This is a genomic window from Streptomonospora nanhaiensis (genome assembly GCF_026642255.1).
Classification (GTDB): Bacteria; Actinomycetota; Actinomycetes; order Streptosporangiales; family Streptosporangiaceae; genus Nocardiopsis; species Nocardiopsis tropica.
This window is the reverse complement of sequence record NZ_CP113264.1, coordinates 626,250-681,164: the sequence shown is the minus strand read 5'-3', so window position 1 is coordinate 681,164 and position 54,915 is coordinate 626,250. Positions and strand designations below refer to the sequence as shown.

The 54,915-nt window shown below is 74.2% G+C and carries 55 protein-coding genes and 1 pseudogene (2 of these 56 running past the window's edge); 28 read left to right on the top strand and 28 right to left on the bottom strand.

Annotation, left to right across the window (positions count from 1 at the left end):
* The 3 genes from OUQ99_RS03135 to OUQ99_RS03125 all read right to left on the bottom strand — a co-directional run.
* On the bottom strand, positions 1-987 hold the 5' portion of the coding sequence (locus OUQ99_RS03135; protein ID WP_267947915.1) for a serine hydrolase domain-containing protein. The gene continues 450 nt to the left of window position 1, outside the view; the window shows 987 of its 1,437 coding nt (coding positions 1-987); its start codon is at positions 985-987; its stop codon lies beyond the left edge, outside the window.
* A gap of 490 nt (positions 988-1,477) precedes the next feature.
* Positions 1,478-2,017 (bottom strand): SMI1/KNR4 family protein, encoded by a 540-nt coding sequence (locus tag OUQ99_RS03130; protein ID WP_267947914.1) that lies wholly within the window; start codon positions 2,015-2,017, stop codon positions 1,478-1,480.
* Between the two features lie 540 nt (positions 2,018-2,557).
* The gene (locus tag OUQ99_RS03125; RefSeq protein ID WP_267947913.1) at positions 2,558-3,724 is read right to left on the bottom strand and encodes a S8 family serine peptidase; all 1,167 of its coding nucleotides are present in this window, start codon (positions 3,722-3,724) and stop codon (positions 2,558-2,560) included.
* Between the two features lie 230 nt (positions 3,725-3,954).
* Here OUQ99_RS03125 and OUQ99_RS03120 point away from each other — a divergent pair, with 230 nt between their 5' ends.
* Both OUQ99_RS03120 and otsB read left to right on the top strand, forming a co-directional pair.
* A complete protein-coding gene (locus tag OUQ99_RS03120) occupies positions 3,955-4,239 on the top strand; it encodes a DUF3263 domain-containing protein (RefSeq protein ID WP_267947912.1) in 285 nt (94 codons plus the stop codon).
* A gap of 301 nt (positions 4,240-4,540) precedes the next feature.
* A complete protein-coding gene (gene otsB, locus OUQ99_RS03115) occupies positions 4,541-5,368 on the top strand; it encodes a trehalose-phosphatase (protein ID WP_267947911.1) in 828 nt (275 codons plus the stop codon).
* Here the strand turns inward: otsB and OUQ99_RS03110 are convergent.
* Entirely contained in the window at positions 5,337-6,368 is a 1,032-nt protein-coding gene (locus OUQ99_RS03110; protein ID WP_267947910.1) for a serine hydrolase domain-containing protein, read from the bottom strand. The two genes, otsB and OUQ99_RS03110, sit on opposite strands and share 32 nt — an antisense overlap.
* A gap of 210 nt (positions 6,369-6,578) precedes the next feature.
* Between OUQ99_RS03110 and argJ the strand changes: the two genes are divergently transcribed.
* Positions 6,579-7,739 (top strand): bifunctional glutamate N-acetyltransferase/amino-acid acetyltransferase ArgJ, encoded by a 1,161-nt coding sequence (gene argJ, locus OUQ99_RS03105; RefSeq protein ID WP_267947909.1) that lies wholly within the window; start codon positions 6,579-6,581, stop codon positions 7,737-7,739.
* A gap of 128 nt (positions 7,740-7,867) precedes the next feature.
* Here argJ and OUQ99_RS03100 read toward each other — a convergent pair whose 3' ends face one another.
* Positions 7,868-9,466 carry an MFS transporter gene (locus tag OUQ99_RS03100; RefSeq protein WP_267947908.1) on the bottom strand — a complete coding sequence of 533 codons (1,599 nt, stop codon included), beginning with the start codon at positions 9,464-9,466 and terminating at the stop codon, positions 7,868-7,870.
* Between the two features lie 146 nt (positions 9,467-9,612).
* Between OUQ99_RS03100 and OUQ99_RS03095 the strand changes: the two genes are divergently transcribed.
* Positions 9,613-10,275 carry a TetR/AcrR family transcriptional regulator gene (locus tag OUQ99_RS03095; protein ID WP_267947907.1) on the top strand — a complete coding sequence of 221 codons (663 nt, stop codon included), beginning with the start codon at positions 9,613-9,615 and terminating at the stop codon, positions 10,273-10,275.
* A gap of 178 nt (positions 10,276-10,453) precedes the next feature.
* Here the strand turns inward: OUQ99_RS03095 and ptsP are convergent, their stop codons facing one another.
* From ptsP to OUQ99_RS03065, 6 genes are all read right to left on the bottom strand, one after another.
* Positions 10,454-12,154, bottom strand: coding sequence for a phosphoenolpyruvate--protein phosphotransferase (gene ptsP / locus OUQ99_RS03090; RefSeq protein WP_267947906.1), 1,701 nt, complete (start codon positions 12,152-12,154; stop codon positions 10,454-10,456).
* A 570-nt stretch (positions 12,155-12,724) separates the two neighbouring features.
* Positions 12,725-13,765 carry a zinc-dependent dehydrogenase gene (locus OUQ99_RS03085; protein ID WP_267947905.1) on the bottom strand — a complete coding sequence of 347 codons (1,041 nt, stop codon included), beginning with the start codon at positions 13,763-13,765 and terminating at the stop codon, positions 12,725-12,727.
* A gap of 110 nt (positions 13,766-13,875) precedes the next feature.
* Positions 13,876-14,319, bottom strand: a complete 444-nt coding sequence (locus OUQ99_RS03080) for a PTS sugar transporter subunit IIA (protein ID WP_267947904.1) — start codon at positions 14,317-14,319, stop codon at positions 13,876-13,878.
* Positions 14,309-14,617: a PTS lactose transporter subunit IIB gene (locus tag OUQ99_RS03075; RefSeq protein ID WP_267947903.1), complete on the bottom strand. Its 309-nt coding sequence runs from the start codon at positions 14,615-14,617 to the stop codon at positions 14,309-14,311. The genes OUQ99_RS03080 and OUQ99_RS03075 overlap by 11 nt, the downstream gene beginning before the upstream one ends.
* Positions 14,614-15,723, bottom strand: coding sequence for a PTS mannitol transporter subunit IICB (gene mtlA, locus OUQ99_RS03070; RefSeq protein ID WP_267947902.1), 1,110 nt, complete (start codon positions 15,721-15,723; stop codon positions 14,614-14,616). Before mtlA ends, OUQ99_RS03075 begins: the two co-directional genes overlap by 4 nt.
* Before the next feature lie 145 nt (positions 15,724-15,868).
* Entirely contained in the window at positions 15,869-16,630 is a 762-nt protein-coding gene (locus tag OUQ99_RS03065; RefSeq protein WP_267947901.1) for a DeoR/GlpR family DNA-binding transcription regulator, read from the bottom strand.
* A 334-nt stretch (positions 16,631-16,964) separates the two neighbouring features.
* Here OUQ99_RS03065 and pfkB point away from each other — a divergent pair, with 334 nt between their 5' ends.
* From pfkB to OUQ99_RS03050, 3 genes are all read left to right on the top strand, one after another.
* Positions 16,965-17,906 (top strand): 1-phosphofructokinase, encoded by a 942-nt coding sequence (gene pfkB / locus OUQ99_RS03060; RefSeq protein WP_267947900.1) that lies wholly within the window; start codon positions 16,965-16,967, stop codon positions 17,904-17,906.
* Between the two features lie 63 nt (positions 17,907-17,969).
* On the top strand, positions 17,970-18,239 hold the full coding sequence (locus OUQ99_RS03055) for an HPr family phosphocarrier protein (protein ID WP_267947899.1): 270 nt from the start codon (positions 17,970-17,972) through the stop codon (positions 18,237-18,239).
* A 165-nt stretch (positions 18,240-18,404) separates the two neighbouring features.
* Positions 18,405-18,602 (top strand): hypothetical protein, encoded by a 198-nt coding sequence (locus OUQ99_RS03050; protein WP_267947898.1) that lies wholly within the window; start codon positions 18,405-18,407, stop codon positions 18,600-18,602.
* A 108-nt stretch (positions 18,603-18,710) separates the two neighbouring features.
* Here OUQ99_RS03050 and OUQ99_RS03045 read toward each other — a convergent pair whose 3' ends face one another.
* The 7 genes and pseudogenes from OUQ99_RS03045 to OUQ99_RS03015 all read right to left on the bottom strand — a co-directional run bounded on the left by OUQ99_RS03045 (position 18,711) and on the right by OUQ99_RS03015 (position 23,775).
* Positions 18,711-19,601, bottom strand: coding sequence for a dihydrodipicolinate synthase family protein (locus OUQ99_RS03045; RefSeq protein ID WP_267947897.1), 891 nt, complete (start codon positions 19,599-19,601; stop codon positions 18,711-18,713).
* Entirely contained in the window at positions 19,586-19,771 is a 186-nt protein-coding gene (locus OUQ99_RS03040) for a hypothetical protein (protein ID WP_267947896.1), read from the bottom strand. Before OUQ99_RS03040 ends, OUQ99_RS03045 begins: the two co-directional genes overlap by 16 nt.
* An 89-nt stretch (positions 19,772-19,860) precedes the next feature.
* Positions 19,861-20,815: pseudogene (locus OUQ99_RS03035) on the bottom strand (protein-L-isoaspartate(D-aspartate) O-methyltransferase).
* Entirely contained in the window at positions 20,782-20,913 is a 132-nt protein-coding gene (locus OUQ99_RS03030; RefSeq protein ID WP_267947895.1) for a hypothetical protein, read from the bottom strand. Before OUQ99_RS03030 ends, OUQ99_RS03035 begins: the two are co-directional and overlap by 34 nt.
* Positions 20,914-20,993: 80 nt before the next feature.
* On the bottom strand, positions 20,994-21,458 hold the full coding sequence (locus OUQ99_RS03025; RefSeq protein ID WP_267947894.1) for a MarR family winged helix-turn-helix transcriptional regulator: 465 nt from the start codon (positions 21,456-21,458) through the stop codon (positions 20,994-20,996).
* Between the two features lie 131 nt (positions 21,459-21,589).
* Positions 21,590-22,345 (bottom strand): SDR family NAD(P)-dependent oxidoreductase, encoded by a 756-nt coding sequence (locus tag OUQ99_RS03020; protein ID WP_267947893.1) that lies wholly within the window; start codon positions 22,343-22,345, stop codon positions 21,590-21,592.
* Positions 22,346-22,512: 167 nt separating this feature from the next.
* Positions 22,513-23,775, bottom strand: a complete 1,263-nt coding sequence (locus tag OUQ99_RS03015) for an MFS transporter (RefSeq protein WP_267947892.1) — start codon at positions 23,773-23,775, stop codon at positions 22,513-22,515.
* Between the two features lie 143 nt (positions 23,776-23,918).
* Here OUQ99_RS03015 and OUQ99_RS03010 point away from each other — a divergent pair, with 143 nt between their 5' ends.
* From OUQ99_RS03010 to OUQ99_RS03000, 3 genes are all read left to right on the top strand, one after another.
* Positions 23,919-24,845, top strand: coding sequence for a LysR family transcriptional regulator (locus tag OUQ99_RS03010; protein ID WP_267947891.1), 927 nt, complete (start codon positions 23,919-23,921; stop codon positions 24,843-24,845).
* A gap of 73 nt (positions 24,846-24,918) precedes the next feature.
* Complete coding sequence (locus tag OUQ99_RS03005) at positions 24,919-26,172, top strand: MFS transporter (RefSeq protein WP_267947890.1); 1,254 nt, start codon at positions 24,919-24,921, stop codon at positions 26,170-26,172.
* Positions 26,173-26,439: 267 nt separating this feature from the next.
* The gene (locus OUQ99_RS03000; RefSeq protein WP_267947889.1) at positions 26,440-27,474 is read left to right on the top strand and encodes a nitronate monooxygenase; all 1,035 of its coding nucleotides are present in this window, start codon (positions 26,440-26,442) and stop codon (positions 27,472-27,474) included.
* A 115-nt stretch (positions 27,475-27,589) separates the two neighbouring features.
* Here OUQ99_RS03000 and fes read toward each other — a convergent pair whose 3' ends face one another.
* Positions 27,590-28,963, bottom strand: coding sequence for an enterochelin esterase (gene fes, locus OUQ99_RS02995; RefSeq protein WP_267947888.1), 1,374 nt, complete (start codon positions 28,961-28,963; stop codon positions 27,590-27,592).
* A 154-nt stretch (positions 28,964-29,117) separates the two neighbouring features.
* Positions 29,118-29,588 carry a MarR family winged helix-turn-helix transcriptional regulator gene (locus OUQ99_RS02990; protein WP_267947887.1) on the bottom strand — a complete coding sequence of 157 codons (471 nt, stop codon included), beginning with the start codon at positions 29,586-29,588 and terminating at the stop codon, positions 29,118-29,120.
* Between the two features lie 58 nt (positions 29,589-29,646).
* Between OUQ99_RS02990 and fepB the strand changes: the two genes are divergently transcribed.
* Both fepB and OUQ99_RS02980 read left to right on the top strand, forming a co-directional pair.
* Positions 29,647-30,636: a Fe2+-enterobactin ABC transporter substrate-binding protein gene (fepB, locus tag OUQ99_RS02985; protein WP_267947886.1), complete on the top strand. Its 990-nt coding sequence runs from the start codon at positions 29,647-29,649 to the stop codon at positions 30,634-30,636.
* Between the two features lie 148 nt (positions 30,637-30,784).
* The gene (locus OUQ99_RS02980) at positions 30,785-33,328 is read left to right on the top strand and encodes a penicillin acylase family protein (protein ID WP_267950227.1); all 2,544 of its coding nucleotides are present in this window, start codon (positions 30,785-30,787) and stop codon (positions 33,326-33,328) included.
* 85 nt (positions 33,329-33,413) lie between these two features.
* Here the strand turns inward: OUQ99_RS02980 and OUQ99_RS02975 are convergent, their stop codons facing one another.
* Positions 33,414-34,307, bottom strand: coding sequence for an oxidoreductase (locus OUQ99_RS02975; RefSeq protein WP_267947885.1), 894 nt, complete (start codon positions 34,305-34,307; stop codon positions 33,414-33,416).
* Between the two features lie 83 nt (positions 34,308-34,390).
* Between OUQ99_RS02975 and OUQ99_RS02970 the strand changes: the two genes are divergently transcribed.
* From OUQ99_RS02970 to OUQ99_RS02945, 6 genes are all read left to right on the top strand, one after another.
* The gene (locus OUQ99_RS02970; protein WP_267947884.1) at positions 34,391-34,981 is read left to right on the top strand and encodes a TetR/AcrR family transcriptional regulator; all 591 of its coding nucleotides are present in this window, start codon (positions 34,391-34,393) and stop codon (positions 34,979-34,981) included.
* Positions 34,982-35,156: 175 nt separating this feature from the next.
* A complete protein-coding gene (locus tag OUQ99_RS02965; RefSeq protein ID WP_267947883.1) occupies positions 35,157-36,770 on the top strand; it encodes a nucleotidyl transferase AbiEii/AbiGii toxin family protein in 1,614 nt (537 codons plus the stop codon).
* Between the two features lie 548 nt (positions 36,771-37,318).
* Entirely contained in the window at positions 37,319-38,461 is a 1,143-nt protein-coding gene (locus OUQ99_RS02960) for a sensor histidine kinase (RefSeq protein ID WP_267947882.1), read from the top strand.
* Positions 38,458-39,102 (top strand): response regulator transcription factor, encoded by a 645-nt coding sequence (locus OUQ99_RS02955; RefSeq protein WP_267947881.1) that lies wholly within the window; start codon positions 38,458-38,460, stop codon positions 39,100-39,102. Before OUQ99_RS02960 ends, OUQ99_RS02955 begins: the two co-directional genes overlap by 4 nt.
* Before the next feature lie 295 nt (positions 39,103-39,397).
* The gene (locus OUQ99_RS02950; protein WP_267947880.1) at positions 39,398-40,189 is read left to right on the top strand and encodes an AfsR/SARP family transcriptional regulator; all 792 of its coding nucleotides are present in this window, start codon (positions 39,398-39,400) and stop codon (positions 40,187-40,189) included.
* Between the two features lie 196 nt (positions 40,190-40,385).
* Entirely contained in the window at positions 40,386-41,042 is a 657-nt protein-coding gene (locus OUQ99_RS02945; RefSeq protein ID WP_267947879.1) for a MerR family transcriptional regulator, read from the top strand.
* Here the strand turns inward: OUQ99_RS02945 and OUQ99_RS02940 are convergent.
* From OUQ99_RS02940 to OUQ99_RS02910, 7 genes are all read right to left on the bottom strand, one after another.
* The gene (locus OUQ99_RS02940; RefSeq protein ID WP_267947878.1) at positions 41,031-42,221 is read right to left on the bottom strand and encodes a lactonase family protein; all 1,191 of its coding nucleotides are present in this window, start codon (positions 42,219-42,221) and stop codon (positions 41,031-41,033) included. The two genes, OUQ99_RS02945 and OUQ99_RS02940, sit on opposite strands and share 12 nt — an antisense overlap.
* 54 nt (positions 42,222-42,275) lie before the next feature.
* On the bottom strand, positions 42,276-43,310 hold the full coding sequence (locus OUQ99_RS02935) for a hypothetical protein (RefSeq protein ID WP_267947877.1): 1,035 nt from the start codon (positions 43,308-43,310) through the stop codon (positions 42,276-42,278).
* Between the two features lie 60 nt (positions 43,311-43,370).
* Positions 43,371-44,357, bottom strand: a complete 987-nt coding sequence (locus OUQ99_RS02930) for an ACP S-malonyltransferase (RefSeq protein ID WP_267947876.1) — start codon at positions 44,355-44,357, stop codon at positions 43,371-43,373.
* A gap of 84 nt (positions 44,358-44,441) precedes the next feature.
* On the bottom strand, positions 44,442-44,900 hold the full coding sequence (locus tag OUQ99_RS02925; RefSeq protein WP_267947875.1) for an ester cyclase: 459 nt from the start codon (positions 44,898-44,900) through the stop codon (positions 44,442-44,444).
* Between the two features lie 121 nt (positions 44,901-45,021).
* Positions 45,022-45,723 carry a 3-oxoacyl-ACP reductase FabG gene (fabG, locus tag OUQ99_RS02920; protein WP_267947874.1) on the bottom strand — a complete coding sequence of 234 codons (702 nt, stop codon included), beginning with the start codon at positions 45,721-45,723 and terminating at the stop codon, positions 45,022-45,024.
* A complete protein-coding gene (locus tag OUQ99_RS02915) occupies positions 45,720-46,382 on the bottom strand; it encodes an HAD family hydrolase (protein WP_267947873.1) in 663 nt (220 codons plus the stop codon). The genes fabG (OUQ99_RS02920) and OUQ99_RS02915 overlap by 4 nt, the downstream gene beginning before the upstream one ends.
* A complete protein-coding gene (locus tag OUQ99_RS02910; RefSeq protein ID WP_267947872.1) occupies positions 46,379-47,377 on the bottom strand; it encodes an AfsA-related hotdog domain-containing protein in 999 nt (332 codons plus the stop codon). Before OUQ99_RS02910 ends, OUQ99_RS02915 begins: the two co-directional genes overlap by 4 nt.
* 214 nt (positions 47,378-47,591) lie before the next feature.
* On the opposite strand from OUQ99_RS02910, the gene OUQ99_RS02905 reads away from it, so the two are divergent.
* The 10 genes from OUQ99_RS02905 to OUQ99_RS02860 all read left to right on the top strand — a co-directional run.
* The gene (locus OUQ99_RS02905; protein WP_267947871.1) at positions 47,592-47,867 is read left to right on the top strand and encodes an acyl carrier protein; all 276 of its coding nucleotides are present in this window, start codon (positions 47,592-47,594) and stop codon (positions 47,865-47,867) included.
* The gene (locus OUQ99_RS02900) at positions 47,860-49,077 is read left to right on the top strand and encodes a beta-ketoacyl-[acyl-carrier-protein] synthase family protein (protein WP_267947870.1); all 1,218 of its coding nucleotides are present in this window, start codon (positions 47,860-47,862) and stop codon (positions 49,075-49,077) included. Before OUQ99_RS02905 ends, OUQ99_RS02900 begins: the two co-directional genes overlap by 8 nt.
* A complete protein-coding gene (locus OUQ99_RS02895; protein WP_267947869.1) occupies positions 49,074-50,219 on the top strand; it encodes a beta-ketoacyl synthase N-terminal-like domain-containing protein in 1,146 nt (381 codons plus the stop codon). The genes OUQ99_RS02900 and OUQ99_RS02895 overlap by 4 nt, the downstream gene beginning before the upstream one ends.
* 103 nt (positions 50,220-50,322) lie before the next feature.
* The gene (locus tag OUQ99_RS02890) at positions 50,323-50,727 is read left to right on the top strand and encodes an FAS1-like dehydratase domain-containing protein (RefSeq protein WP_267947868.1); all 405 of its coding nucleotides are present in this window, start codon (positions 50,323-50,325) and stop codon (positions 50,725-50,727) included.
* Entirely contained in the window at positions 50,724-51,161 is a 438-nt protein-coding gene (locus OUQ99_RS02885; RefSeq protein ID WP_267947867.1) for a MaoC/PaaZ C-terminal domain-containing protein, read from the top strand. Before OUQ99_RS02890 ends, OUQ99_RS02885 begins: the two co-directional genes overlap by 4 nt.
* Positions 51,158-52,027, top strand: a complete 870-nt coding sequence (locus tag OUQ99_RS02880; RefSeq protein WP_267947866.1) for a thioesterase II family protein — start codon at positions 51,158-51,160, stop codon at positions 52,025-52,027. The genes OUQ99_RS02885 and OUQ99_RS02880 overlap by 4 nt, the downstream gene beginning before the upstream one ends.
* A gap of 92 nt (positions 52,028-52,119) precedes the next feature.
* Entirely contained in the window at positions 52,120-52,860 is a 741-nt protein-coding gene (fabG, locus tag OUQ99_RS02875; protein ID WP_267947865.1) for a 3-oxoacyl-[acyl-carrier-protein] reductase, read from the top strand.
* Between the two features lie 109 nt (positions 52,861-52,969).
* Entirely contained in the window at positions 52,970-53,227 is a 258-nt protein-coding gene (locus OUQ99_RS02870) for an acyl carrier protein (protein WP_267947864.1), read from the top strand.
* A complete protein-coding gene (locus OUQ99_RS02865) occupies positions 53,227-54,432 on the top strand; it encodes a beta-ketoacyl-[acyl-carrier-protein] synthase family protein (protein WP_267947863.1) in 1,206 nt (401 codons plus the stop codon). Before OUQ99_RS02870 ends, OUQ99_RS02865 begins: the two co-directional genes overlap by 1 nt.
* Positions 54,429-54,915, top strand: the 5' end (the start) of a protein-coding gene (locus tag OUQ99_RS02860; RefSeq protein ID WP_267947862.1) for a beta-ketoacyl synthase N-terminal-like domain-containing protein. It continues 674 nt past the right edge of the window; 487 of the gene's 1,161 nt are visible here — the first part of the coding sequence; its start codon is at positions 54,429-54,431; its stop codon lies beyond the right edge, outside the window. The genes OUQ99_RS02865 and OUQ99_RS02860 overlap by 4 nt, the downstream gene beginning before the upstream one ends.

Below are 54,915 nucleotides of genomic sequence, written 5' to 3'. Positions count from 1 at the left end.
GACGCCGTAGCCGCTGCCGGGTACCAGGTCCTGCTGGGCGTTGTAGCCGGAGACGATGCCGCTGTGCGAGATCCGCGCGGGTGTCACCTGCGGTCCGCTGTGCCTCCAGCCGAGCCCCGCCCGTGTGGTTGAGGGCTGCTCCGTGTGGGACTCCTCGATGAGAGAGGCCGATAGCAGGCGCCGCCCGTCCGGGCCGATCCCCTCCCGCTGCTGCATGGCGAGCCAGGCCGCCATATCGTGCGACGTGCTCACCACTCCGCCGGCTCCGCTGTTCATCGCTTCCGGGGTGGGCGCAGGGAAGGCGCCACCGTAGGCGGTGATGTGCCCCCTGGAGAGCCCGTCGACGGGGTCGCGCGTGGTGGTGGTGGCGACGGTGTCCTCCATCCCCAGAGGGGTGAAGACCTCCTCGGCGAGGTGGTCGGTGAAGTCCCGGCCGGAGACCCGCTCCACGATGAGCGCCGCCATCCAGTAGTTGAGGTTGCTATAGAGGTAGGAGGTGCCGGGTTCGGCTGCCGGGGGCAGGCCCTCGATGCCGGCGACGCCCTCTTCCAGTGACCGTGCGGGGCCGACAACGGTGGGGTTGGGCAGCCCCGAGGCGTGGGAGAGGAGCTGGCGGACGGTGACGCCGTCAGGTGCGGCGTCGGGCAGGTACCGTGCCGCAGGCGCGTCGAGGTCCACACGGCCCTCGTCCACAAGCCGCAGCACGGCGAAGGCCGTGATCGACTTGGAGGCGGAGCCGATGCGCAGCCGGGTGTGCTCGGTGATCGGTCGGCCTTCAGCATCCTCGCCATAGCCCGCCTCATGCACGGTCTCGCCGTCCTTGACCACGGCGACGGCGGCCCCCGGTAGGCCGTGGCGGTCGAGGTAGGCGGTGACGAACGCGTCCACCTCTGCCGGGTCGAAGCCGTCCCGGGCGTGGGCGGGAGCCGCCACGGTGAGGAGGGCCGATATGGCCAGCAGCAGGCAGAGCAGGGGCGTCGGACGCATCGGATTCTTTCGGGGTGTCGGGAGCGAGGTCGGCGCGGAGGCGGATGGATCAGGGGCTCATCCGTGCATGCGTCACTCAGGCGCGACCGTACCCCCGGTCCGCAGTGCCGCGGATCAGGAATTTCCCTGGTTCCGTCCCCGGTTCCCCCGGGGCCGCCGCCAGGGGGATCCCTGATGGCCAGGCCACGTAGGGTCTCTGGCGCTCTCTGGGGGGCGGACCGAGTACGCCGGAAAGCGGCAATGGGCTGACCAACACCCCCGAGGAGCTGTTCGCGGTGGTGCTCGCGCTGAAGTGCTACCGGAAACAACAGCGCCAGCACTACCTCGGGGCCGGGCCGAGCGGGTCCCGGTCGCAGTGGCGCAACCCCGAGGACGGGCCGCCCTTGGATCGGTACATGGTCGCCTCCTGGCTCCGGCCGGCGCCCGGTGCGCCCGCTCGCAGGGCGGCCCGCCCCGCGTTGTCTCCGGGCCGGCCCAGGAGAGCGCTCGCTCACTCCGCCTTGCGGAGCTCGGAGTGGTGAAAATGCCACAGGTCCGCGAACGAGGCGACCTTGGTGAACTGCCACAGCCCCGGCATGAACTCGTAAGCGGACCACTCTCCGTCCGGCCTCACCTCGTTCGCGCACAGGAGCCAGAAGTCCGGACCGTGGTTGACCTTCAGAGCCGCGCCCAGCAGCAGGGAGTACTCGTCGTCGTTCTCTTCGCAGTACTCGGCGTAGAGCCCTGAGTACTCGCCCAGCCATTGGAGTTCGTCCAGTGAATCGACGCTCTCGATCCACCCTCCGGCGTCGTCCCAGCCGTTGGTCACCTGTAGGAAGGCCCGGTATGAGGGGGGCAGGGAGACCTGAAGGCCCAGCCGCCTTTCGGCCTGCTCCACCTCCTCGGCCGTAGCCGGGGCGCTGCCGAGCCAGCGGTCGGGCTGGCTGCCGACGGCCGCGGCCTCGGCGATGTGTGCGTCCAGGTGTTCGCGCCACTGGTCCGGTGTGGTCAGCCGGGGACCGAGAGGGGCGGCGCTGAGGTTCTCGATCACGATCGTCGTTTCCCGTTCCGGGGCTGGGGCGAAGAAGGTTATTGAAGAATGCGACGTGAGAACCGTGTTCCGTCGATCGGTCGAGGCCCGCTCGGCGTGCGCGTCCTGCCGCTGCCCACAACGTAGCGGCAGGCACCGACAGCAGAACCGGGGATTTTCAGGATGTCCTGGACAGCCGTGCGGGTACTTCGGGAGTGTTTTTTGGAGGCTTTCGGGTCGGCGAGCGGCCGTCCAGGCCATCTCTCGCAAGCCGATGTGCGAAGTTCAGCCTGGTTGTGCTTAACGAGCGCAGAGGCGCAGCGAGAGGCAGCCTGGTGGACGCGAGCCCGGAAGAATCCACACAACACGACCTAGGCGTCGCGGCTCTCGGTGCGCTTGCCCATGGCCTCTACCTACCCCGCTGATCAGCCCGTTGCCGCTTTCCGGTGTACTTGGTCCACCCGCCTGCAGCGATCCTCCTCGCCCCCCAAAGGCGCCCGGACACACCGGCGCCCGCCCCCGGGCGGGGGCGGGCGCGGGCACGGCGGGCGTCGGCCCGGATCAGTCGCCGCGCGTCTTGCGGCGGCGGCCGCCCCTCGGCTTGCGGCGGCTCGCGGGACCGGCCTCGGCGGCCCGCTCGGCGGCGATCTGCTCGTCCTCCTCGCGGCGCTCGGCCTCCACCCCGTAGGGGTCGGCCGTGCTGCGGCGGATCCAGACGACCAGCAGGACGACCCCGAGGACCACGACGGCGCCGACGGTGACGAACCACGCCCAGACGGGCACTCCCCCGGACTCCTCCCCCTCGTTCACGAGCTCCTCGTCGATGAGGGGGATGTCCTGCGCGATCCCGGCCGCCTGCGTCTGCGCGCTGGGCAGGTGCAGGGCGGGCAGTCCTCCGGGACCCTGCTGGGCGCCCTCGACCAGGGCCTCGCGGACCTGTTCGGGGCGCAGCTGCGGGAAGTCCGCGCGCAGGAGCGCGGCAGCGCCGGCCGCCATGGCGGCGGCGTACGGGGTGCCGGTCACCTGGACCTGCCCCATGTCGGGTCCGGCGGTCTCCAGGTCGGCCCCGGGGGCCGTCAGCCCGACGCCCGCGGCCTCCGGCGAGCCCGGGATGAGCTCGCCGCTCTCGGCGGTGCCGGCGACCGTGAGGACGTTCGCGTCGTCACGGCCCCCGGCCGGGCCCACGACCAGGGCGCCGTTGCGGACCGCGTCCTGGGTGGCGCCGGTCAGGTCCACCGACGCGTCGGTCTCCGGGAGCAGGATGACCTGGGCGCCCTCCTCCGCGGCGAAGCGGATGGCGGCGGGCAGCTCGTTCCCGGTGGGCAGCACCAGGAGCTCGGAGGCGGGCGCCACCCCCAGCACGCCGCCGTCGGCGTCCATGCCGTGGCCGTGCCCCGCGACCAGGGCGGCGGCGCCGCTGCCCTCGTCCCGGTCGCCGTCCTCACCGAACTGCGTGTCGACCGTGACGTTGTCCACCAGGTCGGGGTGGTCCTCGTAGACGGCGATCCCGGGCAGCGCCACGGTGATGCCCTGGCCCTGGGTCTCCTCCCAGAGCTCCCGGGCCCCGAGCGCCTGGAGGCCCCACTGCTCCGGGCTCAGGTCCGGTTGGCCATCGGCCGCGGCGGGGACCGCCGTCAGGCCGAGGACGGCGACGGCCGCGCAGGCCGCGGCGGTCCCACCAAGAACATGGCGTGTGTGTGTCCTGTCACGACTGTTGCCCCCGAGCACGTCTGGCTCCCTCGAACGATGCGGTCGACGTTCCACGCGGCCCTCCCCGGACCTCCCCAATCCTGTCATGAGCACAGGATTCAGGCGTGGACAAGTGACCCCAGGGGTAGAGAACGTAACTGTATCCCTGCTGCCAGTCCTGTGTTTTCGGGTCCGCATACGGCATGTCGAGTCGCTAGCATGAGTCGCGCCGATCCGGACAAACCAATTTCCCGTCCAGGGGGTGTCCCATGCCGAATATCGGTCCGACCGGAGACGGTCAGTCGGCCCTCGCCGAACGCGAACAGCGCATCCTCGCCTTCGAACGCCAGTGGTGGAAGTTCGAGGGCTCCAAGGAGCAGGCGATCCGTGACGAGTTCGGGTTCTCCGCGACCCGTTACTACCAACTGCTGAACGGGCTGGTGGAACGCCCCGAAGCCCTGGCGTTCGACCCGATGACGGTCAAGCGCCTGCGCCGGCTGCGCGCCGACCGCCGCCGCCAGCGCAACGCACGTCAGCTGGGCATCCAGCTCTGAGCCCCTTCCGCCTTCTCTTTTCGGTCACGTGAACGCGGTACCCGCCCGGGGCGACGACCTCACCCCGCGGGCAGCGTTCTCCACCGGATCCCCCGGGCGTGTCGCACCGGCCGATCCCGGCGCACCGCCCCTCCCCGGCCGGGGACGCCGACCGCCGCCGGGGATCCCGCCGCAGACCGGGACTCCCGTCACCGCGGCCCCGGCCCGGACCGGGCGCACGGGCCCTCCGGCTCTCCGGCGCTCCACCCGCCCTGATCCGCCCGCCCCGCCCCCGTGCGCGGCCCCACCGGAAAGGCCCTCCATGACCCTGCCCCGACCGAGCACGGACGCCGGACGCGCCGCGCTCGACGCCCTCGTCACCGACCCCGGACGCGCCCTGGCCGCCTTCGACTTCGACGGCACGCTCTCACCGATCGTGGACGACCCGCGCGAGTCCGCGCCCTACCCGGGGATCGTCGACACGCTCGCCGACCTGGCCGGGCTGATCGGCTCGGTCGCGATCATCACCGGGCGGCCCGCCGCCGCGGCGGTCGCCATGGGCGGGCTGGAGCGGGTCCCCGGCATCACCGTGCTCGGCCACTACGGCGCCGAGCGCTGGGAGGGCGGAGAGGTCCTGGCCGCCGACCCGCCGCCCGGCGTGGCCCTCGTCCGGGAGGAGCTTCCCGGCCTGCTCGCACGGGTGGGCGCGCCGGAGGGCACCTGGATCGAGGACAAGGGCCGGTCGTTGAGCGTGCACACGCGGCGCACCGCCGATCCCGACGGCGCGCTCGCCCTGGTCGCCCCCGCCCTGGCGGAGCTGGCCGAGCGGGCGGACCTCCGGCTGGAGCCGGGGCGGATGGTGGTCGAGCTCCGTCCACAGGGTGTGGACAAGGGTGCGACGCTCACCGCGCTGGTCGAGGAGACCGGTGCGGGCACGGTGCTCTACGCCGGGGACGACCTCGGCGACCTGCCCGCCTTCGGGGCCGTGGCCGCCCTGCGCGGGAAGGGCCTGCCCGGTCTGACCGTGTGCTCCTCCTCCGACGAGGTGACCGCGGTGGCCGAGGCCGCCGACCTGGTCGTGCCCGGCCCCGCCGGGCTGGCGGAACTGCTCGGGGAGCTCACGGCGGCGATCCGTGGGCCTGGGGCGTGAGCGCCGAGCGCGCCGCCGAGCGCAGATCCCCCAGCCCGACCCGGTCGCGCCCGTAGTGCACGGCGTTGGTGAGCACGCCCACGTACCGGCCGCTCTCCGGGTGCAGGAACAGGCTCGTCCCCGTGAACCCGTTGTGGTGGACCACCCCCTCGGGGGTGATCAGCCAGCCGAGCCCGCGCCACAGGCGCTGACCGGCGTCGACGTGCGGCTGCCAGCTCTCCCGCACGAACGGCGAGGGCACGGGGCCGGACCCGCCCCCGTGGAGCCGCAGCACCTCCCGGGCGTACGCGCCCAGGTCGATGGCGGTCGAGAACACGCCCGCGTGCCCCGCCACACCGCCCATCAGCGCCGCCGCCTCGTCGTGCACCACGCCCCAGGCGGGCGCGGCGCCCGGCAGGCGGCGCTCGGTGGGCGCCACGGCCGGTGACCGCGCCAGCGGCCCGTAGGCGGTCGAGCGCATCCCCAGTTCGTCCCAGAGGTCGCCGGCGAGCCGGTCCAGGCCGGTGTCGTAGAGGCGTTCCAGGAGCAGGCCGAGCAGGATGAACCCCCGGTCGACGTAGCGGTACCCGGGCTCCTCCAGCGGATCGGCGAGGATGGCCTCGGCCAGGTCCTGGTCGGCGCCCACGTAGCGCTCCAGCCACGTCACCGGGTTGAGCCTGGCCGTGTGGGTGAGGATCTGGCGCGTGGTCACCGAAGCGCCCGGCAGCCCCTCCGCGTCCAGGTATTCGGACATGGGGGCGTCCAGGTCCAGCACCCCCTCGGCGACCGCCCGGCCGACCAGGGGCCAGGTCGCCATCACCTTCGTCAGGCTCGCCACGTCGTAGGCGACGTCCGGAGCGGTGTCGCTCTCGCCGTCGGTCCGCCCCACCGCGACGAACTCCCACATGCCGCCGGTGCCGATGACGGCGGCGCCGCCGGGCAGCCATCCGGCGTCCACCATCACCTTCAGGACGCCGCGGATCCGCGCCCCGGTCTCCGTGAGCCAGTCACCATCACGCACAACACGTCTCCCCCCGGTCTGCTCCCCCTCGGCGGATACCCCGTTATCCGGTCGTTGTCACACGGTCGCCCAAGGGACACAGGACGAAACCCGTGCAGGTCAAGACCGTAATGCGGCCCCGTGTCCGCGAGGGCGCGGACCGGGGCACGGGGCGCGTCCGGCCGCGGGGCCGCGGAGTAGTGTGGCGCCGGAGAAGCCCCGAGGAGGACCATGAGCAGCCAGACCCCCGTACCCGCCGGATTCCGCGGCGTGGCCGGAAACATCGGGATCAAGGACCCGAAGGACGACTTCTTCGCGGTCGTGTCGGAGGTCCCCGCGAACGTGTCGGCCGTGTTCACCAGGTCCCGGTTCGCCGGGCCGAGCGTGCTGCTCAGCCGCAGGACGGCCGCGGACGGCCGGGCGCGCGGCGTCACCGTGATCGCCCGCAACGCGAACGTGGCCACCGGCCGGGTCGGCGACGACCACGCCCGCGAGCTGCAGGAGGGCGTGGCCCGCGCCGCCGGGGTGGCCCCCGAGGAGATCCTGGTCGCGTCGACCGGTGTGATCGGGCGCCCCTACCCGATGGAGAAGGTGCGCGCCCACCTGGAGGGGCTGCCCGCGGAGTTCCCCCCGGCGGACCTGGACCGCGCGGCGGGCGCGATGATGACCACCGACACCCACCCCAAGGCCGCCTCCGCCCGGGTGGGCGGCGCCACCGTCACGGGCATCGCCAAGGGCGTCGGCATGATCGAGCCGAACATGGCGACCATGCTGGCCTGGTTCTTCACGGACGCCGAGCTGGAGCAGCCGGTGCTCGACGAGGTGTTCCGCAGGGTGGTGGACCGGACGTTCAACGCGCTGAGCATCGACACCGACACCTCGACCAGCGACTCGGCGGCGGTGTTCGCGAACGGGCTGGCGGGTCCGGTGGACACCGCCGCCTTCGAGGCCGCCCTGTACGAGGTGGCCCTGAAGCTGGTGCGCATGATCGCCTCGGACGGCGAGGGCGCGGGCAAGCTCCTGGAGGTGCGCGTCACCGGTGCGCGCGACGACGCGCAGGCCAAGGTCGTCGCCAAGGCCGTCGTGAACTCGCCCCTGGTCAAGACCGCCGTGCACGGCGCCGACCCGAACTGGGGCCGGGTGGCGATGGCCGTCGGCAAGTGCGAGGAGGAGACCGACATCCTGCCGGAGAACGTGCGGATCGTCTTCGGCGACGTGGAGACCTACCCCGCCGAGCCCTCGGACGAGGTCCTGGAGCGCGCCTCGCAGCACATGAAGGGCGACGAGGTCCTGATCGGCGTCGACCTGGGGATCGGCGGCGGGGAGTTCACCGCCTACGGCTGCGACCTGACCGAGGGCTACATCCGGATCAACGCCGACTACACCACCTGAGCCGGCGGGGCCGGGCGGGGACCGCCGTCCCGTCCCGGCCCGGTCCGCGCGGGGCGGGCTCTCGGCGGAGGTCCCGCCGGGCGCCCGCCGTCCCGCGCGCGGCGGGGCCGGAGCCCCGCCGGGCGGGCTCAGATGTGCACGGCCGGACCGTCGGTCATCCTCCCCGAGCGCATGAGGAGCGACAGCGCCGCCGCCGCCAGCATGACCGCGGCGGCGATGGTGAAGGCCAGGTGCAGGCCGTCCATGAAGGCGAGGTTGCTGGCCTGGGTGACGGCGGCCGCGACCTCCGGGGAGGCCCCCTCCGGCAGGACCGCGCCGCCCTGGGCCACGACGCTCTGCATGTCGACGAGGTCGTCCGCGGAGGGCTCGGCGAGCCCCGCGCCCGCGAAGTGGCCGGGCAGGGTGGAGACGATGGTCGCCGACATGACCGCGCCGAGCACCGCGGTGCCGAGGGAGCCGCCGAGCTGCATGGCGGCCTGCTGCACCGCCGAGGCGACCCCCGCCAGGCGCACGGGCGCGTTGCCGATGATCGCGGCGGTGGCGCCGGTCATGATCAGGCTCAGTCCCGTGCCGAGCAGGACGAAGGCGGCCGACATGAAGACCACGCCGGTGTCGGTCTCCAGCCGGGACAGCATGAACATGCCCGCCGAGGCCAGCAGCAGGCCGACCGTCGTGGGCGGACGGGCTCCGACGCGGTCCAGGACCCGTCCGGCGATGGGCGAGGTGACCGCCATGAGCGCGGTCATGGAGATGAGCTGGAGCCCGGTCCGGGCGGGGCTCATGCCCTGGATGCCCTGGAGGTAGAAGGTGATGAAGAACAGCGACCCCATCAGGCTCAGCGCCATGGCCACCGTGAGGAGCGTTCCGATGGAGACCGAGGGGTTGGCGAACAGCGCGAGGGGCAGGAGCGGCTGTTCAGGTCGGCGCTCCCAGAGCAGGAAGGCGCCGCCGAAGAGGACCGCGGCGGCGAGCGAGCCCAGTGTGACCGGGTGGCCCCAGCCCGCGGCGGGCGCCTCGACGAGGGCCCAGACCAGGGCGAAGATGGCGACGCTGATCAGCACGATGCCGGGGACGTCCATGCGGCTGCCGGGGTCGGTCGCGCGGTTGGCGGCGAGCAGCCACAGGCCGAGGGCCAGGGCGGCGGCGCCGACCGGGACGTTGATGTAGAAGACGGCCTCCCAGCCGAAGGCGTCCACGAGGATGCCGCCGAGGATCGGGCCGCCGGCCGTGGCCGCCCCGATGAGGCTGCCGAAGACGCCGAAGGCCCGGCCCAGCTTGCTGGGCGGGAACCCGGAGCGCAGCAGGCCCATCGCCGAGGGCAGGAGCAGGGCTCCGAAAACCCCTTGCAGGACGCGGAAGGCGATGAGCATGGCGACGCCCGAGGACAGCGCGATCGCCACCGAGCTGAGCACGAAGCCGACCACGCCCACCAGGTAGGTGTTGCGGTGGCCGAACCGGTCCCCGATCTTGCCCGCGGTGATCAGGAAGACCGCCAGTCCGAGCAGGTAGCCGTGGGTCACCCACTGGAGCTCGGCGAGCGAGGCCCCCAGGCTCGCGCCGATGGCGGGGTTGGCGACGGCCACGATGGTGCCGTCCAGCGCCACCATCATCACCCCGAAGGCGATGGCGACCAGGGTCGCCCAGGGGCTCTCCCGGAGCCGTCCCCGCGGAGCGGGCGGACCCGCGCCCTCCGCTCCCGTGGTCACCGGTTCCGTCGCCGCCGTCATGTGGCCCCCCGCTCGTCGTCCGCTTGCGAGCGTGATTATGACAGTGGCTGACAGATTACAGCAACTGCTTTTTGTCAGTGACTGACGTAATCTGTTTCACTGTTGTATCCTCGTGGCGAAGCAACCGACACGTGGGAGGCCGCTCCATGGCCGCGACGAGCGCCGAGCCCTGCCAGACCCCGGCGGAGGCCGGGCTGCGCGAGCGCAAGAAGGCCCGGATGCGGGAGTCCCTGCTCGACGCGGGGCTGCGGCTGTTCCACGAGCACGGCTACCAGGGGACCACCACCGAGGAGATCGCGGCCTGCGCCGGGGTCTCCCAGCGCACGTTCTTCCGCTACTTCGCCTCCAAGGAGGACGTCGTCCTGGAGGCGGTCGAGGGCGTGGACGAGTACCTGTACGCCGCCCTGCGCTCCCGGCCCGCCGACGAGCCCCCGTTCACGGCCCTGCGCAACGCGATGCACGAGCACTGGGGCTACCTGGACCGCGAGTCCCTGCACATCCAGGGCAGCGCGATGGGCGTCATCACCGGCAACCCCGAGCTGATCGACCTCAACGCGCGCTACTGCCTGAGCAGGCAGCTGCGGCTGGCCGGGGTGATCGGCGAGCGCACCGGCACGGATCCGGACACCGACCCGCGCCCGGGCGTGCTCGCCGCCGTGTTCCTCTCCGTCATCACCAGCGCCCACCAGGCGTGGTGCGGCTCAGGGTCCAGGGACACCGACGACCTGGCCGAGGCGATCCGCGACCGGCTCGCCCTGGTGCCCGAGGTGGTCTGCGGGACCTGGGAGCCCCCCGCCACCGCGTCCTGACCCCTGGGGGCGGGCGGCGGGCCGGGTGCGGGACCCTGGCGGCGGCTTCCGGCCGGGGTCCCGGGCGCGGTGGCGCCCCGGCACGCGGGGCCCGGGGCCGACCGGTCCGGCGGCACACGAGAGCGCCCACGTCCCGGCGGGACGTGGGCGCGTGGGGCTCCGGACCGGTGTCAGCGGATCAGTCCACGGTCTCCGGGTGGGCGGCCGAACGCACCGCCTCGCGCGCCCGGCCGGCGCTGGAGGCGGCCGTCGCCAGCTCGGCCAGGCGGCGGCACTCCCCCTGGCTGTGGCGGGCCAGGGCGTGGCGTACCGCGGGGAGCGCGGGGGCCGACATCGACAGGCTGGTCGCCCCCAGGCCCACCAGCACCAGGGCGAGGAGCGGGTCGGCGGCGGCCTCGCCGCACACGCCCACCGGGCGCCCCGACCGCTCGCCCGCCGCGCCCACGGCGCCGACCAGCGCCAGGAGGGCGGGCTGCCACGGGTCGAGCAGGTCGGGAAGGGTGCCCAGGGTGCGGTCGGCGGCCATCGTGTACTGGGCGAGGTCGTTGGTGCCGATCGACACGAAGTCCACGCGGCTCATCAGCCGGTCGGCGAGCAGCGCCGCCCCCGGGACCTCGATCATCACACCGGCCTCGCGGATCCCGGCCTCGCGCGCCAGCGCCACGAAGTCGGCCGCCTCGTCGGGCGTCGACACCATCGGCGCCATCACCCGCACCCGCGCGCCCGTCTCCTCGGACGCGGCAGCGATCGCGGCGAGCTGGTCGGTCAGGAGGCCGGGGTGCACGCGGGAGGTCCGGAACCCCCGCACGCCCAGGGCCGGGTTGTCCTCGTGGCCCGTCTCCACGAACGCCAGCGGCTTGTCCGAGCCCGCGTCCAGGGTCCGCACCGTGACGGTCCGCCCCGAGAACTCCTCGAACAGCCGCGTGTAGGTGTCGGTCTGGGCGGCCACCGTCGGCGGGTCGGCGCGGTCCAGGAACAGGAACTCGGTGCGCAGCAGGCCCACGCCCTCGCTGTCGTGCGCGCCCGCCTCCTTGGGGTCGCCCTCCCCCGCGTTGAGCAGCAGGGCGACGGGGACCCCGTCCTCGGTCCGGCCGGGGCCCGTGGACTCCGCGAGCAGGGCGCGCCGGCGCTCGGTGCGCCGCAGCATCCGGTCGGCCAGCTCGGCGTCGGGCTCGGGCTCGACGGTCCCCGCGTCGCCGTCCAGCGCCACCGGGACCCCGTCGCGCAGGGTCTCGGCGCCCGGACAGCCCACCACGGCGGGGATGCCGAGCGCGCGGGCCAGGATCACGGTGTGGCTGGTGGGTCCGCCGAGTCGCGTGACGATCCCGAGCACCTGCTCGGGGTCGAGCCGGACGGTGTCGGCGGGGGCGAGGTCGTCGGCGACCAGCACGTGCGCGACACCGGGGTCGGGCAGACCGGGCATCGGAAGGCCGAGGAGCAGGGCGGTGGCGCGGTCGCGGATGTCGGCGAGGTCGGCGGCGCGCTCCGCCAGGTAGCCGCCGGCGGCGAGCATCAGCTCCTGGTAGGCGCCGCACGCGGAGTGCACCGCCCATGCGGCGGGCTCGCCGGCCTCGGCGCGCTCCTCGACCCGCCGCCCCAGCTCGGGGTCGCGGGCCATGAGCGCCAGCGCGCCCAGCACCGCGGCGGCCTCGCCGGTGAGCTGCGCGGCCTGGGCGTCGAGCAGGTCGGCGACCTTCTCCAGGGCCCCGCGTGCGGTGGACGCCTCGGTCCGGGGGTCGCCGGGCTCGGGCCGCTCCGCCGGGAGGGCGGGCGGGTCGGCCATCCGGGCGACCGGGCCGACGGCGACGCCGGGGCTGGCCGGGATGCCCGACAGCCGGGTGGCACCGGCGGTGGGCGAGGGGTGTTCGGTCTGCGCCATGGTCGCTCCGTACGTCGGTGGGCGGTGGGCGGCCCGGGGGGACGGGCCGAGGGATCTGTGCCCCGGATCGCGCCGCGGGACTCCTGGACGGGTCGGGACGGGTGCGGTCGGGGGTGGGGAGTGGGGGCGGGCTGGGCTGTGGTGCGGTGCTGGGCTGTGGTGCGGTGCGGTGCGGTGGTGCGGGGCCGGATCGGTATGGGCCGGGTTGCCTGGACCGGTACAGGCCGGGTTGCCTGGCGGGCGGGGACCGGAGCCGGGTCGGTGCGGGTCGGGCTCCCGGGCCGGGCCGGTGCGGGGTCAGGGCACCGGAGGGGCCGGGAGGAGGTCGCGGGTCGGGGGACCGGGGCGCTCCGCCGGGTCGGCGGCGGCTGCCGGGCAGCACGGTGCCGGACGGGCCTTCGGCCCCCCTGTATCAAGCAAACCCCGGAACGGCCGCGCCCGGTAGGGGCTGTGGACAACCCCGCCGGGGGCCGGGCCGTAGGGGCCGCCCCCGGCGGGGTGGCCCCTACGGTCCGGCCCCGGGAGGAGGCCCGTCACCGCCTCCGTCCCGGGTCCGCGCCCGTGCGGGGCCTACGGCTGGATGGTGACCTTGATGGCGGTGCCGGAGGCGACCGTCTCGATGGCCTTGTGCACGTCCGACAGGGCCATGCGCTCGGTGATCAGGTCGGCCACGGGGACGGCGCCGGACGCGATCAGCTCCAGGGCGCGGCGGTTGTGCTCCGGGCTGGAGCCGTTGGCCCCGAAGATGGAGATCTCCCGGTAGTGCACCAGGTTGGAGTCCAGCTGGATGATCGGCGCGTCCTTGGGCAGGCCGCCGAAGAAGCTGATCCGGCCGCTGCGCGACACCATGCGCAGGGCGTCCTCCTGGGCGCGCCCGGAGGCGGCGGCGGTGATGACCACGTCGGCGCCCCGGCCACCGGTCAGCTCGAGGACCGTCTCGACCGCGTCGACCTCCTCGCCGCAGATGGTGGCGTCCGGCTGGACGATGTTCGCGGACATGTCGAGGCGGCCGCGGTTGATGTCCACCAGGTACACCTTCGCGGCGCCCTTGGCGCGCGCCAGCCGGACGTGCAGGCAGCCGATCGGGCCGGCGCCCATGACGACGACCGTGTCGCCCTCTCCGACCCCGGCGATCTCCTGGCCGTTGAGCACGCAGGCGAGCGGCTCGGCGACGGAGGCCTCCGCGAGGTCGATGTTCTCGGGCACCCGGTTGACCCCGTCCACGGCCAGGACCGACTCGGGGATGATCATGTACTCGGCGAAACCGCCGTCGTAGTGGTAGCCCATCGACTCCTGGTTGGAGCACACCGTGAAGCGGCCGTCGGCGCACTCGACGCAGGTGCCGCAGGGGATGGCCGCGATGACCTGGACGCGGTCGCCCTCGGCCCAGCCGCTGACGCCCTCGCCCACCTCCACGATGCGCCCGGCGATCTCGTGGCCGATCACGCGGGGCGGACGGATGTGGTGGTGGCCGTGCCGGGAGATCTTCACGTCCGTGCCGCAGGTGGAGCAGTTGACGACGGCGATCTTGAGCTGTCCGGGTCCGGCGGTCGGCTCGGGGGCCTGCTCCAGTCGGATGTCACCGGGCGCGTAGAAGCGGGCGACGAGCATGTTCGGGCCTTTCTGGTGGTGCCCCGCCGGGCCGGGACCCGGCCCGGCGGGTGAAGTGGTGGACTGACCGGCCGGTGGGCCGGCGCGGGGGGCCTCGTGGGTGGGGCCGCTCAACCGCTCCGGCCGGGGCCGAGCAGGTCGATGACCTCGTCCGGGGTCGCGGCGGAGCGCAGGCGCGCCGCCTTCTCCGGGTCGGTGAGCACCCCCGCCAGGGACGAGAGCACGCCCAGGTGCTCCTCCCCGGAGGCGGCGATGCCGATGGCCACGTACACGGTGGGCCCGTCCCAGTCGACCCCGTCGGGGAACTGGAGGACGGCCAGCGCGGTCTCCTTGACCAGGGCCCGCCCGGCGTCGGTACCGTGCGGAATGGCCACTCCCTCGCCCACGAAGGTGGGGACGGACGCCTCGCGTTCGTGCATGGCGGCCACGTAGCCCGGCTCGACGGAGCCCAGTTCGACCAGGAGCGCACCGCACTGGTCGATGGCGTCGGCCTTGTCGGCGGCGACGCGGCCCAGGCGCACCGCGTCGGCGGTCAGGGCGAGGTCAGTCGGCAAGGGTCTCCCCGTTCCGGATGGCCTGCTCCAGACGCGCGAAGGCGGGGTCGCCCAGGAACATCTGGAAGCCGACCACGACGGTGTCGGGCACCCGGGTCTTCGCACGCGCGACCAGGCCCGCCTGGCACAGGACGACGTCGGCGGTGTCCGGGATGCGGTCCACCGCGGAGTGCTCGACGGTCACGCCGTGGGGCGAGAGGGTCTTCTTCAGCTGGGAGGTCAGCAGGACGCTGCTCCCCATGCCGGCGTCGCAGGCGACGACGACCTTCTTGATGTCCGACCCCTGGATGCTGCTCATGCTGTGGTCTCCTGGTTCTCTGCAGCGGCCTGCTTGGCCTTCTCCTCCTTCGCCGCCTTGCGCTCGGAGCGGCCGAAGCCGAGCAGGAGCGAGGCGAGGACGAACGAGACGATGGTGGCGGCGACGACACCGGCCAGGACGCCGAGGTGGCCTCCGGGCGGGGTGACGGCCATGAGGGCGATGATGCTGCCGGGCGACGCGGCCGAGACGAGCCCGGCGTCCATGACCATGAAGGTCGCGACACCGGACATGCCGCCGCCGATCACGGCGAGGATCAGCTTCGGCTGGGCGAGGATGTACGGGAAGTAGATCTCGTGGATGCCGCCGAAGAGGTGGATGACGATCGCGCCGGGCGCGGTGGCGCGGCTGACCTTCGGGCCGAAGAGCATGCAGGCCAGGAGGATGCCCAGACCGGGGCCGGGGTTGGCCTCGATGAGGAACTCGATGGCGCTGCCCTCGGCGAGCGCGCGGGCCGAGCCCAGCGGGGTGAAGACGCCGTGGTTGATGGCGTTGTTGAGGAAGAGGACCTTGGCGGGCTCGACGATGATCGACACGAGCGGCAGCAGGCTCATGTCGATGAGGAACTGCACGCCCGCGCCCAGGGCGTCGGCGATGGTCCGGACGACCGGGCCGATGACGTAGGCGCCGAGGATCGCCAGGAGCGCGGCGAGGATGCCCGCGCTGAAGTTGTTGACCAGCATCTCGAAGCCGGCCTTGATGCGCGGCTGGACGAGCCGGTCGAACTGCTTCATGAGGTAGGCGGCGAGCGGGCCCATGGCCATCGCGCCCAGGAACATGGGGATGTCGGCGGAGACGATGACGCCCATGGTGGCGGCCGCGCCGACGACGCCGCCCCGCTGCTCGTACACCAGGGTTCCACCGGTGTAGGCGATCAGCAGCGGGAGCAGGAACTTGATCATCGGGTCGACGAGCTGGCCCAGGTACTCGTTGGGGAGCCAGCCGTCGGGGATGAACAGGGCGGTGATGATGCCCCAGGCGATGAACGCGCCGATGTTGGGCATCACCATGCTGGCAAGGAACCCGCCGAAGCGCTGGACGCCGGAGCGCACCGCGGTGAGTCTGCCGCTGCTCTGCTGTGTGGACATGGGGGACCTCCTGGGAGGTTCGACGGGCGGTCTGCCGCGCCGGTGTGGGGAGAAGGTGACGGGGTGGGGCGCCCGGGAGGGACGGGGCGGCCGGTTCAGGACGGTGAACCGTCGTCCCCGGCGCCGTGCCGGGCGCCCGGTCTGGTCAGACCACCTGGACGCGGGGTCCGGAGGCCTCCAGTTCTTCGGCGAGCCCTGTGGCGAGCCCGGTGTCGGTGATGACCAGGTCGAGGTCCTCGACCGCGGCGAAGCGGGCGAAGTGGTCGTTGCCGACCTTGGTGTGGTCGGCGAGGAGCACCGAGCGCCGCGCGGACTTGATCATGGCGCGCTTGACCTCGGCCTCGGCGGGATCGGGAGTGGTGAGCCCGCGTTCGACGGAGACGCCGTTGCTGGCGATGAAGGCCACGTCCACGTAGGACTCGGCGAGGGACCTCAGTGCCCAGGCGTCGACGGTCGCCTGCGTGCGTGTGCGCAGTCGGCCGCCGAGAAGCATGAGGTTGATGTTGGTGCGCGGAGTGAGCGTCAGCGCTATGGACAGGGAGTTGGTGACGACGGTGAGCTCCCGGTCGGCGGGAAGCTGTTCGGCGAGGCGTCCCGTGGTGGAGCCGGCGTCGAGCAGGATCGCGCCCTCGTCGGGGAGTTCGGCCAGGGCGGCCTTGGCGATGCGCTCCTTCTCCTCTGTCATCACGGAGTCGCGCACATTGAGCGTGGGCTCGAAGCCCAGCCGCTCGACGGGGATCGCGCCACCGTGGACCCTGCGCAGCACACCGTGGCGCTCCAGCGCCGTGAGGTCGCGACGGATGGTCTCGTAGGTCACGTCGAACTCCGCGGCGAGCCCCGTCACGTCGACCCGGCCGTCACGGCGGGCGCGCTCGAGGATCACCTTCTGGCGCTCTTCCGCGTACATGTTGGATCACCTGTGTTTCGGTGTGGTTTTCGGTGAGTTTAATCGTGTTGCCTGGGACACACAAGGGGTACCCCTACCCAATATCGCAGCAATCTCGCCGAAGCCCCACGCCCGGAGCGCGCCGATCGGGCAGTCTGACCAGGGAGAGCGGAGCGTGAACATCTGAGCACCCCTGGAGGCGTCCGGGCCGCGAACCACACATCGCACCCGACGCCCCGCCTCCGAACCGGAAACCCGGACACAATAGTGTTGACATACACAGACAAACACACATAATCAAAGGCAGTCCCACATCCGGGCCGGGCTGGGCGCGGACACCTCGAAGAGAGAACCGATGATCCTGACCCTCACCCCCAATCCGAGCGTGGACCACACCCTGGAGGTCGAGCGCCTCATACGGGGCGAAGTCCTGCGGGTGTCGGCCACCCGTGCGCAGGCGGGCGGCAAGGGCGTCAACGTCGCAAGGGCCCTGCGCGTGGCGGGCGTCCCCACGAGGGCCGTCCTCCCCGTGGGCGGAGGCGGCGGCGCCGAACTCGTCACCCTGCTCGGCGACCTTCCCTGCGTCACCGTCCCCATCGCCGGGGAGACCCGGGCCAACGTCGCCGTGACCGAGACCGACGGCACCACCACCAAGCTCAACGCCCCCGGCCCCACCCTGACCCCCGGGGAGACCGACGCGCTCCTGGCCGCCCTGGAGGACGAGCTGTCCGCCGGTCCGGAGTGGGTGGTGGCGAGCGGCAGCCTCCCGGCCGGCGCGCCCGACGACCTGTACGTGCGCGTGGCCGAACTCGCCGCCTCCTACGGGGTGGCGCTGGCCCTGGACACCTCGGGCAAGCCCCTGGAGGCGGCGGCCCGAGCCGGGTCGGTGTCGCTGCTCAAGCCCAACCACGAGGAGCTGGCCGGGCTCATCGGCCGGGAGCTGCCGACGGTCGGCGACGTCGTCGGCGCCGCACGCGAGGTCCTGGGGTGGGGCAACAGCTCCGCCCTGGTGACCCTGGGGGGCCACGGTGCGATACTCGTGGACCCCGAGAACACCTGGTGGGCACGCGGACCCGAGGTCCGCACGCGCAGCACGGTCGGCGCGGGCGACTGCTCCCTCGCCGGGTTCCTGGGCGCGGGCGACTCCCCCGTCGAACGGCTGCGGCACGCCGTGGCCTGGGGCACCGCCGCGGTGTCCCTGCCGGGAACGACCGTCCCCTCCCCCGGGGACGTGGCCTCCGACTCGATCACCGTGGTGGCCGACCCCGACCCCCTGTCGCCGGTCGACCAGCTCTGACGTTCCGAAACCGTGAACAGGCCGGGACCTCCCCCGGCCGACGACTACTCCCCGAGGACTGACATGCCCCAGCGCACCGTGGCCATCGGCTCGCCCCAAGGCCTGCACGCACGCCCGGCCTCCCTGTTCGTCCAGGCCGTCAACGCGTCCGGCCTGCCCGTCACCGTCGCCCGCGAGGGCGGCGACCCGGTGGACGCGCGCAGCGTGCTCGCGGTGATGGCGATGGGCGCGAAGCACGGCGAGACCGTGACCCTCGCCGCCGAGGAGTCCGAGACCTCCGACAAGGTCCTGGACGAACTGGTGGAGATGCTGGCCACCGACCTGGACGCCTGACCCGGGTCGGGACCCCGGAGCCCGGTACCGTCGCGCGGCGGCACCGGGCTCCGGCCTGTCCGGGGTGCCGGGGATGCCCGGGATGCCCCGGGTGCCCGGCGGCACCGCGCCGGGGAGGGCCGGTTCGCCCTGGCCCCGCCCGCCCGCCGGGGCTACGGTTGCGCCATGGACTCCTCGCGTGACGACACCGCCCTCCGACCCTCCGGGATCTGTCGGCGTGGGCACCACGACTGGAAGCACGACGCCCCCGGGGCGAAGCGGAAGATCTGCACCCGGTGCCGTTCCATGTCGATGACGAACTACTGCGACTGCGCCGAGTGCCAGGCCGCCGACCCGGACGGCACCGCCGGCCCCGTCTTCTGACCGGGTCCCCGCCAGCGCCCGCTCTCGGCCCCGCGTGTGCGAGGAGCACGGCCCTCATCTTCTGGAGGCAGCGGGCCGGTACCCACCCGGTGGACGTGCCCGTGTGGCTCAGGCCAGGCGCAGTTCCTCGACCAGGCGGGCCACCTGCTCCCGCTGGGCGGCGGCGAGGCCCAGGAGCGGACGCGGCAGACAGTGCGGGGGGACCAGCTCCAGGTGTTCGGCGATCGCGGCCGTCACGCGCAGGCTGCCGTGGGCGGCGAACATCTCCCACAACGGCCGCAGGCGATCGGACTCGGCGACGGCGGCCTCGGAGTCACCGTTGAGAGCGGCTTTCACCAGGGGCAACACCGTGTTGGGCACAGTGCCGCCCAGCACGGAGAACCAGGTCCGGCAGCCGGCGTTCAGACCGGTGGCGGCCGCGCCGTCACCGGAGACGCCGATGCTCACGTGGTCGGGAACAGCCTCTCGGACCGCGGCGACGTGCTCGCGGGCGGCGGCCGGGTCCAGCGGCACCGGAGGGATCTTGATCGCGGCCACCTTCGGCAGCGCGGCGATGCGCGCGTACAGCTCGTTCGAGAAGGTGAAGTGCGTCGTGCCCGGGTTGTCGTAGACCACCAGCGGCACCGACAGCTCCGCGGTGACCTCCTCGTAGAGCCCGAACACGTCGTCGTCGGTGAGCGCCTGGTAGCTCATCGGGGCCAGCAGCACACCGGCCGCGCCGGCTTCCTGAGCGTCCTGGGCCAGCGCCCGCACATGGGAGGTGCGCAGCGCTCCGATGCCGACGATCACCGGGGTGTCGCCCGCCGAGCGCACGGCGGCGCGGGCCACCCGGCGGCGCTCCTCACGGTCGAGGTAGGCATAGGAACCGGTCGAACCCAGCGCGCCGATCGAATCGACGCCCGCCCGGACCAGGCGGGCGATGAGCCCGGCGTAGGCGCGCTCGTCGAAGCGGTCGTCGTCCAGCGGGGTCAGGGGGAAAGCGCTCAGTCCTGTGAACACGGTGTCTCCTGGTCGATCGGGGCGAAGGCGGTCGCCGGGCGGGCGGTGAAGGCGTCGACGTTCTCACGCCAGGTCTCCGACCCGCGCTGCTCCATCCAGTCGCAGCGCGCGGTGATCATCGACGCGACGCCGGGGGTGTCGTCCTCGGTGGCGGGACGCATGGTGAACACGGCTGATCCTCTCAGCGCAGGAACGCGGTGGCGGACAGGTGCAGGCTCAGGACTTCCAGGATCTTCGCATCGCGCTTTTCGAGGTGGCGTCAGGGCGTGACGGGGTGGTCCCAGTGTCGGCCGGCCGCCTCGCACGACACCCGGTAGAAGTCCGGTCCGGGGTCGGCGTCCAGGGTGAAGGCGTCCAGTGCGGGAAGACCGGCTTCCCGGAGCCGCCGGTAGGCGTCCGCCAGTTCTGCGCCCAGGTCGCGGTCGCCGCCGCCGGTCACGGTGCCGTCCGGCCACACGTACGCCCACGCCGGTCCGGCGCCCGTCCACACGATGCGGCCGTGGCCGCCCCGGAAGGGGCGGACCCCGGTGCCCAGGCGCACGCCGGGCAGCATGAGCATGAGCCGGGTCAGCGTTCCCGAACCGATGAGTTCGCCCGAACCGACCGGGAAGCCGGGGGCCTGTGCCGGCGGTTGTCCGAGGCCGGGGAAGGGCAGGTCGCCCGGACGCTGCGTGCGGTCGCGCATGAACGCCGCCTCGCGCACGAACGGCCCCGACGCGCGCCCACCGCGCACCGTCAGGGCGGCGATCGGCGTGCTGTGCGCGGCCGGGTGCGGGCTCCAGGGGAGCACGAGCACCGCCCCGTCATCTGCGGCGGTGAGCCAGGCTCGCGGCGTTCCAGCCGGTACCGGTGCCGATCTCCAGGACCCGCCTCCCCTCGCCCACTCCGGCGGCGGCGATCATGTCCGCCATGACCTGGGGTGCGGAGGAGGACGAGGTCGGTTCGTTGCGCGGGCCGCCCCCGCCGTCGTTGGCCTGGGTGGTGACCGCGTCGGTGCCGTAGACCAGTCGCGCCCACCTGTCGGGGTCCGCGGTCCGGTACAGGGGGAGGCCGGTCGCGTCGGGCCAGACCATGTCGGGGATGAAGCGGTGCCGGGGGTGGGCGGCGAACGCGGCGCGGATCGCCTCGGGGGTGTCGAGGCGTTCCACCAGGACGGAGTGGAGGGCGTCGAGGTCAGCTGTCACTTCTCTCCCGTTCCCTTGCAGCCGGAGCATGTGACGACGTCCTGGTGCGACCAGCCGCCACCACTGCCGTCACCGTCGGTGTTGATGACGACGGTTCCTTCACCATTGCGCATGGAGCACTTGGCCACGGGGATTCTCCTGCTCAGTCGGGACGCTGCGGTCCTACCCCGGGGACGGGTCCGGTGGGGGATCTGGCCGGACCCGGAGGTCAGACCGCGCCGCCGGTGTTGCCGATCATCCGCCGGAGCACCTTGAGCGCGGTGACGTAGTCGGCGTCGTCGATGCCCTCGTGGATCGCGTCGCGGATCGCCGGGGCGTTCCGCTTGAGGCCGACGCGGGCCTCCTCCCCCGCCTCGGTGAGCCACAGCCGCCCCTCGCCGTCGCGGGTCAGCCAGCCGCGCCCGAGCAGCGGCTCCGCCTCTGCCGCGAGATCGTCCTCGGGCCTGAGGTAGGAGGCCATGGCCTCGCGGAGCTCGGGAACGGTCCTCCCCTGCCCGTCGGGCGAGAGGTCGTTCTCCGACAGGTTGCGCAGCAGCCAGAACTGGGGCTGGGTGTAGCCGAGTTCGGCCTGGCGTGCTCGGGTGAACGCGATGAGGGACTCGTAGGCGACCCCGGTCCAGTACGCGGCCGGCTGGGCGGCGAGTCCGGCGTCGGAGGGGTTCTGCGTCGTCATGGCGGGGGCCTTCCAAGGAGGATCGGGCGAGACCCCCACCGTAAAACCTCAACATTAGTTGACATCAAGGCCCCGGTCCGGCCCCGCTGCGGCCCGGCCCCGGCCGGGGCCGGGCCGCAGCGGTCGCCGGGTCAGCCCTTCACGCGGTGGACCTTGTGCTGGGCGGCCTGGGCACGCGGGCGCACCACCATGAGGTCGATGTTCACGTGCGGGGGCCGGGTGATCGCCCACACGATGGTGTCCGCGACGTCCTCCGCGCTGAGCGGGTCGGGCACGCCCTCGTAGACCGCCGCGGCCCTGTCGGCGTCCCCCCGCAGCCGGTTGAGGGAGAACTCCTCGGTCATGACCATCCCGGGGGCGACCTCCAGCACCCGGACCGGCTCCCCGCACAGCTCCAGCCGCAGCGTGGCGGCGACGGAGTGGGCTCCGTGCTTGGCCGCCACGTACCCGCCGCCGCCCTCGTAGGCCACGTGCCCGGCCACCGAGGACACCACCAGAACGGTTCCGTCGCCACCGGCGATGAGCTTGGGCAGCAGCGCCTGCGTCATGTTGAGGACGCCGATGACGTTGACCTCGTACATGGTCCGCCAGTCGGCGGGATCGGCGGTCGCGACGGTCTCGGTGCCGATGGCGCCGCCCGCGTTGTTCACCAGCACGTCGCAGGCGCCCAGGGACTCCGCGAAGGCGTCCACCGCCGGGCGGTCGGTGACGTCGAGGACGTGGGCGCGGGCGCTGTGGCCCTCCTTGACCAGTTCGTCGGCCAGCGCCTCGATGCGGTCCGCGCGGCGGGCCACGAGGACCACCTCGTAACCCTCCGCCGCCAGTCCGCGCGCGGTGGCGGCCCCGATCCCGCTGCTGGCTCCGGTGACGACCGCGGTCGCTGTCATGGTGGTTCCCTCCCCGCGAAACTGCTTGTCGCGCCGAGCGTATCCGGTGGCCTCCCTGGTCGATCCCGGCAGGTCGGACCCACCGGGCCGGGACCCCGCGCCCGAGGCCCCGCCGCCGAGGAGCCCGCGGCCCCGGGCGGCCCTCGGCGGGTCCGGAACCCCGCCCCTCAGCGGGGGTTCGACGGGGCCCGGCCCGCCAGGGCGACCACCAGGGCTCCCAGGACCAGGGCCCCGGCCAGCCAGGTCACCGGCGCGGTCCCGGCCGCGTCGAGGACGCGCCCGCCCGCGAACGCGCCCAGCGCGATGCTGGCGTTGAAGACCCCGACGAAGACCCCGGAGGCGGTCTCGCGCTCCCCCTGCGCCGAGGCCATCAGCCAGGACTGGACGCTCACCGACACTCCCCCGTAGGCCAGCCCCCACACGGCCACCAGCGCCCCGGCCGCCATGGCGCCCCCGCCGAGGAGCGGCACGAGCAGCACCGATCCGGCCAGCAGGGCCGCGATCACCGCGACGGTGGCGCGCGGCGCCCGTGCGGCCCGGGGACCCGCCGCGAAGTTGCCGAGCACGCCGGCGACGCCGTAGACCAGCAGCATCGTGCCGATGAGCCCGGCCCCGAGTCCCGCCGCGTCGGCCAGGACCGGCCGGACGTAGGTGTAGGCGGCGAAGTGGCCGGTCACCAGCAACCCGGTGACCAGGAAGGCGGTGACCACACGGGGGTCGCGGAACAGGCCCGCCGCACCTCCGGGCCGCGCCGCCCCCTCCGGGGGGAGCGCGGGGAGGAGGAGCGCCAGGGCGACCGCCACCAGCAGGGCCAGCCCCGCGAACGCCGCGAAGGCCGCCCGCCACCCGGCCAGGGCGCCGACGAACGCGCCGACGGGCACCCCCAGGACGGACGCGACCGCGATACCGGCGAAGATCACGGTCGTGGCCGCGCCGACCGACCCGCCGGGCACCAGTCGCGGGGCGAGCGGCGCGGCCAGCGCCCAGACCCCGCCCATGCCGACGCCCATCAGGACCCTGGCGGCGACCATCACCGCGAAGTCCGGCGCGAGCGCGGACACCAGGTTCGCGGCGCAGAGCAGCAGCAGGAACCCCACGAGGGCCGTGCGGCGGTCCGCGCGGGCGACCGCCGCCGGGACGAAGGGGGCGGAGGCCGCCGCCACCAGGCCGGTGATCGTCAGGGTGAGCCCCGCGGTGCCGCCGGTGACGCCCAGGGAGTCCCCCATCGGCGTCAGCAGTCCCACCGGCAGCATCTCGGAGGTGACCGCGGTGAAGGTCGCGGCGGCCACGGCGGCGACGGCCGCCCACCCCCGGGCCGGGGAGGACGGAGGCGGGGGCGGGGCCGCCGGGCGGCCCTGGTCGGACGGAACAGGTGGTCGGGGCTCGTGACGCTGCCCCTCGGGGTTCTCCCCCGTACGCGCGGTGGTCATGGGCACCAGCCAAGACCCGGGAGGCGGCCGGAACAACGGCGAACCGCTCATGCTTCCATGAGGGAGGTTCATCGATCCCGGTGCGCGGCCCCGGGACGTGACCGGCGCCACGACGGCGCGCACACGAGCGGGGGCGGGGCCTGGTGAAGGGCATCGAGATCCGGGAGCTGGAGTGCTTCCTGGTCCTGGCGGAGGAGCTGCACTTCGGCCACGCGGGCGAGCGGCTGTTCGTGTCGCAGAGCAGGGTCAGCCAGCTGCTGCGCTCGCTGGAGAACCGGGTCGGCGCGCCCCTCGTGGACCGGACGAGCCGCCGCGTGTCGCTCACGCCGTTCGGCGAGGAGTTCCTCGCCGCGCTGGGGCCCGCCTACCGCACCCTCGCGGCGGTGGTGGACGGGGCCCGCGAGCGCGCCCGGGACGGGCGGCGCCGGTTGCGCCTCGGCTTCCAGTGTTGGGTGAACGGCCCCGTGGCCACGGCCGTCCGGGTGTTCGAGGAGCGGGCCCCCGACTCCCGGGTGGACATCGTGGAGATCACGCTCTCCGACCCGTTCGGGCCGCTGCGCGAGGGCGAGGTCGACGCCGCCGTCGTGCTGCTCCCCGTGCGCGAGCGGGACCTGGTGGTGGGGCCGGAGTTCTCCCGGCAGCCGCAGCGGCTCGTGCTCTCCGCGGACCACCCGCTGGCCTCGCGGTCCCGGGTCGGTGTGGAGGACATGGCGCGGGTGCCGCTCGTCCCGGTCCGGAACGCGCCCGACTACTGGCTGCGCGTGCACTCCCCGACCGCCACCCCGCTCGGCCGGACGATCCGGCACGAGTCCGGGGTGGACACGCTCCAGGAGGGGTTGTCGCTGGTCGCCGCGGGCCGGGGCGCGATGCTGCTGTGCGGGTCCACCGCGCGGTACCAGGGCCGGGAGGACATCGTGTTCGTGCCGGTCAGCGGACTCCCCGAGTCGTCGTTGGGGCTGGTGTGGCCGCGCGGGAGCACGCACCCGGGGATCCCGGTCCTGGCGGGGGCCCTCGCGGACACCCTGACCGGTTTCTCACAGGAAACGGCTGTGGATAAATCAGTCGGCTGACAGGGTGAACGCGTGTTAGTTTGGCCGGAATTCACGCACGGGAACGACACCCCCTGACAGGAAAGCACCTGCCATGACCGTCGCGCCGTTACGGGAGAACTCCCTCCTCCGCCGTTTCTCCGTTTTCGTCCTGGCCGCGGCCGTGGCCGATTTCCTTTTCGGCGCGGTCTTCGTCACGATCCTCCTGGAGCGCGGGGTGGACCCGTGGCTCCTGGGCTCGGTGCTCGCCGCGGCGCACCTGGTCGGCCTGGTCGTCGAGGCGCCGAGCGGAGCGCTCGGCGACCGCTACGGGCACCGCCGGCTCATGGTGGCGGGACTGGCCCTGTGGGGAGCGGGGTTCGCGGCGTTCGGACTCGCCGACGCGCTCGCCACGACGGCGCCGGCCCTGGTCCTGTGGGCGTTCGGCTACCACCTGTACTCGGGGACGCCCACCGCGCTCGTGGTCAACCGGATCGGCAGCCGGGACCGGGCGGCCCGGATCGCGCGGACGGTCCGGTACGAACAGGTGGCGAGGAGGAGCGGCGCGGTCCTGGGGGCGGCCTCGGTCATGGTGGCGGGCGCCTGGCTGCCCGCCGACCTGCTGGTCGCCGCGGGTGGCGGACTCCTCGTGCTGCTGGCGGCGCTCGGCCCGGTGTGCTTCCCCCCGTCGCCGGGCCAGCCGGGGCGCCGGGTCCTCGCCATCGTCGCCGAGTCGGCCTCACTGGTGGCGGGCGTCCGGTTCCTGCCCCTGGTGGCTCTGACGGCGTCGATGGCCGTGGGCACCGCCCTCCTGGTGGTGTCCTGGCAGCCGATGCTGGTTGCCGCGCACGGCGACGACGTGCGGCTCAACGGGCTGATGCTGCTGGTGATGACGGCGGCCCTGACGGTGGGGGCCCTGTGCGCGAAGTTCCTGGACCTGCGGGACCCCCGGCTGTGGGGTCCGGTGTGCGCGACCCTGGTGGGCGCGCCCGTGGCCCTGGCCGCGCACGGGTCCGTGCCCCTGTGGGCCGGCCTCGTCGCGGGCGAGTTCCTGATCGGGCTGGCGGGCGTGCTGACGGGCGTGTGGCAGCAGACGATGTTCACCGACGCCAACCGCAACACCATGTTCTCGATGCTGTCGATGGTCGCCGGAGTCTTCCTCATGGCGACCACGCTGTCGTTCGGGTGGCTGTGGGAGCTGTTCGGCCTGCCCCGGGCGACGACGGCGCTGGCCTCGGTGGGCGTGCTCCTGGCGGTGGCGTCGGCGGTGCTCGCGCGGATCGTTCCGGACCCGGCGCGGCACGCCGAGGGGGCGCGGCCCGCGGAGGGGGCGGAGCCCGCGCCGGAGGCGGACGGTCCGCGCGGGTGATCCCGGCGGCGTCCCGGCCGCTCGGAGAGGGGCGGTGCCGCCCGGGCAAGCGCGCCGCGGGCAGCCTCGAAAGGGCGCCCCGCCACCGTTCCCCGGCCCCGGCAGCAGCGCGGGAATCCCCGCGAAAACCATTGTTGTGACCCGGGACACCTTTCTCGGAAATGCGCCGCTCCGAACGCCGGGCGTCCGCGCGTTCCCGAAAAACACCGGTCGGTAGCATTTCTCCGGCATCCGGGAGATCCGAGAACCGGGAGAAGTGAGGGACACATGAGTCTGACGGAACTACTGCGGGAGCGCCCGGTCGTCCAGGCGCCCATGGCGGGCGGCAGCTCCACGCCCGCCCTGGCGGCGGCCGTGGACCGCGCGGGCGGGATCGGACACCTCGCCGCCGGGTACCTGTCGCCCGACGCGGTCCGCGACCAGATCCGGCGGGTGCGCGAGGCCGGCGCCGAGGCCTTCGGGGTGAACGTGTTCGTGCCCGGCCCTTCCTCCGACCCGGCGACGGTCCGGGCCCACCGGCTGCGGCTGGAGTCCGAGTCCGGGCGCCAGGGGGCGGCCGTCGGCGAGCCGGTGCACGACGACGACGCGTGGGAGGCCAAGATCGACCTGCTGGTCGAGGCCGCGGTCCCGGTGGCCGGGTTCACGTTCGGCTGCCCCGGCGCCGCCGTCCTCGCCCGGCTGCGCGCCGTGGGGACCGCCACCGTGGTCACGGTGACCACGGCCGAGGAGGCGCGGACCGCCGTGGAGCGCGGCGCCGACGGGGTGTGCGCGCAGGGCCTGGAGGCGGGCGGGCACCGGGCGTCGTTCGACCCGGTCCGCGGCGGGGACCGGCCGCTGCTCGACCTCGTGGCCGACGTGGTCGCGGCGGTGGACGTGCCGGTGATCGCCGCCGGCGGCCTCATGACCGGGGAGGGGATCGCCCGCGTCCTCGGCGCGGGCGCGGCGGCGGCGCAGCTGGGGACCGCGTTCCTGCGCTGCCCGGAGAGCGGCGCCAACCCCGCGCACAAGGCGGCGCTCGCCGACCCCGCCTTCGATCGGACCGCGGTGACCTGGGCGTTCACGGGGCGCCCGGCGCGGGGGCTGGTCAACCGGTTCATCACCGAGCACCCGGAGAGGCCCTACGCCTACCCGGACGTGCACCACATGACCAAGCCGCTGCGCGCCGCCGCGGCGAGGGCCGGGGACACCGGGGGGATGGCCCTCTGGGCGGGCCAGGGGTTCCGGCTGGCCTCGGAGGACCCGGCGGGCGAGGTCGTGGCGCGGCTGCGCCGGGAGGCCGCCGGGGCGGGCGTCCGGATCTGACGCGGCTCCGCGGGGCGCCGGAGGGGCGACCACGGGGCGGGCGGCCGTCCCGCACCGCGCCGTCCGGGCCCGGCACGCGGGGCGAGGGACGGGCTCTCCGCGCGGCCGTCCCCGGTCACCGTCCTCGGCGCTCCCAGTCGGAGGTGAGGAAGACCAGCCCGTCCGGCAGCCCGGCCCGCCAGCAGGCGCGGTCGTGGCCGCCGTTGTACTCGGTGAGCACCACCGATCCGGGCTCCCGGCCCAGTTCGGCCCCGCGCGCCGCCAGGGCGTCGCGCAGGCGCCTGTTGGCGTCGAGCAGGGCCCACTCGTTGAGGCCCGCGCTGAGGTGGACCCGGCCGGGGACGGTGTCCGCCCCGGCGACCAGGCCCGCCATGCGCTCGCTCTCCCCGCCGGCCACGGCGACGTTCGGCCACCAGAACGAGCCCGACTGGGACAGGACCCGGCCGAACCGGTGCGGTGCGCGGTGGGCCGCGTAGAGGGCGGTGAGTCCGCCCAGGCTCTGCCCGGCGACGAGGGTGCGCCCGGGGTCGGAGGCGACGTCGTGGCGGTCGCCGAGCCACGGGAGGAGCTCGTGCCCGAGGAAGTCCACGAAGGCGTCGTCGCAGGCCAGCTCACGTGTCCGGGTGGCGGGGTCCAGGGAGTCGACCATCACGGTCAGGGCCGGGGGCAGGGTTCCGTCGGCGATCAGCCCGTCGAGGAGCGGGGCCAGGGGCAGCGTGTGCCAGTCCTGGCCGTCCAGGAGGACGACGACCGGCCAGGGGGTCCCGTCCGGCGGGGCCTGGGCGGGCCGGTGGACCCACACGGTACGGGTGTTGCCCAACGCGGCGCCGGTGAGTCGCGCCGCGGTCACCGTGCCGGCCCCCGCCGGGGCCTCCCCCTCGGTGCGGGCCGCGCAGACCCGTCCGCCGGACGGACGCCACAGCTCGGGCGGGGCGCCGGGCAGGGAGACCACCGACGCGGTGGCGTCCAGCCGCTCCCGGGCGAGGGGGTCGGGGACGGCGTGGGCCAGGGCGTCGAACCAGCGGGCGACGGCGGGGCGGTCCTCCGGGTCGGCGACGGCGAGGGCGCGCTCGCGCCGCAGCCGGGTCGTCGCGGACAGGGCCCCCTCGGGTGCGGGCGCGCCGTCGGCGGGCACGGGGGCGACCGTGTAGGAGGCCCGCCAGTCGTCGCGCATCCGGTAGGTCAGGTGCCACACGTCGGTGCCGGGGACCCGCTCCATGCGGTTGTGCTCGCAGGAGTCGGCGTCGGCGATCTTGTTCGCGACGAGGACGACGTCGGCGAGTTCGTCCCCGCCCCGCCACAGGAAGGTCACCGTCCGGTGGCCCGTGCCGTCGTCCCCGCCCACCACGGGGGTGCCCCCCGCCTCCACACCGCGCCAGAACGCCTCGGGGGCGCGGGCGGCCCCGTCCACGCCTGGTGTGGCGACCCGTTCGGGGCGGACGGTGCGCTTGAGGCGCGGGGGGATCGTGTAGGTGGCGGGCTGCGGCATGGGCGGTTCGGCCTCTCCGGCTTCTCGTGTCGTGGGCGGGGCGGACGGGACGGACGGAGGCGTGCGGGATCCGGGCGACGGAGCGGACCGGGCCCGTTCCCGGGGCAGGCAGGACCGGGAACGGGCCCGGGTGCGGACCGGACGGCGGCCGGCGTCAGTCCTCGGGGGCGGCCTCGACCTCGGCGAGGAGCCCGTACAGGGCGACCACCTCGTCCTCGGAGAGGGCCGTCGAGAGCGGCGACCGGGCGTTCAGCCCCGCTCCGATCGCGTCGACCACGCGGCTGCCCTCCTCCGTGGGGCGGGCCACGCGCATGCGCCGGTCGCTGACCGCGGCGACCCTGCGCACGAGCCCGCGCGCCTCCAGCTCGCCCGTGACGATCGACACGCGCGAGGCCGTGCAGCCCAGCTGCCGGGCCAGCGCGCTCTGCGACGCGGTGTCGTGCAGGGCCCGGAGCGCACGCGCCTGGAACACGGTGAGGCCGTGCTCCGCCGCGAGACCGCCGAGCAGCCGCTCCAGGCGCTGGGCCACGCGGAACAGGGCCTCGCCCGCCGCGCGGGCGGACGGCACCCCGGTGTCCTTGCGGGCCGGAGGGGTGCTTCGGGGGGACGGCCGTGACGTGGTCATCGTTCCTCGCACTCTACCGGATTGACATTTAGGATAGCCATACCTAACTATTCTTGTCATGAAGCAAGCACCTGTCTCCGCCACCCTAACCACCGGCGCGGCCGCCGCGACCCTCGTCCTCCTCCTCGCGGGCTGCGGCGCCGGGGACACCGCAGTGTCCCCCGCCGGCGAGGGGGAGACCCGCACCGTCACCCACCTCTACGGAGACACCGAGATCCCCGCGGAACCCGAGAGGGTCGTCTCGGTCAGCGTCACCAGCACGCCCCTCCTCCTGAGCCTGGACGTCCCCGTGGTCGCGTCGGGCGTCACGGGCACCTCCGCCCTCACCGACGACAAGGGCTTCTTCGCCCAGTGGGCGCAGACCGCCGACGAGCGGGGCGTCGAGCCCCTGCCCGGCCCGGAGGTCGGCCTGGAGGCGGTCGCCGCCGCGGAGCCCGACCTCATCGTCGGCAACGGGTTCGGCGCCGACACCGTCCCCGAGGAGCTGTACGAACAGCTCTCCGGAATCGCCCCCACCGTCGTGCACGGCGAGTCCGACACGGCCTGGCTGGACACCACCGACCAGTACGCCGAGACCTTCGCGCGCCAGGACCGGGCCGAGGAGATCACCGCCGAGTACGAGGCACTGGTCGAGGAGGTCTCCGCGGACCTGGACACCGCGCACGACGTGGTCATCCTGACCGGCACCCCGAACGGGTTCAACGTGTTCACCGAGGAGTCCGCGCAGGGACGCCTGGCCACCGACCTCGGGCTCACCGTCCACGCACTGCCCGACGACGTCGCCGCACCGGGCGGCCAGGGCGGGGAGCGCGGCGACATCGTCGAGCTGTCGGCCGAGCGCGCCTCGGACTTCGGCGACGCCACGCTGCTGTTCGTCAACACCCAGGGCCAGGAGATCGAGGACTACCTGGAGGCCTCCCCCACCCTGGAGAACATCCCCGCCTGGGAGGAGGACCGGGTGTTCACCCTCGGCGCCGCGTCCTTCCGCATGGACTACTACAGCGTCCCGATGGTCGCCGAGCGCCTGGCGGAGGTGCTCGGCTCCTGACCCCCTCCGCGGCCGGGGCGCGAACCACCCCGGCCCGCGCCGGCGGGGCCGCCGACCCGGGCGTACCAGTTGGTAACGACTTGGGCCCACACATGCCGACCACTAGAGACTGTGACCTCGGGCACTCTAGGGTTCCGCCATGGGTGTAATGCGTAAGCGTGTGCTTGTTCGTGTACTTCTGGGCTTTCTGGCGACCGTGACGGCCCTGGTGCTCGTCGCCGCGCTCCTCGGGGTCTGGACCGTCCGGAGATCCTTCCCCGAGACCTCGGGCGAACTCGCCCTCCCGGGGCTGGAGTCACAGGTCACCGTGCTGCGCGACGGCAACGGCGTCGCGCACGTCTACGCCGACAACACCCGCGACCTCTTCATGGCACAGGGGTTCACCCACGCCCAGGACCGGTTCTGGGAGATGGACTTCCGCCGCCACGTCACGGCGGGGCGCACCGCCGAGCTGTTCGGCCCCGACCAGGTGGACACCGACGTCTACCTGCGCACCATGGGCTGGCGGCACGTCGCCGAGCAGGAGTACGAGCTCCTGACCCCCGAGACGCGGGGCTACCTCGACTCCTACGCGGACGGCGTCAACGCGTGGCTGGACGGGCACGACGGCGCGGCGGCGAGCCTGGAGTACGGCCTCCTGGCCGTGCTCAACGGGGGGCACGGCATCGAGGAGTGGAGCCCCGTCGACAGCCTCGCCTGGCTCAAGGCCATGGCCTGGGACCTGGGCGGCAACATGCAGGAGGAGACCGAGCGCGCCCAGCTCCTCGACGCCGGGCTGACCGAGGAGCAGGTCGAGGACCTCTACCCGGCCTACCCGTTCGAGGAGCACGAGCCCATCACGGACACCGGCGAGCACATCGTCCCGGGCGAGGAGGGCGGGTCCGGGGACGGTCCGCCGGAGGGCGACGAGCGCCGCGCCCCCGAACTCCCCGAGGGCGTCGTCCCGGCCCTGTCCGGGGTGGCGGACGCCGCCGCGTCGCTGCCGCGCATGCTCGGCCCCAGCACCAGCCCCGACCTGGGCTCCAACTCGTGGGTCGTCGGCGGCGAGCACACCGAGAGCGGCCTCCCGCTCCTGGCCAACGACCCCCACCTGGGCGCGTCGATGCCGTCCACCTGGTACCAGATCGGGCTGCACTGCACCGAGATCACCGACGCCTGCCCGTTCGACGTCAGCGGGTTCAGCTTCTCCGGGCTGCCCGGCGTGGTGATCGGGCAGAACGAGTCGATCGCGTGGGGGTTCACCAACCTCAACCCCGACGTCATGGACCTGTTCGTCGAGGAGATCGACGGCGACGGCTACGTGGTCGACGGCGAGACCCTGCCGCTGGAGACCCGGGAGGAGACCATCCGGGTCGCCGGAGGCGACGACGTCGACATCGTCGTCCGCTCCACCCACCACGGCCCGCTGATGTCCGACACCGCCGTGGGCGAGGGGCTGGCCGCCGTCGCGGAGGACGCCGGGCCGGAGGGCGCGGACGGCGGCGAGTACGCGGTCTCCCTCCAGTGGACCGCGCTGAGCCCGGGCACCACGGCGGAGGCGATCTTCACCCTCAACCGGGCCCGCGACTGGGACGGCTTCCGTGAGGCCGCGAGCCAGTTCGACGTCCCCGCGCAGAACCTCGTCTACGCCGACAACGAGGGCAACATCGGCTACCAGGCGCCCGGCGCGGTGCCGGTCCGCGGCAGGGGCGACGGCCGCTACCCCGCCCCCGGGTGGGACTCCGACTACGACTGGGAGGACTACATCCCCTTCGACGAGCTGCCGAGCGTGTACAACCCCGAGTCGGGCGTCATCGTCACCGCGAACCAGTCGGGTGTGGACGCCGACTACGAGCACATGCTCACCGACGACTGGGACTACGGCTACCGCTCCCAGCGGATCAACGACCTGCTGGACGCGGCCCTCGCGGACGGACCGGTCGACGGCCAGGACATGTCGGACATCCACATGGACTCCTACCACGGCGGGGCCGTCGACGTCGTCCCGCACCTGCTGGAGGCCGAGGTGGACGGCGTCGCCGCCCGGGCCCAGGAGCAGCTGCGCGACTGGGACCTGTTCACCGACACGGACTCGGCCGGGGCCGCGTTCTACCAGGCCACCTGGCGGCACCTGCTCCCCCTGCTGTTCGACGAGCTGGAGCCGTACGCGATGAGCGGGAACTCGCGCGGGATGTACGTGGTGGGCGGCCTGCTCGACGACCCCGACTCGGACTGGTGGCGGGGCACGGAGGCGAGCGGGCGCGACGAGGTGCTGGCCGCCGCGATGGACGCCGCCGCGGCGGAGCTGACGGAGCTGCTGGGCGACGAGCCCGCCGACTGGCGCTGGGGCGACCTGCACACCCTCACGGCGACCCACGAGTCGTTCGGCACGTCCGGGATCGGACCGGTCGAGTGGCTGTTCAACCGGGGCCCGGTGGAGAGCTCCGGCGGCTCCGGCATCGTGAACGCCACCGGCTGGAACGACGCCGAGGGCTACGGGATCACCGCGGTGCCGTCGATGCGGATGGTGGTGGACCTGTCCGACCGGGACGCGTCCACGTGGATCCACCTCACCGGGAACTCCGGCCACGCCTTCCACCCCCACTACGACGACCAGCTGGAGCCGTGGAGCGGGGGCGGGACCCTGCCGTTCGTCGTCAGCGAGGAGGCGGTGCGGGAGGCCGCCGTCGACGAGCTGGTGCTCACCCCGTAGCGGGGCTGCGGACGACGGAGGGTCCCGCCGGGTTCGGCGGGACCCTCCGTGCCCGGGGCCGGTCCCCGTGTTCCGGGCGGTCCGCTCAGCCGCGGTCCTTCGGCCGGAGCGGGAACGCGACCCCGGTCAGCTCCTCCGACAGCGCCCAGAGACGCTTGGCGGCGCGCCCGTCCCAGGCGGCCTCGCTCCGGCTGGAGAGCGCGGGGGCGCCGCGCAACCCGCCCATGGCCTTGGGGCCGGCGAAGGCAGCGCCCGGCACGTCCTGGGTGGCGGCGAAGATCGTGGGCAGCGCGCCGTGGGCGGGGCTCTGGGCGAGGACCCGGTTGCCAAGGAGCAGGAGGGCTCGGGAGACCGGGTTGGCGCCGTGGCTCTGGAGGCCGGTCGCCGCGTAGCCGGGGTGGGCGGCCGTGGACAGCACCGGGGAGCCGGCGTCCTCCAAGCGGCGCTGTAGCTCCAGCGTGAACAGCAGGTTCGCGAGCTTGGACTGGTTGTAGGCCCGGTAGGGGGTGTAGCCGCGCTCCAGGTTGACGTCGTCGAAGTCGATGCCCGGCGCACTGCGGTGCAGCCCCGAGGAGAGGGTGACGACCCGGCCGGTGATGTGCTCCAGGAGGAGGTTCGTGAGCGCGAAGTGGCCGAGGTGGTTGGTGCCGAACTGGAGTTCGAAGCCGTCCCTGGTGGTCCCCTGCGCGACCGCCATGATGCCCGCGTTGTTGATCAGGAGGTGGAGGTCGCCCTCCCAGCGGTCGGCGAACTCCCGCACGGACGCCAGGTCGGCGAGGTCGAGCCGGCGCACCTCGGTGTCGCCGCCGACGCTGTCCGCCGCCGCCCGGCCCTTGACCTCGTCCCGCACCGCCATGACGACGCGGGCCCCCGCCGCGACCAGCATGCGCGTGGTCTCGACCCCCAGGCCGCTGTTGGCTCCGGTGACGATCGCGGTGCGGCCGCCGAGGTCGGGGATGGTGACCTGTGAGGTGTCCATCCCGCCACGGTAGGCGAGCCCCCGACAAGTTGTCAATGACAACAATGGGGGGGACGTCGACACCTCCGTTTATGCTGGGCGGCATGGCCGACCGCCCCTACCACCACGGAGACCTGCGCGCCGCACTGATCGCCAACGCCGAGCGCGCTCTCGCCGAACGCGGTCCGTCCGCGCTGTCCCTGCGCGAGCTCGCCCGCGAGGCGGGGGTGAGCCACGCCGCGCCCGGCCGCCACTTCAAGGACAAGCAGGCCCTCCTCGACGCGCTGGCGCTCACCGGGTTCGACCGACTCACCGGACGCCTCGAAGACGCCCTGGCCGCCGTCGGGGAGGACGGCGTCCGGACCCGCGTACTGGCCCTGGCCCGGACCTACGTGGGGTTCGCGATCGACAACGCGGCACTGCTCGACCTGATGTACGCGCGCAAGCACGACCCCCGGTCCTCCGCGCAGCTGTCCGCCGCCATGGAGCGGCTGCTCGACACGGTGGTGCGGCCCATCGTCGACGGCCAGTCCGACGGCGAGATCGCCGGGGGCGACCCCTGGCCCGTCGCCATGACCGTCTCCGCCGCCCTGCACGGTTTCGCCACGCTCAAGGCCGCGGCCCCGCCCGAGAAGGTCGAGGAGAGCCTGGCCGAGGTGGTCCGGGTCCTCTTCGAGGGCCTCGCCCCGCGCTGAGCCCCGGACCGGGACGGCCCGCGTCCGGAACCGCCGCCGGGCGGTGCGCGTCCCGTCTCGCGCGCCTGCCGGGCGCGGTCGGCGGGGGTGCCCCGCCGCCGGCACGTTCCGTGCGTCCGCCCCCTCGCCCCCTCGCCCCCTCGCCCCCTCGCCCCGAAACAGGAGAAGGCACCCGATGGAGTTCTTCGGCCACTTCGAGACCCACCTGACATTGGCAGCGCCGACCCCGGAACACGTGTCGGGGGCCGCCCGGTGGGCGGAGGGGGTCGGGCTCAAGTTCACGCACATCGAGCTGGACCGCGGGGAGTCGCCCTCCCAGCCGATGGTCACGTTCCACGGCAAGGGCACCCTGGAGGAGGCGATCGCCCTGGCCGAGCGGTGGGCCGGACGGCTGGCGGAGGCCGGGTTCGCGGTCGTCCGCACCAAGATCGAGGTGCCCAGGGAGAACGCCGGCGTCCCCGCGACGCGCGGGGCCGCGGCCGTACTCCCCGGAGGGACCTACTTCGAGACGCACGTCAAGCTGCTGCTCCCGTCGGGGGCCGACCTCGGCGCGCTCTCCGCGGTCGTGGAGCCGCACCGGGCCCGGCTGTCCCGCAACGCGCGCAGGATCCGCGAGGACGGCCGCCAGGAGCGGTTCGTCACCCAGCGGTGTTCGCGGGTGGGCCGCCGGGAGGCGCAGCGCCTCGAGGACACGCTGTTCCGAGCGCTCCAGGGCGCCGGCGTGTCGATGGAGCGGGGGGAGGGGCCGCGGCCGCGCGTGCTGTCGGTCGAGCGCGAGTTCGTCGTGCACGACACCGCGGTGTCCCTGGACGCGGGGTGGCTGGGGGCCGCCCCGGTCCCCGAGGGCGAGGAGGTCCCGCCGGGAGGCGACCCCGTGCACGACCGGCTCCCCGCCACGTTCCTGCCGAACACCGCCGGGTCGGCCGCCTCCCAGGAGGAGGTGTTCGACCCCGCGCTCAAGCAGTTCGACCGCGCCCTCAGGGCCGGGGAGCCGGTGTTCGCCGACCCCGCGGCCGGAGACCGCTGGTGGGACGCGAACCGGCGGGCGATGGAGGCCGCCCTGCGGGCGATCGCGCGCACACCCTGGCGCGACTCCCTCGTCCTGCGCGGCAGCATGGCCATGCCTGTGTGGGCGGGGGAGGCCGCCCGCCGCCCGCGCGACCTGGACTTCGTGGTGGTCCCCGCCGAGACCGCGCCGTTCGGCGAACCGGCGGACCGCATGTTCGCCGACCTCGTCGCCGCGGTCGCGGGCGCGGACGCCGAAGGGATCTCCTTCGACGCGGGCGGTGCGCGGACCGAGGGCATCTGGACGTACGAGAGGGCCCCGGGGCGCCGCGTCGTGGTCCCGTGGAGCGCCGACGGGGTGCCGCCGGGCACCGTGCAGGTCGACGTGGTGTTCAACGAGCTCCTGCCCGTCCCGCCCGTCCGGGCCGTGGTCGCCGGGGCGGAGGTGCCGGTGGCGAGCGCGGAGCTCTCCCTCGCCTGGAAGGTGCAGTGGCTGTACACCGACACCTACCCGCAGGGGAAGGACCTGTACGACGCCGTCCTGCTGGGTGAGCGCCACAGGCTCTCCCGCGAACTGCTCCTGCCGCTGCTGCGCGCGGAGCTGGGCGAGGCGGCCGACGGCCTGGACGAACGGCGTCTGCGCGAGGGCGCGGGCTTCACCGGGGACTCCATGGCGCACGAGTGGGAGCACTTCGTCCGCGACTGCCCGTGGGTGGAGGGCGGCCCCGCCGACTGGGTGGCCCGGTTCGAGGCGGCCCTCGCGCCCGCCTTCGACCGCGGCTGAGGGGGCGTCGCCCGCAGCGGCCCGGGGCGGCCCGGCAGGCCGCCCGAACCGGTCCTTCCCCTCGCGAAAGCGCCACCGCAACACGGATATAAGTGACTTAAGCCACAAGTCAGACATTGTACCCTGACCTGCGATTCTTCCGACTTCTGCCATTGACCGGAACCGGCCCACGAGAACCTTTTCCGCCCGCTCCGCCATCACATACGCTACTGAAACACAAACCCGAACCAGGCGGGCGCGGACCCCGAACGGATCCAACAGGACATTCGCGCCCAGAACCCTCCCAGAAACGACCTTCGCGGGAGAAATCGGGTGGGACTCCGTACCAGCGCCCGGGGAAGCGCTGCCCACGGCGGGGTCCGACGGGAATCGCCTGACCGGGGGGTGGCGTGAACGCACAGGAACGTGAGGACCTCCGCCGGGCCGTGCCCGGACAGCTTCCCACCGGTCGTCCTCGGGGCCCGGATCCGCGGCCCCGAACCGCATTCACGTCCCCTTACACGACAGGTCCTCTCGTGACGCGCTCAATGAATGGACACGACCATCCTATGCATGGTAAGGATTCGGCCTTCCCCGAGTGGGAGAACGGCGTTCTGCCGCCCTTCCCGGAGAACTCCCACGCCGATTCCTTTCTGAGAAGGACCCCCGAACTGGTGGGGCGCCTCTCCACCCGCCTCTTCGCGGAGCACAACCCGCTGAGGACCGATCCGGAATCCTGGCCGTACGCCTCCGCGTGGGCCGCCTCCGTCATCCGCGACAGCGCCTGGAGCCTCCACCACGGCCGCCCCTCCCAGCGCGTCAACCGGATGACGGAGACCTACTGGGCCGAGCTGGAGGGGGAGTCCTGGGCCATCCACCCGCGCCACACCGGCCAGGCGGCCCGCTTCCTCTTCGAGGAGATCACCGCCGCGCTGCCGCCCGACGCCCCGTCGGCCGGGGTGCGGGCCGCGCTCGTCACCGCCCAGAACGAGACCACCCTGCGCATGGAGGCCGCCCAGATCCGTGCCAACGCCCGATTCCTGAGCCAGGAGCAGGCCGCCAACCAGGAGTTCCGGCGCTTCCTCGCCCGCGAGCTGCACGACCGCCTCGGCAGTTCCGTCAGCCTGGCCAACCGCCAGCTGGAACTGTACGAGCTGCTCTCCGCCCACAAGCCCGACGCGAAGGCCCACGGGCGCCTGCGCGCCCTCAAGGGCGCGCTCCTCGAACTCAACCAGCAGCTCCGCGTGCTCATCTCCGACCAGCGCCGCAGCGAGCGCGCCGGGTCGCTCGAAACCGCCCTGCGCTCCTACGCCGACTCCCTCGACCTGACGGTCCCCGAGGTCCGGATGGACTTCTCCGGCGAGGAGTCGTGGGTGCCCCCGCACTTCCTCGACGAGCTGTTCCTCGTGCTGCGCGAGTGCCTGCGCAACTCCGTGCGGCACGCGGGGGCCGCCCAGGTGCACATCGCCGTGCGCCTCGACCGTACCGAGGTCCGGGCGATCGCCTCGGACGACGGCTCCGGGTTCGACGTGGAGGCACAGCTGGCCCGCGGCTCCGAGGACGGCGCCTCGACCGGCCTGACCTCCCTCTCCGAGCGCATCACCGCCCTGGGCGGGCGCGTCCGGTTCCTCAGCTCGCCCGAGGACGGGACCCGCACGATGATCCTCGTCCCCATCACCACCCCCTCGATCGGAGCGGAGTCCGCACGATGATCCGGATCGCCGTGGTCGACGACCACCACCTGCTGCGCGAGGCCCTCTGCGACCTGTTACGGGCCCAGCCCGGACTGGAGGTGGTCGCCAGCGTGGGTTCGGCCCGCTCCCTGGTCCCGACCGTGGTCGCCGCACGCGCCGACGTCGTCCTCCTCGACCTGGAGATGCCGGAGCACGACCCCCGGCACACCGTGCGGGAGCTGCTGAACCAAGCGCCCGACACGCACGTGGTCATCCTGAGCATGCACGACGACTCGGCGCTCGTGAGCGACCTGCTCTCCCTCGGCGTGCGCGGGTACCTGCACAAGACGGTGGACATGGTGACCCTGGTCGCGGCCATCCGGGGGCTGCGCGACCCCGACCGCACGACGGTCGTCGTCTCCTCCCCGAACTGGCACCGGCCGCCGACGACCGACTCGACGCTCACCCCGCGCGAGGTGGAGGTCCTGAGGCTGGTGTCCGAGGCCATGAGCAACCGGGAGATCGCCCGGAGCCTGGACATCACCGAGGGGACCGTCAAGCGGCACATGCGCAACATCTTCGAGAAGCTCGACGCGGTCTCGCGCATCGACGCCGTGAACAAGGCGGTGGAGACCGGGGCGCTGCCCTCGCACCGCAAGAAGGCCGAGCCGCGCTTCTGAGCCCGGGCGGCGCCCCTCCGCCGCCCCTCCCCTCCCCCTCGACGCCCGGCCCCGCGCCCCCGTCCCGTACCTCCTTCGAGGTAGAGGCCTGGCACCTTGCGGACAATCCGCTTGTGGACGCCCGTCGGCGGTCCTAGATTTCCCCTGTGACCGCAGGTCAGAACACGGTTTCCCGGTACCGGACCGGGACGGGGGCGAGCGGGGGCCGCCCCCGGGCGGCCGGCGGTCCCGGTCCCGAGGCCCCGGGAGCCCGACCGGAGCGCGGCCGGGGCCCAGAACGAGAAGGAGAGACGCGATGACCCGCTTCAAGATCCTCGGTCCCCTGGAGCTGGAGTCCCGCGGGGGCGAGGCGCTCCGCCGGGGCCCCAAGGTCGCCCGGCTCCTCGGGCTCCTCCTCGTCCGCGCCAACCAGACCGTGGGCGTGGACACCCTGATGGACGAGCTGTGGGACGGCGAGCCGCCGACCACGGCCCTCAAGACGATCCGCACGCACGTCTACCACCTGCGCGGCGCCCTGGAACGCTCCTGCGGGGCCGACACGGCCCGCCGCGTCCTGCTGACCCGGGGCTCGGGGTACCGCATGGACCTGGCGCCGGAGGAGCTGGACCTGTTCGCCTTCCAGCAGCTGGTCGGCCAGGCACAGGTCCTGTGGACCGAGCACCGCCACGACGAGGTGGTGGACCGGGCCGAGCAGGCGCTCTCCCTGTGGCGGGGCCCGGTCCTGTCCGACGTCCGCCCCGGCCGCGTCCTGGCCGGGCACGTGGCGCGCCTGACCGAGACCTACACACGGGTCAGGGAGCTGCGCGTGGACTCCGCCCTCCGGCTGGGCCTCCACCGCGAGGTCCTGCCCGAGCTCCGGGACCTCGTGAGCGTCTACCCCCTGCACGAGGGGTTCCACGCCCGGCTCATCGACGCGCTGAGCCGGTCCGGACGCCGCGGCGAGGCGCTGAGCGCCTTCCGGGCGGCACGGGACACCCTGCACGACCAGTTGGGACTGGAGCCCTCCGAGGAGCTGTGCCGCCTCCAGCACGCCATCCTCACCGGCGCGGCCGGGACCCGGAGCGTCCACGGCGGCTCCGTCGGCTGAAGGCGCGATGCCTCTTTCGTGGTATGTCCGGACGTTCTCCGGGCTGGTTGAGTGGACCGAGGGAATGACGCGGCGACACCGCCCTCCCCCGTGTCATCACTGACCGCGTTCGATCAATCACACAAGGGCCCGGCGTGCGGTCCGGTCCCCCCAGGGTCCCGGGCCGACGCCCCTCGGAGCGGAAAGCGAGCCACCTGTGCGCATCTCGGAGCTGAGCGACCGGGCCTCGGTGCCCGTGGCCACGGTCGAGTACTACCAGCGGGAGCGCCTGATCTCCCATCCCTCCGAGAGACACGGGTACAGCCCCGAGGATCTGCGCCGCCTGCGCCTGGTCCGCGTGCTGGTGGAGGTGGGCGGGCTGGACCCGGACCAGGTGCGCGGCCTGCTGGGCGCCATGGCGGGCGGGACCAGGACGCCGCACGAGACCTTCGGCATGGTCCTGCGGACCCTGGAGGGCTCCTCCTCCGCCCCGCACACCGACGTCGAACCGGCGGACGACGAGGCGCTGGCCCTGGCCAGGAGGGTCGCCGACCGGCACGGGTGGACGGTCGACCAGGACACGGCGTCCTGGCGCACGCTGGTCAAGCTGCTCAGGACCCTCCACTGGCTGGACGACGCCGACACCGCGGTGGTGGTGGAGGCCTACGCGGCCGCCGCCGACCGGATGACCGGCGCCGAGATAGGGGTCCTGGGCCTGTACGCGGACGAGGACGCACTGGTCGAGCGGCTGGTGCTGTGGACCGTGTTCGGAGACCCCCTGCTCGCGGCGCTGCGGCGGATCGCCCGCCAGCACACGTCCGGGAGGGTGTTCGACCGGGAGTTCTCCCCGGCCGACCGCGGGTCAGCGATCTGACAGCACGACGCACGAGGGGCTGGCCACCGGGACCGGCGCCCCCACGGGGGTGAGCCGCCCGGCGGCCGAGACGCGGTGCACGGTGACGGACTGCCCGGCCTGGTTGGCCGCGTACACGTAGCGGCCGGAGGGGTCCAGGGCGATGCCCCGGGGCCAGCGCGTCCCCGGACCCTTGGTGGTGACCGGCTGGGACTCCACCAGGTCCAGGGAGGCGCCGCCGTCGCGGACCGCGTAGGAGACCACGGTGTCCAGCCCCCGGTCGGCGGTGAGGACGAACCGGCCGCCGGCGTCGACGACCACGCCGGAGGGCGCGTTGCGCGGGTCGGCGCCCGGGGCGGCCACCGACACCGACTCGCCGGGGGTCAGCACGGCGCCGACGGGATCGTAGGCGAAGGCGGTCAGGGTGGACCCGAGCTCGTTGGAGACGTACAGGTGGCGGCCGGAGGGGTGGAGCGCGGCGTGCCGGGGCCCGGCCCCCTCCGCGACGAGGGTGCGGCTCCGCTCGGTGAGCCTCCCGGTGCCGGGGTCGAGGGAGTAGACGTACACGTGGTCGTTGCCCTTGTCGGGGACGATCACGTCGTGGGTCCCGGGCACGAAGAGGCACATGTGCGGGTGCGGGGCGGCCTGCTCCACCGGATCGGGGCCGGAGCCCTCGTGCTCGACCAGGTCCAGCAGCGCCCCGATCGAGCCGTCCTCCGCCAGGGCGTGGACGGCGACGCCCGCCGAGTCGTAGTTGGCGGTCATGAGGAACCGGCCGTCGGGGTGGGCGGCCAGGTGGACGGGGGCGGCGCCCTCGGTGGGCGCGGCGTTGAGGGGCTCCAGCCCGCCGTCGTCCCCGATCCGGAAGGCGTGCACGTGGCCGTCGCCGGTCTGGCTGACCGCGTAGAGGACGTCGCCCCGGGGACCCGCCGCCAGGTAGGAGGGGTTGTCGATGCCCTCGTGGTAGCCGTCGATCCGCAGGGAGCCGTCCGCGCCGACGCTGCCGATCCCGATGCCGGGGAGCCCCGGCAGCCCGTACTCGCCGGCGGTGAACCCGCCGATGTAGGCGCGGCGGGCCGCGGGAGGGGGCGGGGCGGCCGTCGCCGGGCGGGCGGCGAACCAGGCCAGTCCGCCGATCCCGGCCGCCGCGGCGGTTCCGAGGAAGGCGCGTCTGCTGGGTGCGGGACTTCTTCCGGTCATCGTCTGTCCTCGGGGGTGTGAAGGTGCGGGCGGCCGGTGCGGGGCGGGCCGGGGTCAGACGTCGGAGCCGACGACCAGGCCGGAGAGCAGGACGACGGCGAGCCCGGTCCCGCCGACCGCGAGCAGGAGGTGGGACCACAGGGGCCACCCGCGGGTGGGCGGGAGCGCGCGCAGGGCCGCCGCGACGGCGACGGCCGCCGCCCACCCGGGGACCACGAGGCGCAGCCCGACCTCGCCGTTGAGCAGGAGTTCGTCGACGGGTGAGGCGCAGGCGAGCGGGGAGCAGTCGCCGGGGACGTCCGTGCCGAGCAGGTACGCGCCCGCCCCCATGACCGCCGTCGGGAGGAGGAGCAGGGCCGCGGTGAGCGCGGCGTACGGGGAGCGCCCCCGGGTCCGCGCCCCGCCGGGGTCCCCGGCGGCCGGCGCCGCCCCGGGGCGCGGTCCCCCCGCCCCGGCGGGGCCCCGCCGGGCCCCGGGGGCCAGGCGTTCGGCCGCCAGGACGGCGACCGCCGCGGGCGCCCCGAACAGCAGGCCGAACAGGCCGCCCTGCCCGGTCTGGGCGAGCAGGTGCCACACCGTCGCGGCGGCCCCTCCCGCGGACCCGCCGGCCAGCAGGCCCGCGGCGGCGCCCGCCAGCCCCGCGGCGGCGAACGCGGCCACCGGGACCGACCAGGCGCCGGGAAGGGTGTCCGTCCGGGCTCCGCGGCGCAGCAGGGGGTGCAGCGCGGCGACGAGCACGGCGGTCAGGACCGCCAGGTCCGGCCACGGGGTGGTGACGGCTCCGGGCAGGGGGAAGCCCCGGCCGGTCACCGCCCCGGCGAGGGGGCCGACCAGGGTGTCCCAGTCGGCGAACAGCGCCGCGGTGAGGGCGACGGCCGCGGCGCCCGCCGCGGCGCTCCACGGGAGGCCGGGGGCGCCGGTCGCCGGACCGGCCCCCCGGTCCGGGCGGCGCCGCCCCGTGGCCGCGGGCCCGCTCCCCGCGCCGTCGGCCGGGGCGTCCTGCGCGCCGCCGCCCCCGGCGGGGACGGCCGCGGGGGCCGCCGCCCACCGCCCGTGGCGGGACGTGGTCCTGTCGGCTCCTGCGAACACTGGCGCTCCTTCGTGGTGCCTCCGGGGCCCGCGCGGTGCGGGCCCGGAGCGGGGGACGGGTCAGGCCGCCCCGTGGGCGGCGGGGACCGGCGCGCCGTCCTCCCGCGCCGCGCCGACGGCCGCCGCCAGGGCGGGCACGTGGTCGGGCGCGGAGACGGACAGGCGGCCGGTGCGGGGGCTGATGCGCCGGGTGAACCCGGTGAGGACGCGCCCCGGCCCGATCTCGACCAGGAGGTCGGCGCCGAGGTCCCCGGTGAGGGTCCGCACCGCGTCGAGCCAGCGCACCGGGCGGGTGAGCTGGTCGAGCATGAGCCCGGGCCACAGGTCCGGGCGGGTGTGGGGGCGGGCGTCCACGTTGGCGACCACGGGCACGGCGGCCGTGCGCAGCCCGGCCCGGGCGAGGGCCGCGCGCAGTCGGGCGCGGGCGGGCTCCATCAGCGGACTGTGGAAGGCGCCGCCCACGGGGATGTCCACGACCCGGGCGGCCCCCTCGGCGAGGGCGGCCTCCGCGCAGAGCGCCACGCCCTCCGGGGCTCCCGAGAGGACGCTCTGGCGGGGCGAGTTGAGGTTGGCGACCCACACGCGGGCGCCGTCGCGGCGGAGGCCGGCGGCGATCCGCTGTACGGCGCGGACGTCCAGGCCGAGGACCACGCCCATGGTGCCGGGGGTGAGCTCGGTGGCCCGGCGCATGGCCTCGCCCCGCGCGGCGACCAGGCGCACCCCGTCGTCGTAGGCGAGCGCTCCCGAGGCGACCAGTGCCGTGTACTCGCCGAGGCTGTGCCCGGCGACGGCGACCGGCGCGGCCCCCGGCAGGGCGTCGCGTACCTCGCCGTGCGCGACGCAGGCCAGGACGAACGTGGCGAGCTGGGCGTTGTCGGTGCGGCGGAGCGTGTCGGCGTCCGCCCCGAGCAGAAGGCCGGCGACGTCCCGGCCGCTGACCCGCGACGCGCGCTCCACGAGACCCCAGGAGGGGGTGTGCGCCCAGGGGGCGCCCATGCCGGGCTCCTGTGACCCCTGGCCGGGGAAGACGTAGGCGATCCTGGGCACGGCGTGCCCTCCTTCGTGGTCGGCGCGGCCCCGGTGCGGGGCGCGGGCGCGGGGACCCGGGCGGACCCGGGTCCCCGCCGGCGGTCAGGAGGAGACGGGCTCCTCGTCGGGGGTGAAGGGGCGCAGGTCGAGCTGGACGGCGCCGATCTGGAGCATGAGGAACAGGTCCTGGCGGCAGCCCCAGTGCTCGACGACCTTGCCGTCCCGGACCCGGTAGATGTGCATGTGCTCGAAGGCGACGTCGGCGCCGGTGGCCTCGATGCCCAGGAACTCGCGGACGTGGCGGCCGGTGAAGCGCAGGTGGATGACGGCCCTGTCACCGTCGGCGAAGCTGTCGATCCGGTCCCACCTGGCGTCGGCGAAGACGCTGTTCATCCACTTCGCGGTGCCGAGGTAGCCGTCGGGGCCGCCGGGGGTGCCGGGAGGGGCCTCGTGGTCGACGAACTCCGGGGCCACGTACTTGTGGGCGACCTCGGCGTCGAGCCCGTTGAAGATGTCGCCCATCTTGTGGGCGATGTCGAGGGTGGTCTCGGTCTGGGACATGGGTGTCTTCCTTCGCTGTGTCGGTCCGGCGGCGCTGCGGCCGCCGGGCTGTCGTTCCGTTCCGTGGTCGGGGTCCGCGGCCGTCCCGGGTACGGGGGCGGTCCGCGGCGGGCGTGCCGGGTCAGCCGACCTCGGCGCCGCCGTTGACGGGGATGTTCGCCGCGGTGACGTAGCCCGCCCCGTCGGAGGCGAGGAAGCGCACGGCGGCGGCGACCTCCTCGGGGGTCCCGGCGCGGCCCACCGCCGTGCGGCCGATCAGGGCCTCGCGGCGCGGGCCCGCGAGATCGGAGGTCATGTCGGTGTCCACCAGCCCCGGGGAGACGACGTTCGCGGTGATCCCGCGCTTGCCGACCTCTCGGGCGACGGAGTGGGCGAGGCCGATGAGCCCGGCCTTGGACGCGGCGTAGTTGGCCTGGCCGGGGGCTCCGACGAGGCCGGTGAGGGAGGAGACGTAGACGAGGCGGCCCCACCGGGCGCGCACCATGTCGGTGAGGACCGCGCGGGTGACGCGCAGCGCGCCCACCAGGTTGGTGTCGACGACCTCCGTGAACTCGGCGTCGCTCATGCCGAGGAGGAGGCCGTCCCGGGTGATCCCGGCGTTGGAGACGAGGACCTCCACGGGCCCGTGGTCCCGGCGGACCCGTTCGACCGCCTCCTCGACGGAGCCGGGGTCGCGGACGTCGCAGCGCACGCCGTCGAGCCCGTCGGGCGGCGACCCGTCCCGGTGGGTGACGACGACCTCGTCCCCCTGGGCGGCGAACATGCGCGCGACCGCCAGACCGATGCCGCGGTTGCCCCCGGTGACGAGGACGCGGCGGCTCATCGGACGGCGTCCTCGGGCGTGCCGACCAGGCGCGCCAGCTCGGCGGCGGCCTCGGCGGTGTCCCCGAAGCGGATGGCCCGCCAGCCCGCCGCGAGGGCGCCCTCGCAGTTGCGCTCGTTGTCGTCCACGAGCAGGCACTGCTCCGGGGGGACGCCCGCGCGCCGCGCGGCCAGGTCGAACACCGCGGCCTGGGGCTTGCGCGCGCCGACCTCGAAGGACATCACCACGTCGTCGAAGAGGGCGTCGGCGTCCACCATGCGGCGCCAGTGGGCGTCCCAGGTGGGGACCATGTTGGAGAGCATCCCGACGAACACGCCCCGGGAGCGCAGGGCCTCCAGTTCGGCGACCCAGGCGTGGTTGGTCTCGCGGTCCTCGAACCAGTCGTCGGCCAGGGTCGTGATGCGGCGGTCGATGCCGTACCGCTCCCGCAGAAGGACGCCGATGCGGTCCAGCCACTCGGCCTCGGTGACGAGCGGGGTGTCGATCGGCTCCATGTAGTCGTCGGTGCCGAAGCCCTCGGTGACCTCGCCGATGACCGTGAGCAGGGCGTGCGCGTCGATGCCCGTGCGCGCGCAGAACTTCTGCATGGTCTCGGCGATGGGCGGGGTGAGGACGCCGCCGAAGTCGGTCCACACCGCGGTGACGCGGGAAGTGCTCATCGTGGGGTCTCCTCCGTCCCGAGGCGGGACGTGTCGGTGACGGTCAGGGTGGTGTCGGCGATCCGGGCGCCGTCCTGCTCGAAGCGGACGCGGCGCTCCCCGGTCGCGGCCCCGTCCGCCGGGGTGGAGGCGAGCACGGGGGAGGTCAGCTCCGCGAAGCCGGTGAAGCCGGCGCGGACGCCCGTGACGCGCCGGGCCCCCGGGGTCCCGGCGCCGCCGGGGACGGGCACGGCCAGCGCCAGCTGGCGGGCCGCCTCGGTGAGGACGGCCGCCGGCAGGTGGTCGTAGGGGTGGTCGAAGAGGGACGGGTTGTCCCAGCGGGGCCGGACCTCGGCGGTGAGCGCGCCGTCGCGGGCCACGGGGGCGCCCAGGACCACGTTCAGGGGGTTGGTGCGGCCGACGGTCCGCGGCTCGACCCCGGCCGGCGCGGCGGTCTGCCCGCTCGTCAGCGGCGCGGGCCCGCCCAGCTGGGCGTGGCGGACGGCCTCGTACTCGCCCGGCGTCAGGAACAGCACGTCCATGGTGTGGGTGCCGGCCCGGACCCCGTCCACGCGGAACACCTGCTCCACGCGCCCGGCCCGGACCCGGTCCCTCCTGCGGCGGACGACGGTGAACCGGTTGTCGATCACCAGCTCGCCGGGGCGGTCGCCGCACAGCAGCGCGGCGGGGTCCGTGTCGATGGCGAACCGGTCCACGATCATCTGCGTGCCGGCCCTGGCGCCCATGTGGGCGTGGGTCCCGGCGATGGCCGCCTGCCGGCCCGCCTCCAGCAGGAGGAGCACGTCGAAGACGGCCGGGCTCCGCCCGTGGTCGCTGAAGTAGCCGTGGTTCAGGGGGAGCTGGGCCGCGGCCACGACGTCGGTCTCCGACACCGGGCGCAGGTCGGTGACGAAGACCTCCGAGACCGCGCTCCGGTGCACCAGCGTGCGGTCGAGGGTCGCCCTGAAGCCGAGGTCGGCCGGAATGTCGATGTCCATTTCCGCGACGGAAGCCATTGCACCACCTCTCGCAAATTCATTGACCTTTGACAACAGCCTTGCACCGCCGAATAAAACACCGATCAATTTTCGATCAAAGTTGACCGCATGTCACTTTCGATGAATACGGGAGGTACAAAGGCGCAGTCTTATTGCGCGGCCCGCCGGGCGGTGGCCAAGCTGGTGGAAGACCGGCCCGAACAGCGGGCCCTCCGATCCGAAGGGAACCACGATGACCGAGAGGACGACCGTCGAAGAATCCGGCGCGATGATCGGGAAACTCCGCGAGATCGTCAGCCAGGAACTGGAACTGGAGGACGGAGAACTCACCCCCACCGGGCACTTCGTGGAGGACTACGAGGGCGACTCCCTCTCCCTGATCACCGTCGTGGCGCGCATCGAGAAGGAGGTGGGCGTGGTCATTCCCAAGACCGACCTGCCGCAGCTCCTCAACTTCGAGCTGCTCGCCGCCGCCGTCCGGGAGTACGGCGAGGTGGCCCGTGCCTGAGACCAGACGCGTCGTCATCACCGGCCTCGGGGCGGTGAGCAGCGTCGGCATCGGCGCCGACGCGTTCGCGGCGGCCATCCGCGGGGGCCGCAACGGCACGGCCGAGATCACCTCGTTCGACGCCTCCGGGTTCCCCTACCGGATGGCGGGCGAGGTCCGCGGCTTCGCGCCCCGCGAGATCCTCCGCCGGATCGACCCCGACCGGTGGGGCCGCAGCGGCCAGCTGGCCGCGGCCGCGTCCCGGCTCGCCCTGGAGGACTCGGGCCTGGAACCGGAGGCGGTGTCGCACGGCCGTTCGGGCGTGATCATGGGGACGACCAGCGGCGAGGCCACCGTGTCCTCCGTGCTCGGGGAGCAGTGGGTGTCGGGGCGGATGAAGGAGTTCTCGTCCCGCGTGGTCGCGCAGGCCCCGGCCAGCCAGATCTCCGCGGCGGTCGGCGCCGAGCTGGGCCTGGGCGGGGACACCCTGACCGTCCCGACCGCGTGCTCGGCCAGCAACTACGCCCTGGGCCACGCGTTCGACCTGGTGCGCACCGGCGAGGCCGACCTGATGTTCGCGGGCGGCGCCGACGCGGTGAACCGCTTCACGCACGCCGGGTTCCACGCCCTGGGCGCCCTCGCCCCCGACGTGTGCCGGCCCTTCGACAAGGACCGCGCGGGCATCATCACCGGCGAGGGCGGGGTCTCCCTGCTCCTGGAACCGCTGGACTCCGCGGTGGCGCGAGGGGCCCGCGTCTACGCGGAGATCCTGGGCTACGGGGTCAACTGCGACGCCAAGCACATGGTCCACCCGGACCCGGGGAGCATCGCCGCGTGCATCCGGGACGCGCACGCCTCCGCGGGGATCACCCCCGACCAGGTCGACTACGTGTGCGCGCACGGCACCGGCACCCCCACCAACGACGCCACCGAGGTACAGGCGGTGCGCGAGGTGTTCGGCGAACGCGTGCCGCCCATCAGCTCCATCAAGTCGATGATCGGCCACACCATGGGCGCGGCCAGCGGGTTCGGCGCGGTCGTGTGCTGCAAGGCCCTGCACGACGGGTTCCTACCGCCCACCGCGAACGTCGGCACGGTCGACCCGGCCCTGGGGCCGGACCTGGACGTGGTCCCGGGGCGCGGGCGCGACGCCGCCCCCCGGATCGTCCAGAACCACGGTTTCGCCTTCGGCGGCAACAACGTCATCACCATCCTCGGGAGGCCCGCATGACCGTCCTGGCGACCGGACCGGGCACCGCGGAGCGGCCCGCGCTCCCCGCCGCCGTCCCGCTCGCGATCACGTCCGCCGGCGTGGTGTCGGCGGCCGGGCTGGGCCTGGAGTCCCTGGGCGGCGTGCTCGACTCCGGCGGCATCGGCCACTCCGCCCCGGTGGGCGACGACGCCGACGACTACCCGCCGCTCGGGGTGCGCTCGGTGGAGGGGTTCCGCCTGCGCGACCACGTGGGCCGCAAGGGGACCCGCAACCTGGACCGGCTGACCGGGTTCGGGCTGGTCGCGGCCAAGCTGGCCCTGGCCTCCGCCCCCGCGGGGGCGGCGACCGACCGCACCGGGGTCGTCGTCACCACCAGCACCGGCAGCACCCAGAGCCTCATGGACCTGGCGGGCGACACGCTCCTCCAGGAGCGCCCCTACCTGGTCAACCCGTCGCGCTTCCCGAACACGGTACTCAACTGCTGCGCCGGCCAGATCGCCATCTGGAACGGGCTGCGCGGCGCCAACGTCACCCTCGCCGCGGGCCAGGCGTCCGGCATGAACGCGTTCCGGCACGCGCGGATGGTGCTGTCCCTCGGCCGCGCCGACCGACTCGTGGTCGGCGGGGTGGAGGAGCTGAGCGCACCGCTCGCCTGGGGCTGGCACGTCTCGGGGACCCTGGCCGAGGGCACCCCGATCGGCGAGGGGGCCGCCGCGTTCGTGGTCACCACCTCCGAGGCGGCGCGCGCCGGCGGCGCGGGGATCGCCGCCGAGGTGCTGGGCGTGGAGGTGGGCTTCCACCCCGCCTCGCGCGGGGACCGGGCCGTGGCCGTCGCCGAGCACGTGCGCCGCGCCCTGGACCGCAGCGGCGTCGCCCCCGGGGACGTCACGGAGGTCTCCCCCGGGTCCACCGGCCTGGTGGGCGTGGAGCGCGCCGAACGCCGGGGGATCTCCCTGGCCCTGGGCGGCCTCCCGCCCGTCCGCGACGTGACGCGGGCCGTGGGCCAGTGCTACAGCACGGCCGGCGCCATGCAGGTCGCGGGGCTGCTCGCGGCGTGGCGCGGCGACCCGGCCGACCGTCCGCGCCTGGCCCTGGTCACCGCCGTGGGCCACGACGGCAACATCGGCGCGCTGGTCCTGCGCGAGGGGGGTGGCGCCTGATGCGCCCCGAGGGGACCCGGCACCGGAGAGCGGCCCCGGCCGGCACGGCGGTCCCGCCCCGGTCCGCGGGAACCGGACACCACCACGCGAGAGGAGGCACGCCATGGGACTGAACAGCGCACTGGTCGGCCGGGTCTACCGGTCCCCGGACACCTACGAGGTGGGCCGGGAGAAGATCCGCGAGTTCCGCGCGGCCGTCGGGGCGCCCGGGGGCGACGACGCCCCGCCGACCTTCCCCATCGTCCTCGCCATGAAGGCGCAGGAGGCGGCGGTGCTCGACCCGGAGCTGGGCTTCGACTTCTCCCGGGTCATCCACCGCGACCAGTCCTTCCGGCACACCCGCCCCGTCCGCCCCGGAGACGTGCTCACCGTCGAGGTCCGCGTCACCCGGGTGGAGACCCTGGGCGCCAACGACCTGGTGGCGCTGCGCAGCGACATCCGCACGGCCGGGGGCGAGGACGTGTGCACCGCCACCACCACCCTGATCACCTGGGCGGACACCCCATGACCACCCCCACCGCACCCCTCCCCGACGTGTCGCACGCACCCGGCGCGCGGCTCCCCGAGCGGCGCTTCGCCCTCACCCGCGCCGACCTGGTCCGCTACGCGGGCGCCTCGGGCGACTTCAACCCCATCCACTACGACGAACGCGCGGCCGGGGCCCTGGGCCTTCCCGGGGTCATCGCCCACGGGATGCTCACCATGGGCCTCGCCGCGACCGCCGTCACCGGGTGGTTCGGCCCCTCGGCGCAGGTCGCCGAGTTCGAGACCCGGTTCGCGCGCCCGGTGGTCGTACCGCCCGGGGAGGGCGTGGAACTGGCGGTCTCCGGCCGCGTCGACGCCGTCCTGGACGGCTCCCGCGTCCGGGTCGTGCTCACCGCCCTGTGCGGCGGCGAGCGCGTCCTGGCGCGGGCCCGGGCCGTGGTGGTCACGGGCCGATGAGCGCACAGGGCACCACGCACGCCTCCCCGCTGGTCCGCACCCGCCGGGTCGGGTCGCCGGAGTTCCGGCTGTTCCTGCTGCACCACGCCGGCGGTGCGCACACCGCCTTCCGGGGGTGGGGCCGCCGCTTCCCCGAGGGCTGGGACGTGTGCGCGGTCGAGGCCCCCGGCCGGGGCAGGCTGCTCCACGAGCCGTTCGCGGCCGGGATGGGACCGCTGGTCGACCGGCTGGCCGGGGCCGTGGCGCCGCTGACGGACGTCCCCTTCGGGGTGTTCGGGCACAGCATGGGCGCGGCCGTCGGGTACGAGCTGGTCCGGGAGCTGGCCGGTTCGGGCACGGCCGAGGCCGCCTGGCTGGGGATGTCCGGCTATCCGGCGCCCGGCCCGGGGGCCGACGACGACCCCCGCCGGCTGTCCTCCGACGAGCTGCGCGCCCGGGTCGGCGGTCTGAGCGGCATGCCCGCCGAGGTGCTGGCGGACGACGCCCTGTGGGCCCTGTTCGAGCCGCGCATGCGCGCGGACCTGGCCCTCGTGCGCAGCTGGCGGGCGGCAGGCCCTCCCGGCCCGCAACCGGTCCCGGTGACCGTGTTCGCCGGGGAGTCGGACCCCGTGGCGGGGCCGGAGCTGGTGCGGGGCTGGGCCGGCGCGGCCCCGCGCTTCCAGGGGCTCCGGTGCTTCCCCGGCTCCCACTTCTACCTGAACCGCGCCCGCGACGCGGTGATCGGGGCGATCACCGAGGAGGTAGCCCTGGCGACCGCCGCCCGCGGCGCGGAGCCGGTCCCGTCCCGGACCGGTGCCGGGCCTCCGGCCGCCGGGGAGGCCGCGGTCCCGGCGGCCCCCGGACCGGACCGCGCACGGCCCTCCTGAGACCACCCGGGTCCCGCGCGCCCCTCGGCCGGGCGCACGGGGCCACCCCCTTGGCACACCCCCGCACCACCAGAGAAACGGAAGGACCCGACATGACGGACAGACCAGTGGCGATCGTGACCGGAGGATCCCGGGGCATCGGCCGGGCCGTCGCCCTGCGCCTCGCCGACGACGGCTACGACATCGCGTTCTGCTACCGCAGCGCCGGCGAGGCCGCCGCGAGCACGGCCGAGAAGATCCGCGCGGCCGGCGCCGCCTGCTACAGCGCCGCGTGCGACGTCGCCGACCTGGAGGCGGTCCAGGGCTTCGTCGCCGGCGCCAAGGCCGCCCTCGGCGACCCCGAGCTCCTCGTCAACTCGGCGGGCATCCTCCGCGACGCCCCCGTGGCGGTGATGGACGCCGCCGACTGGAGCGCGGTCATCGACACCAACCTCACCGGCACGTTCAACCTCTGCCGCAGCACCGTCTTCGACTTCATCAAGAACCGGCGCGGCTGCGTCGTCAACATCTCCTCCGTCATGGGGATCCACGGCAACGCCGGCCAGGGCAACTACTCCGCGGCCAAGGCCGGGATCAACGGCCTCAGCAAGGCCATGGCCAAGGAGGTCGCCCGCTACGGCATCCGCGTCAACGCCGTCGCGCCCGGCTTCATCGAGACCGACATGACCCGGGGCCTCAGCGAGAAGGTGCGCGACAGCGCCCTCGCCAAGGTCCCCCTGCGCCGCCTGGGCAGCGCCGAGGACGTCGCCGACCTGGTCTCGTTCCTGGCCTCCGACCGGGCCTCCTACATCACCGGCCAGATCGTCCAGGTGGACGGCGGCGTCGTCATCTGACCCGGCCGGGCGCGCCCCCGGGCCGCGCCGCCCGCACCGTCCCCCGGACCCGAACCACCGCACCGTTTCGCGGCCACCGCGAACAGCACCCACACCAAGGAGAGACGCCATGACCGCCACCGACACCGCCCTCATCGACGAACTGCGCGAGATCGTCGCCGACGTCCTGGAGGTCGAGCCCGAGGAGATCTCCGAGACCGGCCTGTTCTCCGAGGAGCACGAGGCCGACTCCCTCCAGGCCATCGAGGTCCTGGCCCGCATCGAGAAGACCCTGCGGATCGCCGTCCCCCAGACCGAGCTGCCCGACATGGGCAGCCTCGACGGCGTGTACCGCGTCGTCTCCCGGTACACGGAGGGGAACGCCTGATGCGCCGGGTCGTCGTGACGGGCCTGGGGCCCGTGTCCAACGTGGGGACGGGGGCCGCCGCGTTCGGCGCCGCCGTGCGCGCCGGACGGTCCGGCGTCTCCCCCATCACCTCCTTCGACGCCTCGGGGTTCCCGCACCGCAACGCGGGCGAGGTGCGCGACTTCGCGCCGCAGGAGATGGTGGAGCGGCTCGACACCGCCGAGTGGGGCCGCTCCAGCCTGTTCGCGGCGGCCGCCGCACGGCTCGCGGTCGCCGACGCCGGGCTCGACCCGGACGAGCTGTCGCGTGCCGGGGCCGGCTCGGTCATGGGCACCACCAGCGGGGAGTCGCAGATCATCGAGCGGCTCACCGAGGAGGAGGTCGCCGGGGGCTGGGAGAGCCTCAGCCCCCACCTGCCCCGGCAGGTCCCCGCCTCCCGGCTGGCCTACGCGGTCAACCGGGAGCTGGGCCTGACCGGTGAGGCCATGACCCTGGCCACGGCGTGCTCGGCGGGCAACTACGCCATCGGGTACGCCTACGACCTGGTCCGCACCGGCGCGGCCGACTACATGCTGGCGGGCGGCGCCGACTCGGTGCTCCGCTGGGCCCACGCCGGGTTCTTCCGGCTGGGCGCGGTCGCCGAGGACGTCAGCTCCCCCTTCGACCGCGACCGCTCCGGCATCATCACCGCCGAGGGCGGGGCGGCCCTCGTCCTGGAGAGCCTGGAGGGGGCGCTGGCGCGCGGCGCGCAAATCTACGGCGAGGTGCTGGGCTACGGGCTCAACTGCGACGCCGACCACATGGTGTCCCCCGACCCGGTCGGCATCGCCGAGTGCATGCGCCGGGCCCACGCCAACGCCGGGATCGAGCCGGGGGACGTGGACTACATCTGCGCGCACGGCACGGGCACCCCCGCCAACGACCTCGCGGAGGCCACGGCGGTCCTGGACGTGTTCGGCGGCGCCCCGCCGCCGATCAGCTCCGTCAAGTCGATGCTGGGGCACACCATGGGCGCGTCGAGCGCGTTCGGCGCCATCGCGTCGCTGATCGGCATGCGGGAGGGGTTCCTGCCGCCGACCACCAACTTCTCCCACCACGACCCGGCCCTCGGCGGGATCGACCCGGTGCCCAACGAGGCGCGCCCGGCCGACGTGCGGATCGTGCAGAACAACGGGTTCGCCTTCGGCGGCAACAACGCCATCACCGTCTTCGGGAGGGTCTCATGAGCAGCACACGGGGCGGGTCCCCGGTCCTGGCCGTCACCGGCTGGTCGGCGGTGTCACCGATCGGCACCGGGGCGGCCGGGTTCACCGAGGCGGTGCGCACGGGCCGGACCGGCGGCGCCGACGTCAGCGGGATGTTCGACGCCCCGCTGCCCACCGGCCGGGCGCACGCCATCCCGGACTTCCGGGCCGCGGACCACCTGGGCCGCAAGGGCACCCGCCACCTGGACCGCAGCACCGCACTGGCGCTGGTGGCGACCAAGCTGGCGCTGGAGTCCACCGACGCCGCCGTGGACGGCGACGCCGCGGGGCGCGCGGGGCTCGTGCTGGGCACGACGGCGGGCAGCATCCGCACCACCAGCGAGTTCAGCCGGGACACCCTCGTCGAGGAGCGGCCCTACCTGGTCAACCCGGTGATGTTCCCCGGCGCGACGATCAACTGCCCCGCGGGGAGCAGCGCCATCCGGCACAAGCTGCGCGGGGTGA

What these genes read in the sequence shown, in the direction of transcription:
- OUQ99_RS03050 (WP_267947898.1), top strand. Translation starts at nt 18,405, where the DNA reads ATGGACTCCTCGCGTGACGACACCGCCCTCCGACCCTCCGGGATCTGT.
- OUQ99_RS02940 (WP_267947878.1), bottom strand. Translation starts at nt 42,221, where the DNA reads ATGACCGGAAGAAGTCCCGCACCCAGCAGACGCGCCTTCCTCGGAACC.
- OUQ99_RS02865 (WP_267947863.1), top strand. Translation starts at nt 53,227, where the DNA reads ATGCGCCGGGTCGTCGTGACGGGCCTGGGGCCCGTGTCCAACGTGGGG.
- OUQ99_RS02880 (WP_267947866.1), top strand. Translation starts at nt 51,158, where the DNA reads ATGAGCGCACAGGGCACCACGCACGCCTCCCCGCTGGTCCGCACCCGC.
- OUQ99_RS03055 (WP_267947899.1), top strand. Translation starts at nt 17,970, where the DNA reads ATGCCCCAGCGCACCGTGGCCATCGGCTCGCCCCAAGGCCTGCACGCA.
- OUQ99_RS02890 (WP_267947868.1), top strand. Translation starts at nt 50,323, where the DNA reads ATGGGACTGAACAGCGCACTGGTCGGCCGGGTCTACCGGTCCCCGGAC.
- otsB (WP_267947911.1), top strand. Translation starts at nt 4,541, where the DNA reads ATGACCCTGCCCCGACCGAGCACGGACGCCGGACGCGCCGCGCTCGAC.
- OUQ99_RS02925 (WP_267947875.1), bottom strand. Translation starts at nt 44,900, where the DNA reads ATGTCCCAGACCGAGACCACCCTCGACATCGCCCACAAGATGGGCGAC.
- OUQ99_RS02895 (WP_267947869.1), top strand. Translation starts at nt 49,074, where the DNA reads ATGACCGTCCTGGCGACCGGACCGGGCACCGCGGAGCGGCCCGCGCTC.
- OUQ99_RS02905 (WP_267947871.1), top strand. Translation starts at nt 47,592, where the DNA reads ATGACCGAGAGGACGACCGTCGAAGAATCCGGCGCGATGATCGGGAAA.
- fabG (WP_267947874.1), bottom strand. Translation starts at nt 45,723, where the DNA reads ATGAGCCGCCGCGTCCTCGTCACCGGGGGCAACCGCGGCATCGGTCTG.
- fabG (WP_267947865.1), top strand. Translation starts at nt 52,120, where the DNA reads ATGACGGACAGACCAGTGGCGATCGTGACCGGAGGATCCCGGGGCATC.
- OUQ99_RS02980 (WP_267950227.1), top strand. Translation starts at nt 30,785, where the DNA reads ATGCGTAAGCGTGTGCTTGTTCGTGTACTTCTGGGCTTTCTGGCGACC.
- OUQ99_RS02965 (WP_267947883.1), top strand. Translation starts at nt 35,157, where the DNA reads ATGGAGTTCTTCGGCCACTTCGAGACCCACCTGACATTGGCAGCGCCG.
- OUQ99_RS02970 (WP_267947884.1), top strand. Translation starts at nt 34,391, where the DNA reads ATGGCCGACCGCCCCTACCACCACGGAGACCTGCGCGCCGCACTGATC.
- OUQ99_RS02955 (WP_267947881.1), top strand. Translation starts at nt 38,458, where the DNA reads ATGATCCGGATCGCCGTGGTCGACGACCACCACCTGCTGCGCGAGGCC.
- ptsP (WP_267947906.1), bottom strand. Translation starts at nt 12,154, where the DNA reads ATGGCGCAGACCGAACACCCCTCGCCCACCGCCGGTGCCACCCGGCTG.
- OUQ99_RS03015 (WP_267947892.1), bottom strand. Translation starts at nt 23,775, where the DNA reads ATGACCACCGCGCGTACGGGGGAGAACCCCGAGGGGCAGCGTCACGAG.
- OUQ99_RS03020 (WP_267947893.1), bottom strand. Translation starts at nt 22,345, where the DNA reads ATGACAGCGACCGCGGTCGTCACCGGAGCCAGCAGCGGGATCGGGGCC.
- fepB (WP_267947886.1), top strand. Translation starts at nt 29,647, where the DNA reads ATGAAGCAAGCACCTGTCTCCGCCACCCTAACCACCGGCGCGGCCGCC.
- pfkB (WP_267947900.1), top strand. Translation starts at nt 16,965, where the DNA reads ATGATCCTGACCCTCACCCCCAATCCGAGCGTGGACCACACCCTGGAG.
- mtlA (WP_267947902.1), bottom strand. Translation starts at nt 15,723, where the DNA reads ATGTCCACACAGCAGAGCAGCGGCAGACTCACCGCGGTGCGCTCCGGC.
- OUQ99_RS02910 (WP_267947872.1), bottom strand. Translation starts at nt 47,377, where the DNA reads ATGGCTTCCGTCGCGGAAATGGACATCGACATTCCGGCCGACCTCGGC.
- OUQ99_RS03075 (WP_267947903.1), bottom strand. Translation starts at nt 14,617, where the DNA reads ATGAGCAGCATCCAGGGGTCGGACATCAAGAAGGTCGTCGTCGCCTGC.
- OUQ99_RS02915 (WP_267947873.1), bottom strand. Translation starts at nt 46,382, where the DNA reads ATGAGCACTTCCCGCGTCACCGCGGTGTGGACCGACTTCGGCGGCGTC.
- OUQ99_RS03085 (WP_267947905.1), bottom strand. Translation starts at nt 13,765, where the DNA reads ATGCTCGTCGCCCGCTTCTACGCGCCCGGTGACATCCGACTGGAGCAG.
- OUQ99_RS02975 (WP_267947885.1), bottom strand. Translation starts at nt 34,307, where the DNA reads ATGGACACCTCACAGGTCACCATCCCCGACCTCGGCGGCCGCACCGCG.
- OUQ99_RS03120 (WP_267947912.1), top strand. Translation starts at nt 3,955, where the DNA reads ATGCCGAATATCGGTCCGACCGGAGACGGTCAGTCGGCCCTCGCCGAA.
- OUQ99_RS02950 (WP_267947880.1), top strand. Translation starts at nt 39,398, where the DNA reads ATGACCCGCTTCAAGATCCTCGGTCCCCTGGAGCTGGAGTCCCGCGGG.
- OUQ99_RS02960 (WP_267947882.1), top strand. Translation starts at nt 37,319, where the DNA reads ATGCATGGTAAGGATTCGGCCTTCCCCGAGTGGGAGAACGGCGTTCTG.
- OUQ99_RS02885 (WP_267947867.1), top strand. Translation starts at nt 50,724, where the DNA reads ATGACCACCCCCACCGCACCCCTCCCCGACGTGTCGCACGCACCCGGC.
- fes (WP_267947888.1), bottom strand. Translation starts at nt 28,963, where the DNA reads ATGCCGCAGCCCGCCACCTACACGATCCCCCCGCGCCTCAAGCGCACC.
- OUQ99_RS02990 (WP_267947887.1), bottom strand. Translation starts at nt 29,588, where the DNA reads ATGACCACGTCACGGCCGTCCCCCCGAAGCACCCCTCCGGCCCGCAAG.
- OUQ99_RS03100 (WP_267947908.1), bottom strand. Translation starts at nt 9,466, where the DNA reads ATGACGGCGGCGACGGAACCGGTGACCACGGGAGCGGAGGGCGCGGGT.
- OUQ99_RS03005 (WP_267947890.1), top strand. Translation starts at nt 24,919, where the DNA reads ATGACCGTCGCGCCGTTACGGGAGAACTCCCTCCTCCGCCGTTTCTCC.
- OUQ99_RS03025 (WP_267947894.1), bottom strand. Translation starts at nt 21,458, where the DNA reads ATGACGACGCAGAACCCCTCCGACGCCGGACTCGCCGCCCAGCCGGCC.
- OUQ99_RS02870 (WP_267947864.1), top strand. Translation starts at nt 52,970, where the DNA reads ATGACCGCCACCGACACCGCCCTCATCGACGAACTGCGCGAGATCGTC.
- OUQ99_RS03000 (WP_267947889.1), top strand. Translation starts at nt 26,440, where the DNA reads ATGAGTCTGACGGAACTACTGCGGGAGCGCCCGGTCGTCCAGGCGCCC.
- OUQ99_RS03065 (WP_267947901.1), bottom strand. Translation starts at nt 16,630, where the DNA reads ATGTACGCGGAAGAGCGCCAGAAGGTGATCCTCGAGCGCGCCCGCCGT.
- OUQ99_RS03095 (WP_267947907.1), top strand. Translation starts at nt 9,613, where the DNA reads ATGGCCGCGACGAGCGCCGAGCCCTGCCAGACCCCGGCGGAGGCCGGG.
- argJ (WP_267947909.1), top strand. Translation starts at nt 6,579, where the DNA reads ATGAGCAGCCAGACCCCCGTACCCGCCGGATTCCGCGGCGTGGCCGGA.